The 56644-nt window shown below is 72.1% G+C and carries 54 protein-coding genes (1 of these 54 running past the window's edge); 11 read left to right on the top strand and 43 right to left on the bottom strand.

Annotated elements, in window-relative coordinates; translation table 11 throughout:
* The 14 genes from nuoL to FHX52_RS23165 all read right to left on the bottom strand — a co-directional run.
* Positions 1-43, bottom strand: the beginning of a protein-coding gene (gene nuoL, locus FHX52_RS23230) for an NADH-quinone oxidoreductase subunit L (protein ID WP_141824679.1). It extends 1967 nt beyond the left edge of the window; 43 of the gene's 2010 nt are visible here — the first part of the coding sequence; it begins with the start codon at positions 41-43; its stop codon lies off the left edge, out of view.
* Positions 44-57: 14 nt separating this feature from the next.
* The gene (gene nuoK, locus FHX52_RS23225) at positions 58-357 is read right to left on the bottom strand and encodes an NADH-quinone oxidoreductase subunit NuoK (protein WP_141824678.1); all 300 of its coding nucleotides are present in this window, start codon (positions 355-357) and stop codon (positions 58-60) included.
* Positions 354-1142, bottom strand: a complete 789-nt coding sequence (locus FHX52_RS23220; protein ID WP_141824677.1) for an NADH-quinone oxidoreductase subunit J — start codon at positions 1140-1142, stop codon at positions 354-356. Before FHX52_RS23220 ends, nuoK begins: the two co-directional genes overlap by 4 nt.
* Positions 1139-1900 (bottom strand): NADH-quinone oxidoreductase subunit NuoI, encoded by a 762-nt coding sequence (nuoI, locus tag FHX52_RS23215; RefSeq protein ID WP_141824676.1) that lies wholly within the window; start codon positions 1898-1900, stop codon positions 1139-1141. The genes FHX52_RS23220 and nuoI overlap by 4 nt, the downstream gene beginning before the upstream one ends.
* Positions 1893-3323, bottom strand: a complete 1431-nt coding sequence (gene nuoH / locus FHX52_RS23210) for an NADH-quinone oxidoreductase subunit NuoH (protein WP_141824675.1) — start codon at positions 3321-3323, stop codon at positions 1893-1895. The genes nuoI and nuoH overlap by 8 nt, the downstream gene beginning before the upstream one ends.
* Positions 3320-5833 (bottom strand): NADH-quinone oxidoreductase subunit G, encoded by a 2514-nt coding sequence (locus FHX52_RS23205; protein WP_141824674.1) that lies wholly within the window; start codon positions 5831-5833, stop codon positions 3320-3322. Before FHX52_RS23205 ends, nuoH begins: the two co-directional genes overlap by 4 nt.
* Positions 5830-7173: an NADH-quinone oxidoreductase subunit NuoF gene (gene nuoF / locus FHX52_RS23200; RefSeq protein WP_141824673.1), complete on the bottom strand. Its 1344-nt coding sequence runs from the start codon at positions 7171-7173 to the stop codon at positions 5830-5832. The genes FHX52_RS23205 and nuoF overlap by 4 nt, the downstream gene beginning before the upstream one ends.
* The gene (gene nuoE / locus FHX52_RS23195; protein WP_141824672.1) at positions 7170-7955 is read right to left on the bottom strand and encodes an NADH-quinone oxidoreductase subunit NuoE; all 786 of its coding nucleotides are present in this window, start codon (positions 7953-7955) and stop codon (positions 7170-7172) included. The genes nuoF and nuoE overlap by 4 nt, the downstream gene beginning before the upstream one ends.
* Positions 7956-8058: 103 nt before the next feature.
* On the bottom strand, positions 8059-9447 hold the full coding sequence (locus FHX52_RS23190; protein ID WP_141824671.1) for an NADH-quinone oxidoreductase subunit D: 1389 nt from the start codon (positions 9445-9447) through the stop codon (positions 8059-8061).
* Positions 9447-10196, bottom strand: coding sequence for an NADH-quinone oxidoreductase subunit C (locus FHX52_RS23185; protein WP_141824670.1), 750 nt, complete (start codon positions 10194-10196; stop codon positions 9447-9449). Before FHX52_RS23185 ends, FHX52_RS23190 begins: the two co-directional genes overlap by 1 nt.
* The gene (locus FHX52_RS23180) at positions 10193-10747 is read right to left on the bottom strand and encodes a NuoB/complex I 20 kDa subunit family protein (protein WP_141824669.1); all 555 of its coding nucleotides are present in this window, start codon (positions 10745-10747) and stop codon (positions 10193-10195) included. Before FHX52_RS23180 ends, FHX52_RS23185 begins: the two co-directional genes overlap by 4 nt.
* Positions 10748-10813: 66 nt before the next feature.
* Positions 10814-11173 carry an NADH-quinone oxidoreductase subunit A gene (locus tag FHX52_RS23175; protein ID WP_026864999.1) on the bottom strand — a complete coding sequence of 120 codons (360 nt, stop codon included), beginning with the start codon at positions 11171-11173 and terminating at the stop codon, positions 10814-10816.
* 127 nt (positions 11174-11300) lie between these two features.
* The gene (locus FHX52_RS23170; protein ID WP_141824668.1) at positions 11301-12620 is read right to left on the bottom strand and encodes a geranylgeranyl reductase family protein; all 1320 of its coding nucleotides are present in this window, start codon (positions 12618-12620) and stop codon (positions 11301-11303) included.
* Between the two features lie 208 nt (positions 12621-12828).
* Complete coding sequence (locus tag FHX52_RS23165) at positions 12829-13521, bottom strand: demethylmenaquinone methyltransferase (protein WP_141824667.1); 693 nt, start codon at positions 13519-13521, stop codon at positions 12829-12831.
* Between the two features lie 125 nt (positions 13522-13646).
* Between FHX52_RS23165 and FHX52_RS23160 the strand changes: the two genes are divergently transcribed.
* Positions 13647-14942, top strand: a complete 1296-nt coding sequence (locus FHX52_RS23160) for an isochorismate synthase (RefSeq protein WP_141824666.1) — start codon at positions 13647-13649, stop codon at positions 14940-14942.
* Positions 14943-14954: 12 nt separating this feature from the next.
* Positions 14955-16718 carry a 2-succinyl-5-enolpyruvyl-6-hydroxy-3-cyclohexene-1-carboxylic-acid synthase gene (menD, locus tag FHX52_RS23155; RefSeq protein ID WP_141824665.1) on the top strand — a complete coding sequence of 588 codons (1764 nt, stop codon included), beginning with the start codon at positions 14955-14957 and terminating at the stop codon, positions 16716-16718.
* 48 nt (positions 16719-16766) lie between these two features.
* On the opposite strand, the gene FHX52_RS23150 is transcribed toward menD, so the two are convergent.
* The 7 genes from FHX52_RS23150 to FHX52_RS23120 form a co-directional block, all read right to left on the bottom strand.
* On the bottom strand, positions 16767-17528 hold the full coding sequence (locus FHX52_RS23150) for a 3-keto-5-aminohexanoate cleavage protein (RefSeq protein WP_141824664.1): 762 nt from the start codon (positions 17526-17528) through the stop codon (positions 16767-16769).
* Positions 17525-18538, bottom strand: a complete 1014-nt coding sequence (locus FHX52_RS23145; protein ID WP_141824663.1) for an o-succinylbenzoate synthase — start codon at positions 18536-18538, stop codon at positions 17525-17527. The genes FHX52_RS23150 and FHX52_RS23145 overlap by 4 nt, the downstream gene beginning before the upstream one ends.
* Positions 18539-18607: 69 nt before the next feature.
* Entirely contained in the window at positions 18608-18874 is a 267-nt protein-coding gene (locus tag FHX52_RS23140) for a hypothetical protein (protein WP_141824662.1), read from the bottom strand.
* 136 nt (positions 18875-19010) lie between these two features.
* Complete coding sequence (locus FHX52_RS23135) at positions 19011-19907, bottom strand: DinB family protein (RefSeq protein ID WP_141824661.1); 897 nt, start codon at positions 19905-19907, stop codon at positions 19011-19013.
* 58 nt (positions 19908-19965) lie between these two features.
* Positions 19966-20331: a hypothetical protein gene (locus FHX52_RS23130; RefSeq protein WP_141824660.1), complete on the bottom strand. Its 366-nt coding sequence runs from the start codon at positions 20329-20331 to the stop codon at positions 19966-19968.
* Positions 20332-20410: 79 nt separating this feature from the next.
* The gene (locus FHX52_RS23125) at positions 20411-23932 is read right to left on the bottom strand and encodes an ATP-binding cassette domain-containing protein (protein ID WP_141824659.1); all 3522 of its coding nucleotides are present in this window, start codon (positions 23930-23932) and stop codon (positions 20411-20413) included.
* 98 nt (positions 23933-24030) lie between these two features.
* On the bottom strand, positions 24031-24534 hold the full coding sequence (locus FHX52_RS23120; RefSeq protein ID WP_141824658.1) for an NUDIX hydrolase: 504 nt from the start codon (positions 24532-24534) through the stop codon (positions 24031-24033).
* Between the two features lie 35 nt (positions 24535-24569).
* On the opposite strand from FHX52_RS23120, the gene FHX52_RS23115 reads away from it, so the two are divergent.
* Together FHX52_RS23115 and FHX52_RS23110 are read left to right on the top strand one after the other, a co-directional pair.
* Complete coding sequence (locus FHX52_RS23115) at positions 24570-25529, top strand: 1,4-dihydroxy-2-naphthoyl-CoA synthase (protein WP_141824657.1); 960 nt, start codon at positions 24570-24572, stop codon at positions 25527-25529.
* Between the two features lie 14 nt (positions 25530-25543).
* Positions 25544-25888, top strand: a complete 345-nt coding sequence (locus FHX52_RS23110) for a DUF3024 domain-containing protein (RefSeq protein WP_141824656.1) — start codon at positions 25544-25546, stop codon at positions 25886-25888.
* 15 nt (positions 25889-25903) lie between these two features.
* Here the strand turns inward: FHX52_RS23110 and FHX52_RS23105 are convergent, their stop codons facing one another.
* Entirely contained in the window at positions 25904-26953 is a 1050-nt protein-coding gene (locus FHX52_RS23105) for an alpha/beta hydrolase (RefSeq protein ID WP_246070352.1), read from the bottom strand.
* Positions 26954-27071: 118 nt separating this feature from the next.
* Between FHX52_RS23105 and FHX52_RS23100 the strand changes: the two genes are divergently transcribed.
* From FHX52_RS23100 to FHX52_RS23085, 4 genes are all read left to right on the top strand, one after another.
* Positions 27072-28667 carry an MFS transporter gene (locus FHX52_RS23100; RefSeq protein WP_246070351.1) on the top strand — a complete coding sequence of 532 codons (1596 nt, stop codon included), beginning with the start codon at positions 27072-27074 and terminating at the stop codon, positions 28665-28667.
* Positions 28668-28711: 44 nt separating this feature from the next.
* Positions 28712-29896, top strand: coding sequence for an o-succinylbenzoate--CoA ligase (gene menE / locus FHX52_RS23095; protein ID WP_141824653.1), 1185 nt, complete (start codon positions 28712-28714; stop codon positions 29894-29896).
* Positions 29897-30034: 138 nt separating this feature from the next.
* The gene (locus FHX52_RS23090; protein ID WP_141824652.1) at positions 30035-30301 is read left to right on the top strand and encodes a PLDc N-terminal domain-containing protein; all 267 of its coding nucleotides are present in this window, start codon (positions 30035-30037) and stop codon (positions 30299-30301) included.
* A gap of 213 nt (positions 30302-30514) precedes the next feature.
* Positions 30515-31390 carry a 1,4-dihydroxy-2-naphthoate polyprenyltransferase gene (locus FHX52_RS23085; protein WP_141824651.1) on the top strand — a complete coding sequence of 292 codons (876 nt, stop codon included), beginning with the start codon at positions 30515-30517 and terminating at the stop codon, positions 31388-31390.
* 391 nt (positions 31391-31781) lie between these two features.
* On the opposite strand, the gene FHX52_RS23080 is transcribed toward FHX52_RS23085, so the two are convergent.
* The 7 genes from FHX52_RS23080 to FHX52_RS23050 form a co-directional block, all read right to left on the bottom strand.
* Positions 31782-33134, bottom strand: coding sequence for an AI-2E family transporter (locus FHX52_RS23080; protein WP_185747443.1), 1353 nt, complete (start codon positions 33132-33134; stop codon positions 31782-31784).
* A 129-nt stretch (positions 33135-33263) separates the two neighbouring features.
* Positions 33264-33671: a DUF4229 domain-containing protein gene (locus FHX52_RS23075; RefSeq protein ID WP_141824649.1), complete on the bottom strand. Its 408-nt coding sequence runs from the start codon at positions 33669-33671 to the stop codon at positions 33264-33266.
* Position 33672: 1 nt separating this feature from the next.
* On the bottom strand, positions 33673-34662 hold the full coding sequence (gene ccsB, locus FHX52_RS23070) for a c-type cytochrome biogenesis protein CcsB (RefSeq protein ID WP_141824648.1): 990 nt from the start codon (positions 34660-34662) through the stop codon (positions 33673-33675).
* Positions 34659-36284, bottom strand: coding sequence for a cytochrome c biogenesis protein ResB (gene resB / locus FHX52_RS23065; RefSeq protein ID WP_141824647.1), 1626 nt, complete (start codon positions 36282-36284; stop codon positions 34659-34661). The genes ccsB and resB overlap by 4 nt, the downstream gene beginning before the upstream one ends.
* A gap of 1 nt (position 36285) precedes the next feature.
* On the bottom strand, positions 36286-37029 hold the full coding sequence (locus FHX52_RS23060) for a cytochrome c biogenesis CcdA family protein (protein ID WP_141824646.1): 744 nt from the start codon (positions 37027-37029) through the stop codon (positions 36286-36288).
* A gap of 9 nt (positions 37030-37038) precedes the next feature.
* The gene (locus FHX52_RS23055; RefSeq protein ID WP_141824645.1) at positions 37039-37653 is read right to left on the bottom strand and encodes a TlpA family protein disulfide reductase; all 615 of its coding nucleotides are present in this window, start codon (positions 37651-37653) and stop codon (positions 37039-37041) included.
* The gene (locus FHX52_RS23050; protein WP_141824644.1) at positions 37653-38333 is read right to left on the bottom strand and encodes a histidine phosphatase family protein; all 681 of its coding nucleotides are present in this window, start codon (positions 38331-38333) and stop codon (positions 37653-37655) included. The genes FHX52_RS23055 and FHX52_RS23050 overlap by 1 nt, the downstream gene beginning before the upstream one ends.
* A 137-nt stretch (positions 38334-38470) precedes the next feature.
* Here FHX52_RS23050 and FHX52_RS23045 point away from each other — a divergent pair, with 137 nt between their 5' ends.
* Positions 38471-39088 (top strand): LysE family transporter, encoded by a 618-nt coding sequence (locus tag FHX52_RS23045; protein WP_141824643.1) that lies wholly within the window; start codon positions 38471-38473, stop codon positions 39086-39088.
* A gap of 93 nt (positions 39089-39181) precedes the next feature.
* Here the strand turns inward: FHX52_RS23045 and FHX52_RS23040 are convergent, their stop codons facing one another.
* From FHX52_RS23040 to FHX52_RS23000, 9 genes are all read right to left on the bottom strand, one after another.
* Complete coding sequence (locus FHX52_RS23040) at positions 39182-39802, bottom strand: antibiotic biosynthesis monooxygenase (protein WP_185747442.1); 621 nt, start codon at positions 39800-39802, stop codon at positions 39182-39184.
* 318 nt (positions 39803-40120) lie between these two features.
* Complete coding sequence (gene hemL / locus FHX52_RS23035) at positions 40121-41455, bottom strand: glutamate-1-semialdehyde 2,1-aminomutase (protein ID WP_141824642.1); 1335 nt, start codon at positions 41453-41455, stop codon at positions 40121-40123.
* A gap of 85 nt (positions 41456-41540) precedes the next feature.
* Positions 41541-42002, bottom strand: a complete 462-nt coding sequence (locus FHX52_RS23030) for a MarR family winged helix-turn-helix transcriptional regulator (RefSeq protein ID WP_141824641.1) — start codon at positions 42000-42002, stop codon at positions 41541-41543.
* 74 nt (positions 42003-42076) lie between these two features.
* Positions 42077-43048, bottom strand: a complete 972-nt coding sequence (gene hemB / locus FHX52_RS23025) for a porphobilinogen synthase (RefSeq protein WP_141824640.1) — start codon at positions 43046-43048, stop codon at positions 42077-42079.
* Positions 43049-43061: 13 nt separating this feature from the next.
* Complete coding sequence (locus FHX52_RS23020; RefSeq protein ID WP_141824639.1) at positions 43062-44708, bottom strand: bifunctional uroporphyrinogen-III C-methyltransferase/uroporphyrinogen-III synthase; 1647 nt, start codon at positions 44706-44708, stop codon at positions 43062-43064.
* Positions 44705-45679, bottom strand: coding sequence for a hydroxymethylbilane synthase (hemC, locus tag FHX52_RS23015; RefSeq protein ID WP_141824638.1), 975 nt, complete (start codon positions 45677-45679; stop codon positions 44705-44707). The genes FHX52_RS23020 and hemC overlap by 4 nt, the downstream gene beginning before the upstream one ends.
* A complete protein-coding gene (locus FHX52_RS23010) occupies positions 45676-47034 on the bottom strand; it encodes a glutamyl-tRNA reductase (protein ID WP_141824637.1) in 1359 nt (452 codons plus the stop codon). The genes hemC and FHX52_RS23010 overlap by 4 nt, the downstream gene beginning before the upstream one ends.
* Positions 47031-47711, bottom strand: a complete 681-nt coding sequence (locus FHX52_RS23005; RefSeq protein WP_141824636.1) for a redox-sensing transcriptional repressor Rex — start codon at positions 47709-47711, stop codon at positions 47031-47033. Before FHX52_RS23005 ends, FHX52_RS23010 begins: the two co-directional genes overlap by 4 nt.
* A 150-nt stretch (positions 47712-47861) precedes the next feature.
* A complete protein-coding gene (locus FHX52_RS23000; RefSeq protein ID WP_141824635.1) occupies positions 47862-48116 on the bottom strand; it encodes a glutaredoxin family protein in 255 nt (84 codons plus the stop codon).
* Positions 48117-48958: 842 nt separating this feature from the next.
* On the opposite strand from FHX52_RS23000, the gene FHX52_RS22995 reads away from it, so the two are divergent.
* Both FHX52_RS22995 and FHX52_RS22990 read left to right on the top strand, forming a co-directional pair.
* A complete protein-coding gene (locus FHX52_RS22995) occupies positions 48959-49675 on the top strand; it encodes an RNA polymerase sigma factor (protein WP_246070350.1) in 717 nt (238 codons plus the stop codon).
* A 60-nt stretch (positions 49676-49735) separates the two neighbouring features.
* Positions 49736-51001 (top strand): hypothetical protein, encoded by a 1266-nt coding sequence (locus FHX52_RS22990; protein ID WP_141824633.1) that lies wholly within the window; start codon positions 49736-49738, stop codon positions 50999-51001.
* A gap of 302 nt (positions 51002-51303) precedes the next feature.
* Here FHX52_RS22990 and FHX52_RS22985 read toward each other — a convergent pair whose 3' ends face one another.
* The 5 genes from FHX52_RS22985 to aspS all read right to left on the bottom strand — a co-directional run bounded on the left by FHX52_RS22985 (position 51304) and on the right by aspS (position 56577).
* The gene (locus FHX52_RS22985) at positions 51304-53277 is read right to left on the bottom strand and encodes a lysophospholipid acyltransferase family protein (RefSeq protein ID WP_246070349.1); all 1974 of its coding nucleotides are present in this window, start codon (positions 53275-53277) and stop codon (positions 51304-51306) included.
* Positions 53274-54320: an NAD-dependent epimerase/dehydratase family protein gene (locus FHX52_RS22980; RefSeq protein WP_141824632.1), complete on the bottom strand. Its 1047-nt coding sequence runs from the start codon at positions 54318-54320 to the stop codon at positions 53274-53276. Before FHX52_RS22980 ends, FHX52_RS22985 begins: the two co-directional genes overlap by 4 nt.
* A 205-nt stretch (positions 54321-54525) precedes the next feature.
* Positions 54526-54624, bottom strand: a complete 99-nt coding sequence (locus tag FHX52_RS22975; protein ID WP_003792170.1) for a 30S ribosomal protein bS22 — start codon at positions 54622-54624, stop codon at positions 54526-54528.
* Positions 54625-54852: 228 nt separating this feature from the next.
* Positions 54853-55053, bottom strand: a complete 201-nt coding sequence (locus FHX52_RS22970; protein WP_141824631.1) for a helix-turn-helix domain-containing protein — start codon at positions 55051-55053, stop codon at positions 54853-54855.
* 207 nt (positions 55054-55260) lie between these two features.
* Positions 55261-56577 carry an aspartate--tRNA(Asn) ligase gene (aspS, locus tag FHX52_RS22965; protein WP_141824630.1) on the bottom strand — a complete coding sequence of 439 codons (1317 nt, stop codon included), beginning with the start codon at positions 56575-56577 and terminating at the stop codon, positions 55261-55263.
* Positions 56578-56644: the final 67 nt, after the last annotated feature.

Below are 56644 nucleotides of genomic sequence, written 5' to 3'. Positions count from 1 at the left end.
CGACGGACGGCACGCTCGCGAGCGTGTGGACGAGAGTTCCCATGTGGCCGGCGCTCCTTACAGCTTCAGCAGGTTGGCGTCGTCGACCGAGGCCGACCGTCGGGCACGGAAGATCGCCATGATGATGGCGAGGCCGACCACGACCTCGGCGGCGGCGACGACCATGACGAACAGGGCCATGACCTGCCCGTCGAGGGCGCCGTGCATCCGCGAGAACGTGACGAGGGAGAGGTTGGTCGCGTTGAGCATGAGCTCGACGCCCATGAAGACGATGATCGCGTTGCGCCTCGTCAGCACGGTGGCGGTGCCGATCGAGAAGAGGATCACCGACAGGTAGACGTAGTACATCGGGCTCACTTGGCGCCGCCTTCCTCGATCTCGCGCTCCATGTGGCGCTCGACGTCACGCAGGGAGTCGGTCGTGGCGACCTGGTCGCGGGCGACGAGGACGCGCGAGACGGACTTGCTGCTCGGCGTGCCGTCGGGCAGCAGGGCCGGGGTGTCGACCGCGTTGTGCCGGGCGTAGACGCCGGGGGCGGGCAGGCCCGCGACGTCGCGGTTGTCGCGGACGCGCTTGGCCGCCCACTCGGCCTGGGTGATGCGCGGTGTGAGGCGCTCGCGGTGTGCGAGCACCATCGCGCCCAGCGCCGCCGTGATGAGCAGGGCCGAGGTCACCTCGAAGATCCAGACGTACTGTCCGAAGATCAGCTCGGCGACGCCGGTGATGTTGCCGGGGTCGGCGTTGGTGGCGACGACCTTGTCGATGCCCGCCTGCACGGTCTTCTCGTCGACGACGGTCGCGCCGATCGTGAAGAAGAGCAGTCCGGCGAGACCGACGACGAGCAGGAGCGACGCCCAGCGCTGCCCCTTGATCGTCTCGACGACGGAGTCCGAGGAGTCGACCCCGACGAGCATGAGCACGAAGAGGAAGAGCATCATCACGGCGCCGGTGTAGACGAAGACCTGCACGACGCCGAGGAAGTCGGCGTTCTGCATGATGTAGAAGATGCCGAGGATGACCATGACGAGGGCCACCCCGAGCGCGGCGTGGACCGCCTTGCGCGCGAAGAGCAGCCCGAGCGCGGCGATGACCGCGATCGGGGCCAGGATCCAGAAGCCGGCGGCTTCAGCGCTGGAGGTCACGGGTTGGCCCCTTCCCGGGTCTGGGCAGCCGTGAAGTCGGCTGCGTGGGCGACGTCGTGCTCACCGGGGACCGCGGCGCCCGGGTTGCCCGGGCCGTGCACGGAGGCGCTCTCGTCGTCGGCAGCGGCGTCGCGCGCGCCGACGTAGGCGCGCTGGGCGTCCGTCGACGTCGTGACCTTGCCCTGGTAGTAGTCGCGCTCCTCGAGCCCGTCGACCATGGGGAAGGGCGGCGGGAGCATGCCGCTCTGCAGCGGGGCGAGCAGCTGGTCCTTGGTGAAGATCAGCTTGCCGCGGTCGTTGTCGGCGAGCTCGTAGAAGTTCGTCATCGTCAGCGCCCGCGTCGGGCAGGCCTCGATGCACAGGCCGCAGAAGATGCAGCGCAGGTAGTTGATCTGGTAGACGCGGCCGTAGCGCTCGCCGGGGCTGAACCGGCCCTTGCCGCCCTGCTCGAGCGGGGTGTCGTCGTTGTCGGCGCCCTCGACGAGGATCGCGTCGGCGGGGCACGCCCACGCGCAGAGCTCGCAGCCGACGCACTTCTCGAGGCCGTCGGGGTGACGGTTCAGCTGGTGGCGACCGTGGAAGCGGGGCGCCGTGGGGCGCGGCTTCTCGGGGTACTCCTCCGTGGCGACCTTGCGGAACATCGTCGAGAACGACACCCCGAAGCCGGCGACCGGCGCGAAGAGGTCGGAGAGGAAGCCTCCGCCGCGGTCGTCCTCACCGGGCTTGCCGCTCGAGGTGCTGCTGGCGTCGTCAGCCATGGGTCTCCTCCTTGAGGGTGGTCGAGGCGCCGGACCCGCCCGCGCTGCTGCTCGAGGCGGTCGACAGGACCGGCTCGGCGGCGAGGCGGGGTCGCGGCTCGACGAGGCGCTGCCCGGGCAGCGGCGGCACCGGGTAGCCGTCCTCGAACGGGTCGATCTCCTCGGGCGGGGCCTCGTCCTCGGCGGCGGCGCGCTGGGCGCGCCGGTCGTCCCAGATCCAGGCGGCGGCGAGGGCGATGACGGCGACGATGCTGACGATGACGACGGTCGCGACGGAGAGCTCGCGCCCTGCGAAGGTCAGCTTGCTGTCACCGAGGAAGCCGAGCTGCGCGCCGCGGATGAAGGCGACGGCGACGACCCAGGCGAGGGTGATCGGGATGAGGAACTTCCAGCCGAAGCGCATGAACTGGTCGTAGCGCACGCGCGGCAGCGAGCCACGCAGCCAGACGAAGATGAACATGAACAACCACAGCTTGGCGGTGAACCACAGCAGGCCCCACCAGCCGCCGCCGAACATGTTGTCGTTGATCGCCGAGATGAACGGCGGGGCCTGCCAGCCACCGAGGAAGAGCGTGGTCGCGAGGGCCGAGACGGTGAACATGTTGACGTACTCACCGAGGAAGAACATCGCGAAGCGCATCGAGGAGTACTCGGTGTGGAAGCCACCGGTCAGCTCGCCCTCGCCCTCGGCGAGGTCGAAGGGCAGACGGTTCGTCTCGCCGACCATCGTGATGAGGTAGACGGCGAAGCTGAAGAACGCCGGGAGGATGTACCAGAGCGAGCTCTGGGCGGACACGATCGCCGAGGTCGACATCGACCCGCTGTAGAGGAAGATCGCGACGAGCGACAGGCCCATGGCGATCTCGTAGGAGATGACCTGGGCGGTCGAGCGCAGCCCACCGAGCAGCGGGTAGGTCGAGCCGGAGCTCCACCCGGCGAGGATGATGCCGTAGACACCGACAGAGGCGACGGCGAGCACGAGCAGCACCGCGACCGGCACGTCCGTCACCTGCAGCGGCGTCTGGTGGCCGAACATCCACACCGTGCCGCCGAGCGGGATGATCGCGAAGGCGACGAAGGCCATCGTCGCGGTGATCATCGGGGCGAGCGTGTAGATGACCTTCTCGGCCTTGGCCGGGGTGATGTCCTCCTTGAGCATCGCCTTCATGCCGTCGGCGAGCGTCTGGAGCAGGCCGAAGGGGCCGTTGCGGTTGGGGCCCGGTCGCTGCTGCATGCGGCCGATGACGCGCCGCTCGAACCAGATGACGAGCAGCGTCGAGATCAGCAGGTAGACGAAGACACCGACGGCCTTGACGAGCGCGAGCCACAACGGGGTGTCGCTGAAGTCGGCCGTGGGGTTCTCGGTCGGCGCGAGCGCCGGCAGCCCGCCGACCATGCCGTATGCCGTGAGGGCGAGGCTCATGCCACACCACCCTTCGTGACGGCGACACGTCCACCGGCATCGGTGCCGAGACCCGTGCGCACGGAACAGTCCTTGGAGTTGGTCGGGAGCCACACGACGCCGTCGAGCATGCCGTCGGTGACCAGCGCCGGCACCGTGACGGAGCCGGTCGGGCCGCTGACGGTCACCTCGTCGCCGTCGGAGACGTCGAGCGCAGCCGCTGACGCCACCGAGAGCCGAGCGACGGCGCGGGGTGCGGTGCCGGCGAGGAAGGGCTCGCCGTCCTGCATCCGACCCGCGTCGAGCAGGGTCGACCACGTCGCGAGCGTGAAGGCTCCCGATCCGTCGGGAGCCCCGGCGACGCGGTGGCCGTCGGGAGCGCTCGTCGCACGAGCACCGCCCCACGGGCCGAGCGCCTCGAACTGGTCGTGGATCTCGCGCTGGGTGCGGGTCTCGAGGAAGTGGCCCATCTCGCTCGCGAGCATGTCGAGGGCGCGATGGTCGCTGACGGAGTTGCTCGACAGCGCCTCGGCGAAGGGACGCAGGCGCCCCTCCCAGTTGACGTAGGTGCCGGTCTTCTCCGACTGCGGTGCGACGGGGAGGACGACGTCGGCGACGGCCGTGACCGCGGACTCGCGCAGCTCGAGGGAGACGACGAAGGCGCGCTCCAGGGCGGCTGCCGCGTCAGCAGCGAGCTCGGCCGGCAGGTCTGCCGGGTCGACACCACCGACGACGAGGGCGTCGATGTCGCCGGCGGCCGCGGCCGCGACGATGCCGGCGGTGTCGCGCGGGGTCGTGTCGGGCAGGCCGGCGACCTCCCAGACCGCGGCGACCTCCCCGCGGGCGGCGGCGTCGCCGATCGGGCGACCACCCGGGAGCAGCGCGCCCAGGGCTCCGGACTCGAGCGCGCCGCGCTCCCCCGCACGACGGGGCACCCACGCAAGACGCGCGCCGTGGTCGGCCGCGAGGCGGGCCACCGCCGCGAGGGCGCCGGGCGAGCTCGCCAGGCGCTCACCGGCGAGGACGATCCCGCCGTCGGCCAGCCCGCTGACCAGGGAGCGGCCGGCGTCGGTCGAGGCGAGGTCGCCGAGAACGGCGGCCTCCTGGCCGGGGACGGCCGGCACGAGGGTGCCACCCACCTTGGTGAGGCCGCGCGTCGGGTGGGACGCGACGGCATACACCTTGGTCTTGTTGCGGCGGAACGCCTTGCGCAGCCGCAGGAAGACGATGGGGCTCTCGTCCTCGGGCTCGAAGCCGACGAGCACGACCGTGCGGGCCTTCTCGAGGTCGGCGTAGGAGACGGCCCCGGCGGCCGAGTCCTCTGGGTCGTCGGAGACGCCGGTCGCGACGACGTGCTCGGCGAGGAAGGCGACCTCCTCGCCCGAGTGCGGGCGGGACCGGAAGTCGATGTCGTTGGTGCCGAGCACGATGCGCGCGAACTTGCCGTAGGCGTAGGCGTCCTCGGCCGAGACGCGACCGCCGACGAGCACACCGGCAGCCTTGGCGCGGCTCAGACCGGCAGCCGCGGCCGCGAGGGCCTCGGGCCAGCCGACGACCTTGAGCTCACCGCTCTCGTCGCGGACCATCGGCAGCTCGATGCGGTCGGGCAGGGTCGCGTAGGTGAAGGCCCAGCGACCCTTGTCGCAGTTCCACTCCTCGTTGACGGCGCCGTCCTCGAGGGCCATCCGGCGCAGCACGACGCCGCGGCGGTGGTCGGTGCGGATGGCGCAGCCGCTCGCGCAGTGCTCGCAGACCGAGGGCGTCGACACGAGGTCGAAGGGCCGGCTGCGGAAGCGGTAGGCAGCGCCGGTCAGGGCGCCGACCGGGCAGATCTGCACGGTGTTGCCGGAGAAGTAGCTCTCGAAGGGCTGGTCCTCGTAGATGCCGACCTGTTGGAGGGCACCACGCTCGACGAGCGCGATGAACGGGTCACCCGCGACCTGGTCGGAGAAGCGGGTGCAGCGTGCGCAGAGCACGCAGCGCTCGCGGTCGAGCAGCACCTGCGAGCTGATGTTGACCGGCTTCGGGTAGGTGCGCTTGACGTCCTCGAAGCGAGACACGGCGCGGCCCGCGCTCATCGCCTGGTTCTGCAGGGGGCACTCGCCACCCTTGTCGCAGACCGGGCAGTCGAGCGGGTGGTTGATGAGGAGCAGCTCCATGACGCCCTGCTGCGCCTTGTCGGCGACCTTGGACGTGTGCTGGGTGTTGACGACCATGCCCTCGGACACCGTCATCGTGCAGGACGCCTGCGGCTTGGGCATCGGTCGCACGTTGCCCTCGCGGTCGGGCATCGCGACGTCGACGAGGCACTGGCGGCACGCGCCCACCGGGTCGAGCAGCGGGTGGTCGCAGAAGCGGGGGATCTCGATGCCGACGGTCTCGGCAGCCCGGATGACGAGGGTGCCCTTGGGCACGCTCACCGGGATGCCGTCGATCGTCAGGCCGACGTGGTCGGGGTTCGCCGGCACCTGGGCGTTACCGCCCTTGTCGACGGCGTTGCCGCCCGACGTCGGGGAGGTCGTGACGGTCATGCGGACACCATCCCGCTGGACTCCTTGCTCGTCGTGGGCGCCGGGAGTTCGAAGAGCACCGACTTCTCCGGCGGGAAGAGCTCGTGGGCCGGCGTCGTCATGCCTGCCTCGAACTCCTCACGGAAGTACTTGACGGCCGACGTGATCGGGCTCGTCGCGGCGTCTCCGAGGGCGCAGAAGCTGCGACCGAGGATGTTGTCACAGATGTCGACGAGCTTGTCGATGTCGTCCTGCGTACCCTCGCCCGCCTCGATGCGGTTCATGATCTGGCGCAGCCACCACGTGCCCTCGCGGCACGGGGTGCACTTGCCACAGGACTCGTGGGCGTAGAAGTCGGTCCAGCGGGCGACGGCGCGCACGACCGAGACGGTCTCGTCGAAGACCTGGAGGGCGCGGGTGCCGAGCATCGAGCCCGCGGCGGCGACCGAGTCGAAGTCGAGGGGCACGTCGAGGTGCTCCTCGGTGAAGATCGGCGTCGAGGAGCCGCCGGGCGTCCAGAACTTCAGCTTCCGGCCGCCCCGCATGCCGCCGGCGAGCTCGATGAGCTCGCGCATCGTGATGCCGAGGGGCGCCTCGAACTGGCCCGGGTTCGTGACGTGGCCCGAGAGGCTGAAGATGCCGAAGCCGGTCGACTTCTCGGTGCCCATGCCCTTGAACCAGTCAGAGCCCTCGAGGATGATGCCGGGCACCGAGGCGATGGACTCGACGTTGTTGACCGACGTCGGGCGGGCGTAGAGGCCCGCGGCGCCGGGGAACGGGGGCTTGAGGCGCGGCTGGCCGCGGCGGCCCTCGAGCGAGTCGAGCAGCGCGGTCTCCTCACCACAGATGTACGCGCCGGCGCCGGCGTGCACGGTGATGTCGACCTTGACGCCCTTGCCGCCGACGTTGTCGCCGAGGTAGCCCGCAGCGCGGGCCTCCTCGACGGCGCGCAGCAGCCGGCGGTAGACGTGGACGACCTCGCCGCGCAGGTAGATGAAGGCGTGCTCGCAGCCGATGGCGTACGAGGAGATGGCCACCCCCTCGATGAGCGAGTGCGGGTTGGCCATCATGAGCGGGATGTCCTTGCAGGTGCCCGGCTCGGACTCGTCGGCGTTGACGACGAGGTAGCGCGGGCCGCCGTCGGGCGGGCTCATGAACGACCACTTCATGCCGGTCGGGAAGCCGGCGCCGCCGCGGCCGCGGATGCTCGAGTCCTTGACGGCGTCGATGATCGCCTGGGGCTCCATCGTCAGGGCGCGGGTGAGCGCCTTGTAGCCGTCGTGACGCTCGTAGGTGGCGAGGGTCCAGGACTGCGGGTCGTCCCAGAACTTCGTGAGGATCGGGGTCAGCGTGTCGGTCACTTGGATCCGTCCTTCCCGTCGCTCGTGCTCGTCAAGCTGCTCGAGGCGGCGCTGGAGCCGTTGCTGGAGCCGGAGGCGCCCTCGGGGGCGACCCAGCCGTGGTCCTTGGCGATGCGCAGGCCGAGCAGCGAGGCCGGGCCGGCCCCGACGCCCTCGTCGGCACGCCCGTCGGGGAAGCCCGCCAGCACGCGCGAGACCTCCTTGAAGGTGCAGACCTTGTCGGCGCCGCGTGTCGGACGCACGTCGGCGCCCGCCCGCAGCTCGTCGACGAGGCCGATGGTGCTCTCGGGCGTCTGGTTGTCGAAGAACTCCCAGTTGGCCATGACGACGGGTGCGTAGTCGCACGCGGCGTTGCACTCGACGCGCTCGAGGGTGATCTTGCCGTCCTCGGTCGTCTCGTCGTGACCGATGCCGAGGTGCTCGGAGACCCGGTCGAAGATGAGGTCGCCGCCCATGATCGCGCAGAGCGTGTTGGTGCAGACCCCGACGGTGTAGTCGCCGTTGGGGTGGCGCTTGTACTGGGTGTAGAAGGTCGCGACGCCGCTGACCTCAGCCTCGGTGAGGCCGAGCACCTCGGCGCAGAAGCTCACGCCCCGGCCGGCGACGTAGCCGTCGACCGACTGCACGAGGTGCAGCAGCGGCAGCAGCGCGGAGCGCTTCTGCGGGTAGCGCGAGATGACCTCGGCCGCGTCGACGTGCAACCGCGCGAGCGTCTCCTCGTCGTACGGAGCCTTGGACTCCGCACTGACGTGCAGGTGTCCGGATGCGTCGTGACCGGCCATCAGTACTTGTCCTTTCGCGCGCCGACGTGCGTTCCGGTCCGCCCACGCAGAGCGTGGGACCCAGCTCGCTGGCGCTCGCTGCGATCCTCGCGCACTACCGCGCTCATCGGTCCACACCTCCCATGACGGGGTCGATCGAGGCCACCGCGACGATGACGTCGGCGATCTGGCTGCCTTCGCACATCGCGGCCACGGCCTGAAGGTTGTTGAAGCTCGGGTCGCGGAAGTGCGCGCGGTAGGGCCGGGTGCCGCCGTCGGAGACGACGTGGCAGCCCAGCTCGCCCTTGGGCGACTCGACGGCCTGGTAGGCCTGCCCTGCGGGGACCCGGAAGCCCTCCGTCACGAGCTTGAAGTGGTGGATCAGGCTCTCCATCGAGGTGCCCATGATCTCGCGGATGTGGTCGAGGCTGTTGCCGAGGCCGTCGGAGCCGAGCGCGAGCTGCGCCGGCCACGCGATCTTCTTGTCGGCCACCATGACCGGGCCCTCGTTGTCCTGGAGACGGTCGGTGGCCTGCTCGATGATCTTCAGCGACTCGTACATCTCGTCGATGCGGATGCGCAGGCGGCCGTAGGCGTCCTGGCTCGTGCGGGTCTTGACCTCGAAGTCGTAGGTCTCGTAGCCGCAGTAGGGGTCGAGCTTGCGCAGGTCGTGCGGCAGGCCGGTCGAGCGCAGCACCGGACCGGTGATGCCGAGTGCCATGCAGCCGGCGAGGTTCAGCACACCGACGTTCACCGTGCGGCCCTTGAGGATGGGGTTCTCGTTGAGCAGCGCCTCGAGCTCGCCGAGGCCGCGACGGACCTCGGGCACCATCTCGCGCAGGGCGTCGATGCAGCCGGGCGGCAGGTCCTGCGCCACGCCGCCGGGGCGGATGTAGGCGTTGTTCATGCGCAGGCCGGTCACCATCTCGATGACGCGCAGCAGGCGCTCGCGCTCGCGGAAGGCGACGGTCATGACGGTCGTCGCGCCCATCTCCATGCCACCGGTTCCGAGGCAGATGAGGTGGCTGCTGATGCGGGTCATCTCCATCATCAGCACGCGGATGACGTTGGCCCGCTCGGGGATCTGGTCGGTGATGCCGAGCAGCTTCTCGATCGCGAGGCAGTAGGCCGTCTCCTGGAACATGGGCGTGAGGTAGTCCATGCGCGTGCAGAACGTGACTCCCTGCACCCAGGTGCGGTACTCCATGTTCTTCTCGATGCCGGTGTGGAGGTAGCCGATGCCCGCGCGGGCCTCGGTCACCGTCTCGCCGTCGAGCTCGAGGATGAGGCGGAGCACGCCGTGCGTCGACGGGTGCTGCGGCCCCATGTTGACGACGATGCGCTCCTCGTTCAGCGAGGTGGCCTCGTCGACGAGGTCGTTCCAGTCGCCGCCGGAGGCGTTGAAGACGTGGGCGCCCTCGCTGGCCTGCTCGTCGGCGACGGAGGTGGCGTAGACGTCGTTGTCGCCCGCGTCGGGGACGTCGGTCTGGGTGAACTCGGTGTGGGTGCTCATCAGTTGTACGACCTCCGCTGGTCCGGCGGGGGGATGGTGGCGCCCTTGTACTCCACCGGGACCCCGCCGAGGGGGTAGTCCTTGCGCTGCGGGTGGCCCGGCCAGTCGTCGGGCATGAGGATGCGGGTGAGGGCCGGGTGGCCGTCGAACTCGATCCCGAACATGTCCCACGTCTCGCGCTCGTGCCAGTCGTTGGCCGGGTAGACGGAGACGATCGAGGGGATGTGCCGGTCGTCGTCGGGGCAGCTGACCTCGACGCGGACCCGCCGGCCACCGTGGGTGATCGACAGGAAGTGGTAGACGGCGTGCAGCTCCTGACCGGCGCGGTCGGGGTAGTGCACGCCCGAGACGCCGGTGACGATCTCGAAGCGCAGCGACGGGTCGTCGCGCAGCACGCGGGCCACGGCCAGCAGGTGCTCGCGGCGCACGTGGACCGTCATCTCGCCCCGGTCGACGACGACCCGGTCGACGGCCTCGGCGTAGGACGCGGTGCCCCCGACGAGCCCGCGCTCGAGGTTGTCGGCGATCTCGTCGAAGTAGCCGCCGTAGGGCCGCTCGGCCGCGCCGGCGACGACGATCTCGCGCCGCAGGCCGGAGTAGCCGGTGGTGTCGCCGCCGTCCCGAGCGCCGAACATGCCCTGCCGGACGCCGACGACCTCGGGACCGGTGGAGGCGCCTGACCGGCTCACCTCGAGCTCGTGGGACGACAGGCCGGAGCCCTGGTCGTGCGTCGTGTCCGCATCGCTCATGCGAGCAAACCCTTCATCTGGTGGGTGGGGGTCGCCGAGAGCGCCGCCTCCTCGGCCGCGCGGGCCGCCTTCTCGCGGTTGACGCCGAGCGGCGAGGTCTCGATCTGGTGGTGCAGCTCGATGATCGCGTTGAGCAGCATCTGCGGGCGCGGCGGGCAGCCGGGCAGGTAGATGTCGACGGGGATGATGTGGTCGACGCCTTGCACGATGGCGTAGTTGTTGAACATGCCGCCCGAGCTCGCGCAGACACCCATCGAGATGACCCACTTGGGGTTGGGCATCTGGTCGTAGACCTGGCGCACGACGGGGGCCATCTTCTGGCTGACGCGGCCGGCGACGATCATCAGGTCGGCCTGGCGCGGGGTCGCCGAGAAGCGCTCCATGCCGAAGCGGGCGATGTCGTAGTCGGGCGTGCCGACGGCCATCATCTCGATGGCGCAGCAGGCGAGGCCGAACGTCGCCGGCCAGATCGAGGCCTTGCGCATGTAGCCCGCGAGGTTCTCCACCGTCGAGAGCAGGAACCCTGACGGGAGCTTCTCTTCCAGACCCATTGCCAACTCCTTACTAGTACTTCGCCGCTGGACCCGTGCTGACACACCTCTGCACGAGGGTCCCGATCAGTCCCACTCGAGCCCGCCGCGCCGCCACACGTAGGCGTAGGCGATGAAGACCGTGAGGATGAAGAGCACCATCTCGACGAGGGCGAAGAGGCCGAGCTTGTTGAACGCCACCGCGAAGGGATAGAGGAACACCGACTCGATGTCGAAGATGATGAAGAGCATCGCCGTCAGGTAGTACTTGATCGGCACGCGACCACCGCCGGCCGCCTGGGGCGTCGGCTGGATGCCGCACTCGTAGGCCTCGAGCTTGGCGCGGTTGTAGCGCTTCGGCCCCACGACGAGTGAGGTGAACACCGACAACGCGGCGAACGCGAAGCCGAGTCCCAGCATGAAGAGGATCGGGACGTACGAGTTCATCCTCGGTCACGTGCCTTTCGGTCGTGCGTGTCGTGCCTGGCTTCGCTGCGGGTGCGCGGCAGGCCCATCCTAGGGGCGTGGCGCGCGATTGTGCTCGGCGTCACAAGGAGGCCGGTGAGCGTGTCGGTCATGCGTCCGGCGCCAGCCGTGAGAGGCCGTTGATGATGCGGTCGCTCGCCGCCTTGCCGCCCGGCTCGGGCAGGTTGGCCATCACCTTGAGCAGGAAGCGCATGAGCGTCGTGCGGGGCAGGCCGTACTTCGTCGCGAGGCGCATGACCTCGGGGTTTCCGATCGCGTGCGCGAACCAGCGCCCCAGCGTGAAGTAGCCGCCGAGCTCGTCCTTCATGACCTTGGGGTATGCCGCGAGCACCCGCTCGCGCTCGGCGTCGGTCGGGCGGGCCATCGACTGGGCGATGAGCTCGGCGCCGACCCGCGCGGCCTCGAGGGCGTAGTCGATGCCCTCGCCGTTGAACGGGTTGACCATGCCACCCGAGTCGCCGACGAGAAGGAGGCCGTCGGCATACAGCGGGGTGCGGTTGAAGCCCATCGGCAGGGCGGCGCCGCGGATCGGGCCGGCCTCCTCGTCGTGCTCGAGGTGCCAGTCAGGACCGATGTCCTCGACCCAGCGACGCATGACGTCCTTGTAGTCGGTCTTCTGGAAGGCCGAGGTGGTGTCGAGCGTGCCGAGGCCGACGTTGGTGCGGCCGTCCTCGAGCGGGAAGAGCCAGCCGTAGCCCGGCATGAGGATGCGCTTGCCGCTCTCGTCACGGGTCCACAGCTCGAGGTGGCTCTCCATGTAGTCGTCGCGGCGCGGCGTGCGGTAGTAGGCGCGCACGGCGACGCCCATGACGCGGTCCTCGCGCTTGGTCCGGCCGACGGCGGTGGCGAGCCGGCTGGAGACGCCGTCGCTCGCGACGACGACGGGTGCGCGGTAGGAGACGGTCTCGCCGGTGGCCCGGCCGGCGTCGTCGAGACGCTTGGCCGTGACGCCGGTGACCCGGCCGGACGAGTCGCGGACCGGCGCGGTGACGCTCGTGCGCTCGTGGAGCAGGGCGCCCTTGCGCTCGGCGTGCCGGGCGAGGGTCTCGTCGAGCTGGGCCCGGGTGCGCACCATGCCGTAGGACGGGAAGGCCTCGCCCGACGGCCAGTCGAGCTGGAGCGTGTGGCCACCGCCCTTGATCCGCAGCCCCTGGGTGCGCTGCCAGCCCGTCGTGTCGATGCCGAGGGAGATGAGCTCCTTGGTCGCGCGGGGCGTGAGGCCGTCGCCGCAGATCTTGTCGCGCGGGAAGGCCGACTTCTCGAGGAGCACGACGTCGAGGCCGTGGTCGGCGAGGTAGGCCGCCGTCGCGCTGCCGCCCGGGCCGGCACCGACGACGATGACGTCGGCGCGCTCCACGGAGGCACCGCCAGCCCCCGCGGGGCTGGGCGCGACGCTCGAACTGGTCATGGCTCCCTGCATGCTTCCGAACTGCTTGTGAAGATCTTCACGAACTCTCCGGGGAGTCTATTCCGGAGTTTTCCGCCCTGTCAGATAAGGCATACCTAACCCTGCACAACCCAACCGTCGAGTGGCCCCGTCGTCACACGCCTGACCGCTCAACGGTGCCCTTCCGCTGGGACCCGTGTGACGACGGGGCCACTCGACCTCGGAAGGGTCAGCGCTTGGTGCCGTGGTGGAGGGCGACGACGCCGCCGGTGAGGTTGGTCCAGCCGACCTGCTGCCAGCCGGCCTGCTCGATGGTGCGGGCGAGCTCGCCCTGCGGCGGCCAGGCGCGGATCGACTCGGCGAGGTAGACGTAGGAGTCGGGGTTGCTCGACGTGCGCCGCGCGACCGACGGCAGCGCCCGCATGAGGTAGTTGCTGTAGACGGTGCGGAAGGCCTTGTTGACGGGCTGGCTGAACTCGCAGACGAGCAGTCGCCCGCCCGGCTTGGTCACGCGGAGGAACTCGCGCAGCGCCGTGGCGGCGTCGGCGACGTTGCGCAGGCCGAAGCTCATCGTCACGACGTCGAAGCTCGCGTCGGCGAACGGCAGGCTCATCGCGTCGGCGGCCGTGAAGGCCATGTCGGGGCGGCGCCGGTTGCCGACGCGCAGCATGCCGAGCGAGAAGTCGGCCGGCACGACCTCGATCTCACGGTCGGCCCACGGCTCGCTCGAGGTGCCCGTGCCGGCGGCGATGTCGAGGATCCGCTCCCCCGGCTTCGCGTCGACGGCCTTGACGACGGCGCGGCGCCACAGCCGGTCCTGGCCGAGGGAGAGCACGTCGTTGGTCACGTCGTACTTCTCGGCGACGGTGTCGAACATCGACGCGACATCGACGGGCTTCTTGTCGAGCTGGGCGCGGGTCATGCGCCCATCCTCGCACCCGACGTGGTGTCTCCGAGCGCTGCGGTATGCCGTCCGGCGGGCTCGGCCGGACCGGTGCCGACCGACTGGCGCGGGGAGGTGGTGCGGCAGCCGTAGCATTGCTGGCGATGTCCACGCTTCCCGTCCCCGAAGCGCCGTCACCCGCGACGGCCCCGACGCTCGTCGTGCGCACGGCGCCCCTCGAGCTGACGGACCCGCTGCTGACCCTGCTGCCCGCCGGCGCCGAGCCAGACCAGCTCGTGTCGTGGGTCCGCCGCGGCGAGGGTCTCGTCGGCTGGGGCCGCGCCCTGACCTTCGAGTCGCGCGGGCCGGACCGCTTCCGCGACGCCGAGGCGTGGTGGCGCGAGGTCGTGAGCCACGCCGTCGTGCGTGACGAGGTCGAGCGCCCGGGCACCGGCCTCGTCAGCTTCGGCTCCTTCCCCTTCGCCGACGACTCCGCCGAGAGCGCGCGGCTCGTCGTGCCCTCGACGATCGTCGGCCGCCGCGACGGACGCACCTGGCTGACCACGGTCTCGCTCGACCCGCAGCTGACGATCCTCGAGTCCCCAACTCCCGCAAGCGATCCCGAGCCGCCGCAGGGTGTCACCTTCGCCGACGGCTCGGTCTCGCCGGCCGACTACGCCCACTCGGTCGCGGAGGCCGTCGCCCGCATCAACGCCGGTGAGGTCGACAAGGTCGTGCTCGCCCGTGACCTCGTCGCGAGCGCCCGGTCCCCCATCGACGCGCGGTGGCTGCTGCGCCGCCTCGCCGAGCGCTACGAGAACACCTGGGTCTTCTCGGTGGCCGGTCTCGTCGGCGCGACGCCCGAGCTGCTCGTCCGGCGCGACCAGGGCCTCATCACCTCGCGGGTGCTCGCGGGCACGATCCGCCGCACCGGCGACGACGCGAAGGACCTCGGCCTCGCCGCGTCGCTCGCCCGGTCCTCCAAGGACCTCGAGGAGCACGAGTACGCCGTGCGGTCCGTCGCCGACGCCCTCGAGCCGCACTCGTCGTCGATGAACGTGCCCGAGGCGCCCTTCGTGCTGCACCTGCCCAACGTCATGCACCTCGCGACCGACGTCGCTGCCGTGAGCGCCGACGACGCCTCCTCCCTCACGCTCGCCGCCTCGCTCCACCCGTCCGCCGCCGTCGGGGGCACGCCGACCGCCCGCGCCGTCCAGCTCATCGGCGAGCTCGAGCACATGGACCGCGGCCGCTACGCCGGCCCGGTGGGCTGGATGGACGCCGGCGGTGACGGCGCGTGGGGCATCGCCCTGCGCAGCGGCGCCTTCGCCCCCGGCGACGCGAGCCAGATCAGGCTGTATGCCGGGTGCGGCATCGTCGCGGGGTCGGACCCCGAGGCCGAGGTCGCCGAGTCGACGGCGAAGCTCATCCCGATGCGCGACGCCCTCTCGGGCGACTGAGCCGGGGCCGGCATGGGCGACGAGGGCAGCCGGACGGCATACGCCCTGGCACTGCGCGTCGTGCAGGAGCTGTGGCTCGCGGGGGTGCGCGACGTCGTGCTCGCCCCCGGGTCGCGGTCGGCTCCCCTCGCGCTCGTGCTGCACGCGGCCGACGGAGCCGGTGACCTGCGACTGCACGTGCGGGTCGACGAGCGGTCGGCGGGCTTCCTCGCCCTCGGCCTGACGACGGGCTCGCGTCGTCCGGTTGCCGTCGTCACGACGTCCGGGACGGCGGTCGGCAACCTGCTGCCCGCGGTCATGGAGGCCCACCACACCGGCCGGCGCCTCGTCGTCGTCAGTGCCGACCGGCCCGACCGGCTGCGCGGCGCCGGCGCCAACCAGACGACCGAGCAAGCTGGCATCTTCGGGGTCTTCGCGCCGTGTCACGACCTCACGGCAGGTGACGAGGATGCGAGGCTCCGCGCTGCGGTGACTGAGGCGTGCACGTCGGCCGGCCCGACGCAGCTCAACCTCCAGCTCGACGGTGGCCTCCTGCCACCAGGCTCCGACCCCGGCACCTGGTGGACCCGGCGGGAGGACGGCGCGCACCGCAACGATCCCGCCACGGCTGACGTCACGCGGCCCGGGGACGGGGATCCCCGCAACGATCCCGCCACGGCTGACGTCACGCGGCCGGAGGACGGCGCGCACCGCAACGATCCCGCCATGGCGGGGCTGGCGCGAGGCGACGAAGACCGGCTCCGGCTCGCTCTCGGGCCGCGCACCGTCGTCGTCGCGGGTGACGGGGCCGGCCCGGCGGCCCGGCTGCTGGCCGAGGCGGCGAACTGGCCGCTCGTCGCCGAGCCGACCTCGGGGGCCCGCATCGGTCGCCAGGCGATCCGCACCGGTCGGCTGCTGCTCACCACCGCCCTGCGCGACGAGGTCGAGCGCGTCGTCGTCATCGGGCACCCCACCCTCTCGCGCCCCGTCACCGGGATGCTCAGCGATCCCGGCCTCGAGGTGCTGGCCGTGCGGGGACCTGACGGCGTCGCCACCGACCCCGGGCGCGTGGCGAGGGTGCTGGGCGCGGTGCCGACGGTCTCTGGCCCCGACGACCCCGCGTGGTTCAGCGCCTGGCGTGAGGCCGACGACCGGCTCGGGGCCCTCATCGATGCCGGGTTGCGCACCGACTCTCCCCTGGCGGTCGCAGCAGTCGTCGGTCGTGCTGTCGTGGGCCACGCGACCCTCGTCGTCGGCTCCTCCAACCCGGTTCGCGACCTCGACGTCATGGCGACCCCGTGGCCCCCGCTCGAGCACCGCTTCGTCGTCGGCAACCGCGGCCTCGCCGGCATCGACGGCGTCGTGTCGACCGCAGTCGGCGTGGCGCTCGGCCGGCCGGGCGCGTCCCGCACCATCGCCTACCTCGGCGACCTGACGTTCCTGCACGACACCAACGGGCTGCTCATCGGCCCGGGCGAGCCGCGACCCGACCTGACGCTCGTCGTGCTGAGCGACGACGGCGGCGCCATCTTCAGCGCTCTCGAGCAGGGCGACCGGACGTACGCCAGCGCGTTCGAGCGGGTCTTCGGCACCCCGCATGGCACCGACCTTGAGGCACTGTGCGCGGCGCACCACACGGCATACGAGCGCGTCACCGATCTCAGTCGGCTCGGTGCGGCTCTCGACGAGCAGCCCTCTGGCATCAGGGTTCTCGAGGTGCCCGTGTCTCGGGTCGACCGGCGGGGCGAAGCCGCGTGGCTCCGCGACCTGGCCCAGCAGGCCGTGCCTCCCCTCTGACAGGCGCGCGACACTCGGGCCTGAGCCCGGGCGCGCCCGGGCGACCGGTCAGAGCGGGTCGGGCACCGGCCACTGAGAGGGCGCGCCGGGCTCGGACTCGGTGGCGACCCGCACGAGCTCCGAGTTGCCGTGGGCGATGCTGCCGTCGGGCAGGTAGCGGGTGTCCTCGAGACCGATGCGCACGTCGAAGCCCGAAGCCTGGGCCCAGCGGAGCACGGGCCAGGTCCACGCGTCCTCACCGTGCACGAGCAACGGCGCGGGCGTCATCCCCAGAGCCGCCAGGATGCGCTCGGCGGCCCACGTGCCCTCGGAGCCGGGCGTCTGACCGGGGATGACTTCGATGAGCACCCGCTCGACCTGCCACGGCCAGTTCGTCGACACGAAGGCGATCGTCGCGCGCGGGCTCCAGATGCCTGCCTCGACGCCGATCCCCTTCTCGCGCAGTGCCGTTGCGATGTCGAGTGCACCCTCCTCGTGCCAGTTGACGCTGGCGCAGTCGGGCCCACCGAGGTCGGGGCTCGGCCACGCGGAGACCTCCGCCAGCTTTGCTCGCGGGCCGTTGACGATGCCGTCACGGGTGGTGACGCTGACCCGCAGACCGGGGGTGAGGGCCCTGATCGCGGTGACGGTCTCGACGACGTGTCGCGCCGCCAGGGACTCGCGGCCGTGCTCGTCGCGGGGGTGCACGTGCACCATGCCGGCTCCGGCCGCGACGCAGCTCGCAGCCGAACGGGCCAGCTCGTCAGGGGTCACCGGGATGGGCGGGTGCGCACCCGGGGGTCGGTCACCGTTGAGGCAGGCGTGGATCATCGAGGGCTCCCGTCAGCGAGCAGGGCGTGGCACCGGACGAGACGTTCGCGCCACCAGCGCTGCCGCTCGTCGGGGGCGGCAAGGGCAGCGAGCGCCTCGCGGTCCGGCTCGGCGCGGCCGGGGACGAGCACGCCGCCTCGGGGGCGGAGCGGCTGGCGCGCGACGTCGCGCTCGAAGAGGCTGACCGTGCCCAGGCCACACGCGTGGTCGAGACCGGGCAGCGCGGCGGCGAGGGCGACCCCGGCTGCGATGCCGACGCTCGTGTCGAGAGCTGACGACACGACCGCCGGCAGTCCACACGCCTCGACGATCTCGAGCGCCCGCGCGACGCCGCCGAGCGGTGCGACCTTGACGACGACGAGGTCGGCCGCCTCGAGGCGGGCGACGAGAAGCGGGTCCTCAGCCTTGCGGATCGACTCGTCGGCTGCGACTGGTACGTCGATCCCGTTGCGCGCCAGAGCCTTTCGCAATCGAGCAAGCTCGTCGACAGTGGCGCACGGCTGCTCTGCGTACTCGAGGTCGTATGCGGCGAGCTTGCCGATGGCCTCGACGGCCTCGTCGAGGCTCCAGCCGCCGTTGGCGTCGACCCGGATGCGTGCGGAGGGGCCCATCGTGTCGCGCACCGCCGCCACCCGGTCGAGGTCGTCGGCGAGGGTCTGGCCGCTCTCGGCGACCTTGACCTTGGCTGTCGCGCACCCGTCAAAGCGGGCAAGCACCGCGGGCACGTCGTCGGGGCCGACCGCGGGGACCGTCGCGTTGACGGGGACGACCTCTCGACGCGGATCGGGCCAGGCGGCATACGCGGCCTCGATCGCGGAGGCCAGCCACCGCGAGGCCTCGCGGTCGTCGTACTCCACGAAGGGGGCGAACTCGCCCCAACCGGAGGGTCCCTCGAAGAGCACGGCCTCGCGAACGTCGACGCCGCGGAAGCGCACCCGCATCGGCAGCGCGACGACCTGCGCGCGCTCGAGGAGGTCGCTCACGTCGGGCAGGTCGGGCGAGCCGGTCATGCCCCCATCATGGCCGACCACGCTGGGCGTGTCGGCGACATACGGGTCGCGGTGGGCGGGCTCAGGACGTCACCGGGTCTCGGGGAAGGCCACGTGACGGTCGTGGTGGGCGTCGGGCGCCGGGGATCCGACCTGCGCGTCTGACTGCGGGGCCTGCGAGGAGTCGCCGACGTGGCCGCCCCTGCGAGCGGCGCCACCACAGAGGTGGCCCCTCCTGCCGAGGTGCGGCAGGAACCACAGGAAGCCGACGAGCCACCAGAGTCCGTGGCCCGACGAGCCCAGCGCGATGGCGATGAGCACCACTCCGGCGATGACGAGGTTGCGAGGCGAGAACACGAGGTCTCCTCCGTCCGGTGGGGCCGTCGGCCCCGTTCTGCTTCGACGGTAGGCGCGCCGGCGCCAGGCGACCCGGCCCCTCTGTCAGCGCCTGGCCCTGACAGATGTCATGTCACCGGCCGGCGTCACTGCGGGCTCACTGCGGCCGGTCTGCGGAGCCCGCGGCGAGGGCGTCGAGGTCGCGCACGGCATACCGGTGGTGCTCCCACTCCTCCTCGAGGATCGTGCGCAGGCACGAGAGCACCGTCTCGTCGACCTCCGGGTCGTGCGGGTTGCGCCGCGGCTCGGAGAGGTCAGCCTGCGACAGCCCGCCGATGACGTCGCGCACCATCGCCTGACGCCCGGCCCGCGCCACGAGAACCTCCTCGAAGGAGGGCACCTCGGCGGAGAACACGGACGCGTCGTAGGCATCGCTGTCGTGGTCGTCGTTCGGCAGGCCGACCGGGTGGTAGGGCTGCTCCCGCTCGAGAACCGCCCTCCCGAGCCACACGTCAGTCGCCATGACGAGGTGCCGCAGGGTCTGGGCCAGCGACCACTCACCGTCGACCCTCGCGTCGACCGTCCCGTCCGGCATGCCGGTCGCGCGGTCGAGCGTGGCGGCCCAGGCAGACTCCACCGCCGCCCAGGCGGAGCGTAGGCCCACAGGGTCGCCGGCCTCGCGCAGCGCGCGCCCCGGGAAGCGACGGTTGAGCTCTGCGTCGACGAAGGCAACGACGTCGACGCCGTTGACGAGCAGCCGGCCGCCCTGCTCCAGCAGCCACGGGGAGTCGATCTCCATCCCGGCGACATCGCTCCCCCGCACGACCGCGTCGCTCAGGTCGCAGCTGACGAACCTGGTGCCGCGCAGGGAGCGATTCACGAAGGTGGTGCCGCTGAGGCTCTCCGGCTGGGCCCGTGCAGGGATCTGCCCGGGGCCCGCGGTGCGGCTCTCGAACTGGCCCTCAGGGCGGCTCTCGGTCTCGCCCTCGGGCCGGCTCTCGGTCTCGCCCTCGGGCCGGCTCTCGGACTGGTCGTCGGTGTGGCTCTCGGTCATCCGCCGACCTTGGCACGGTGCACCGACAGCATCAGCGCTGCGCAGCTCCATCGCTGCCTCATGGCCGCCGGGGCCGTGGCCCTCGAGCCCGCCTGCGCCGAGCAGCGGCCCACACGAGACCGGCACCGCTGAGCAGGACGATGGCTCCGAGCGCGGTCGCCCCCACAGCCATGACGACACCGATCTCGCGCAGCGGGTTCGAGCGGTTGTCGGCCGAGAGGGCGCCACCCAGCTGCACCAGCCCCCAGACGGCGCCGGCCGCCCCCGCGAGCGCGAGGACGGCGCCGACGCCGGTCGTCCACCACGACGACAGCACACCCTCGCCGCCCTCGCCGCCCTTGCCCTCGTCACGGTCGGGCGCCACCAGAGCCTTGGGGTACCTCTCCGGTGCGCGGCCGAGGCGCAGCATGACCTTGTCGAACATGATCCCGTTCCCCAGAGGCGAGCGTGCGCGGACAGCCCTACTGCGCGACGGTAGCCATGATCTCGCCGAAACGGTGGGTTCACCCGGCGAGGTGGCCCCACCGCTGGGCCAGCTCGCGCCACGGCGCGGTCTCGACGACCCGGCCGCCGTCGAGGACGACGACACGGTCGGCCTGCGCCAGCGCGGCGGCCTTGCTCGTCGCACCGATGACGGTGGCCCCGCCGGAGCGCAGGGCCGCCCAGAGCTCGATCTCCGTCGCGGCGTCGAGGGCCGAGGAGACGTCGTCGGCGAGCAGCAGGTCGGCCTCGCAGGCGAGCGCGCGGGCGAGGGCCAGCCGCTGCACCTGCCCGCCGGAGAGCCTGACGCCACGGTGGCCCACCAGCGCCTGCGGTCCGCCGGCCTCGGCGACGTCGCGCTCCATGCGCGCCGTCACGAGGGCGGGCTCGACCTGCCGGTCGGCGTGGTCGAGCGCGATGTTGCCCGTGAAGCTGCCCGACAGCACCCGCGGCACCTGGGCGATGTGCGAGACCCTTCCGGGCCGCAGCCCGACCTCCGGCTCGGCCAGCACGCGACCGTTCCACAGAACGCTTCCGGTATGGGACGTCAGCCCCGCCAGCGTCGACAGCAGGCTCGACTTGCCCGAGCCGACCTGGCCGAGCAGGAGCACCAGCTCGCCTGCCTCGACGGTGAGGTCGACGTCCTCCACACCGATGGTGCCGTCGTCGTGGATCGCCGTCAGACGCTGCAGGCGGAGAGTCCGCAGGGGGTCGCGCTGCCCCGGCTGGGGCGCGTCGGCCGTGCCGCGCACGAGGTCCATGCCCGCGGGCACGTCCATGAGGTCGCCACCGCCCGCCAGCTCGCTCGTGGCGTTCATCCAGGCGCGCACGCCCGGCGCCTCGGTGACGACCGAGCCGGCGACGCGGCCGAACCAGTCGAACCCGCTGACCGCGTTGGCGACGAGCAGGGTGGTGGCCAGGGGCCACGTGCCGTGCAGGAACCCGGCCCAGGCGGCGACGACCCCGCACTGGACCATGACGACGGGCACGCCGTCGAGCAGGGCCTGCACCCGGTGCTCGCGCACTGCCGCGTCGACCCGGCCGCCGTCGACCGAGTGCAGGTGGCGGTGCACCTGCGGGGTGGCCGCAGCAAGCTTGACCGTGCGGATCGACTCGAGCGCCGAGACGAGAGAGCGCCCGAAGTCGGCGCGCGCCGTCGACGCGGCTGCTGCCGAGCGCCCGGCGACGGGGCGCCCGAGGGTCGAGGCGAGCGCCGAGGTGACCATGACGACGAGCAGGACCGCCCCCGCGAGCCACGTGCCGGCGATCAGCGCCGTGACCGAGGCGACGACGAGTCCGTTGACGAAGTCGACCCACCGGTCGGTGTAGCGCGCGAGCCGGTCGGCGTCCATCGTGCGGGCGACGACCTCGCCGGGCGGGGTGCGCACGAGCCGGCGCTGCGCGGTCTGGCCCGCGAGCACTGCGGCGCGCACGCGCAGCCGGACCTCGACCCACCAGTGGGGATAGGAGCGGAAGGCCTGCGAGAGCAGAAGCGGACCGATGACGAGCGAGACGACGAGACCGGCCGTGAGCCAGGCGGGGTTCTGCCCCGCCTGCAGGTCGGTGACGACGAGGCCCCAGAGCCACCCGGTCACCGCGCCGAACGCGCCGGTCAGCGAGGCGAGCAGGAAGAGCGACGCGCCGACCAGGCCCCACTGCGGCTGGATGCGCACGGCATGGAGCACCTGCCGGGCCAGGCTCGGCGTCGGAGCCAGCACCGGTAGTGGTGGCGGGGTCGTGCTGCGGCGCACCGAGCCGATGGCCGCCTCGTCGTGGTGGTGCTCCTCGACGGCCACCTCGTGGGCTGCCGCGTCGAGCAGCCGTCGGAACGGCCCGTCGGCAGCGGCCAGCCGGGCACGCGGGCCGTGCTCGACGACGCGACCCGAGGCGAGCACGGCGACCTGCTCGGCCCGCTCGGTCGTCGAGAGCCGGTGGGCGACGAGGATGCCCGTGCGTCCCGAGATGAGCCGGTCGGCGGCCCGCACCACGCGGGCCTCGGTCACCGGGTCCATGCGGGCCGTGGCCTCGTCGAGCACGACGACACGCACGTCGCGCACGAGCAGCCGGGCGAAGGCGACGAGCTGCTCCTCGCCCGCCGAGAGCGTCGTGCCACCCGGGCCGAGCATCGTGTCGAGCCCGTCGGGCAACCCGGCCACCCACTCGGTGAGACCGAGCTCGGCGACCGCGGCCTCGACCCGGGCGCGGGGCACGTCGCCGAAGAGCTTCATGTTCTCGGCAAGGGTGCCGGCGAGCACCTCCGTGCGCTGGGTGACGACGCCGATGGCGGCGCGCAGCTGCTGCAGGTCGAGGTCGCGCACGTCGACGCCTCCGAGCAGCACGCTACCGCGCGGCGGCTCCACGGCCCGCGAGAGCAGCGAAGCAAGAGTCGACTTGCCGGAGCCGGTGCGTCCCACGAGCGCGCACGTGTGTCCCGCGGGGACGAGGAGGTTGACGTCCCGAAGCGCGAAGGTGCCTGTGCCGTAGGCGAACTCGAGGTCGCGGAACTCGACGTCGAGCGGTCCGTCGTGGAGCGGCATACCCCCGGTCGGCTCGGCCGGGGAGGCGAGCATCGCCCGCAGCCTCAGCACCGCGCCGAAGCCCTCCTGCAGGTCGGGGAGGTGACGAGCCAGCATGTCGACGCCACCGACGAACATCGTCGTGACGAGGAAGAGCGTGACGAGACGGGCGGTCGACAGGTTGCCGGCGAGCACGAGAGCCGTGCCGACGACCGCGACCGCCGCGAGCGCGCCGTGGAGCAGCCCGCCGCTGCGCCGGGTGATGCGGGCCTCGACCTGGAGCACCAGGTCGAGGGCAGCGTGGACCCGGGCCGCCATGCGGGCGTTGCGGCGCAGCACGTGCGCCTGGCCGAGGGCGGTGCGCAGGTCGTCGCGGGCGGCGACGCCCTCCTCGGTGGACGCAGCGTGGTCGGTCCAGGCGGCCTCCTCGACGACCTTGCGCTCGGCGACCTGCGGCAGCAACCTGCGCACGACCCACCAGGTCGCGAAGCCGGTGAGGGGGAAGAGGAAGGCCGCCGGCCACCAGGCGAAGCTCGCCACGATCCACAGCGGACCGGAGGCGAGGAGGGTGCGCACGGCCTGCCACACGCCCCAGCGCATGAGCTGGCCGACCTCCCAGGTGTCGTCGTCGATGCGGTCGAGCACCTCGCCCACCGCCTGCTCGGACAGCTCGGAGAGGGGCTGGGCCATCGCGGCGTCGAGCAGGTCGGCGCGCAGCCTGCCCTCGGCCCGGTCGCACACCGTGGCCCAGATCGTCTTGGCGACGGTGTCGATGAGGGCGCCGCCGACGACGCACGCCGCCAGCAGCACGACGAGCGTCGAGGTGGCGTTCTCGGCGAGGCGGCCCGCGACCATCGACCCGAGCGAGGCCGCAACGGCGCCGAGCAGCGACATCGAGAAGCAGACGACGGTGAGCGGTCGCCGGACCCGGCGCCAGTCGACGGGCACCCGGCCCGCCGGCAGCGCGGCACCGCGCGAGCCCCCAGCCTGCGTCGTGCCCTGCGCCTCGTCCTGCTCCACCCTCGTCATCGTCACAATGACAAAACGCTACAGATCGCCACCGACAGTCCGCCTCCCGTTTTCTGCGCGCCGAGCGCCCCGCACGCCCGCCCCGAGGCGGCGAGCGCTCAGCCCAGCCGCACGTCCCGCGGGTTCTCCACGGCGACGGCGATGCGGTCGAGGAAGAGCTGCGCCATCTCCGGCAGCGCATCGAGCGCGAACCAGCCCGCCTCGGTGGCCTCGTCGTCGCCCGGCACCGGGTCGCCCGAGACCCACCGGCACCGGAACGTGTGGTCGAGGTACTGCCCCAGGTCACCGTTGACGTGCGTGACGACCCCGCTCGCCGACACCCAGACGAGGCGCTCAACCTCCGCCACCACGCTCGCCTCCTCCGCCACCTCGCGCACCGCGGTGACGTGCGGGTGCTCCCCCGGGTCGACGATCCCCGTCACCGGGGTCCACGCCCCGTTGTCGGAGCGCCGCACGAGCAGCACCTCCTGCGAGCCCTCGAGCCCGCCCGGTCCCCCGCCGCCGTCGCCGTCGCGCAGCACGACGGCCGTGACGCCCGGCATCCACAGCAGCTCCCGGCCGACCATGGTGCGCAGGTGGGAGACGTAGGGAGGGATCGGCATACGGGCGAGGCTAGCCCCGTCGGTAGGGTCGGTCCGTGACCAGCGAGAGCAGCGAGCGCAGCGTGTCCGACATCTTCGACCCGGCCGAGTGGGAGACCGTCGAGGGCTTCGAGCTCACCGACATCACCTACCACCGCCGCCGGCCGGTCGTGGGGCGCCCCCACGCGGAGTCGGGCGTCGTGCGCATCGCCTTCGACCGCCCCGAGGTGCTCAACGCCTTCCGGCCGCACACGGTCGACGAGCTCTACCGTGCGCTCGACCACGCCCGCATGACCCCCGACGTCGGGGTCGTGCTCCTCACCGGCAACGGCCCCAGCCCCAAGGACGGCAAGTGGTCGTTCTGCTCCGGAGGTGACCAGCGCATCCGCGGCCGCTCCGGCTACCAGTACGCCGAGGGCGACACGGCCGACACCGTCGACACTGCGCGCACCAAGGCTCAGGGTGGCCGCCTGCACATCCTCGAGGTCCAGCGCCTCATCCGCACGATGCCCAAGGTCGTCATCGCCGTCGTTCCCGGCTGGGCCGCCGGGGGCGGGCACTCGCTCCACGTCGTGTGCGACCTGACGATCGCGAGCCGCGAGCACGCCCGCTTCAAGCAGACCGACGCCGACGTGGGCAGCTTCGACGCCGGCTACGGCAGCGCCTACCTCGCCAAGATGGTCGGCCAGAAGTTCGCCCGCGAGATCTTCTTCCTCGGCCGCACCTACTCCGCCGAGGACATGCAGCGGATGGGCGCGGTCAACATCGTCGCCGACCACGCCGACCTCGAGCGCGAGGCCCTCCAGGTCGCGACGGAGATCATGGGCAAGAGCCCGCAGGCGCAGCGGATGCTGAAGTTCGCCTTCAACCTCACCGACGACGGCCTCATGGGCCAGCAGGTCTTCGCCGGTGAGGCGACGCGCCTCGCCTACATGACCGACGAGGCCGTCGAGGGCCGTGACCAGTTCCTCGAGAAGCGCGAGCCCGACTGGTCGCCCTTCCCCTGGTACTTCTGAGGAGCCGATCGCGTATGCCGTCCACCCCGCCCCCCGAGACCGACCTGGCCCGCGTGCGCCGCTGGTGCGCGGCGGCCGTGCCCGACCGAGTCCTGCACGAGGTGCGCTTCGAGTTCCACGTCCGCGGGCGCAACGTGACCCTGTGCGAGACCCGGGTCCCCTACGACGGCATCGGGGACTGGACCCACTTCGCGATGGCGCAGCTGCGCTACCGCGTCGGCACGAGGGACTGGGCGCTCTACTGGCGCGACCGCAACGAGCGGTGGCACGAGTACGCCGAGGGCAACCGCCAGTTCGGCTCGATGGACGAGCTGCTCGCCGAGGTCGACGACGACCCGACCTGCATCTTCAAGGGCTGAGCCCCCGCTCCCCCGTCAGCTCGCCGGCAGCGACGCCATGAGAGCCGCCGTGGCCTCGACGATCTGGCGCTGGGCGTCCTCTCGGCTCACCCCCGGCGTGCCGTCGCCGGGCTGCTCGCCGTAGTCGCCGAAGAAGGCGTGCACGCCGCCCTCGACGACGGTGTATGCCGTGTCGCCGGGCAGGTCCACCCGGCTCGCCTCGATGTCGGCGGGGGTCGCCAGCGCGTCGGCGGAGCCCGAGATCGAGGCGACCTTCAGGCCGCTCTGGGCGAGCGACCCGAGCGGGTAGGAGGCCCAGAGCACGAGGCCACGGACCGTGTCGGTGTGCGACCCGGCATACGACGACGCGGCGACGCCACCGAGGCTGTGCCCACCGACGGCCCACGTGCGGACCTCGGGGTGCGCGGCGATCGCCGAGGCCGGCGCATCGATCGCGAGGAAGCCGATGTCGAAGGGCTGCTTGACGATGACGACGAGGACGCCGCTGCGGCTCACCTCCGCCAGCAGGGGCACGTAGGCCCGCGGGTCGACCCGCGCGCCGGGCTGGAAGACGAGTCCCCTTGTCGCAGAGCCGGTCTCGGGCGTCAGGGTGATCGTCGTCGTGGCGTCGGTGACGCGCACCCCGGCTGAGCCGGACATGGCTGCGATCGCCGGCGGGGTTGCCGCGAAGGGTACGAGCCAGACGAGGGAGCCGACGACCACGACGGTCGCCAGGCCCGCGACGGTGCGACCGAGCACGCGTGGCCAGCGGCGCCGTGACGCGCTGCCCGCTCGGGGGCCGCGCCGCTGCAGGAGGACCGCCCGCAGGATGAGCAGGGCCCCGACGACACCTGTCGCGACGAGCGTGAGCCGGTGCGCCGGGTGCCCGGCGCGCAACACCGACCAGCTGGTCACCGAGAGCCACACCGCGGCACCGAGCAGCACGCTGCCCAGCAACGCCGACCAGACGACCGCGAAGCGGGTCGTCCGGGTGCTGGGGTCGGGGCTGGGGTGCGGACTGGAGTCGGGACCGGTGTCGGGGGTGGTGACGGGGGTGGGGTCGGGCTGGTTCGGCGCGTCGCTCACGCCGCGAGCGTATGCCGCCGAGCCGCTCGCAGCATCGACCCCCGGCTGGTCGTCGTGTCCCGGCACTGAACCGGGTGTCCGGGGCCCCGGGGGCCTGCTGACAGGAGAGGATGAGGAGGTGGATCCGCGCGACGACACCGGCGGGCAGGAGCGACGCGCCCCTGCCGCTGGCGGCTCGCCCGACGTGCCCGAGGGCGGCCGGCCGGCCGACTTCCAGCGTCGGCCGCGCGAAGCCGCCACCGAAGCGACCCGCGCCGTCGGACGCGGCATCGGCCGGGCCGCGACGGGAGCCGTGCACGTGACGGCCCGCTCCGGCCGGTATGCCGCCCGCCGGATCCACGCCTACACGCACGCAGGCGGGGCCGGCGAGAGCGGCCTCGCACGGATGACCGAGCTGCACGCGAGCCACACCGCGGGCGACACCGTGATGATGCTCGCGCTCGCCGGCATCCTCTACCTCAACCCCCAGACGGCGCAGGCCCGCAGCGAGGTCGCCGCCTTCCTGCTCATGACGATGGTGCCCTTCGTCCTGCTCGCGCCCTTCATCGGACCGCTGCTCGACCGCTTCAGCCACGGCCGGCGCTGGGCCATCGGCACGACGACCGCGGTGCGGGCTTTCCTCTGCTGGGTGCTGGCCGAGGCGATCGGCGGCAACAGCGGCTGGCTCTTCCCGGCGGCGCTCGCCTGTCTCGTCGCCTCCAAGGCCTACAACGTCACCCGGGCGGCGGCCGTGCCGCGCCTCCTGCCCGCCGGCACGACGCTCGTCGCGGCGAACTCCCGGGTCTCGATGGCCGGTGTCGTCGGAGCGGTGATCGGTGCCGCCGTCGGCGGCCTCGCCCTCCTCGCAGGCCCGGCGTGGGCGCTCCGGGCCGCCTTCGTCATCTTCGTCTTCGGCACGGTGCAGGCCATCAGACTTCCGGAGCAGGTCGACTCCTCGGAGGGCGAGCTCAACCTCGAGGACACCGTCCCCATCCGCACCCGACCACCCGGGGCCGGGGTGTCGGGCGCGGGCCCGGCCACCCGGCATACCCCCGCGCTGGAGCGAGCCGACGACGAGGCGCTGACGGTCGACTCGCTCGGCCCCATCGGGCGCTTCCGGCGGCGCAAGGCGGCGATCCCGTGGCCGGTCATGCACTCGATGTGGTCGACGGGCGGCACCCGCGTGCTGACCGGCTTCCTCATCCTCTACCTCGCGTTCCTCACCAAGGAGGCGCCGATCGACGGTCTCAGCGGGCCGCTCGTGATCGGGCTCGTCGCCGTCGCGATCGGCATCGGCAACGCGCTGGGCAGCGTGCTCGGCGGGGTGGTGCAGGCCTCCCACCCGGAGCGCACGGCGATGCTCTCGGTGATGGGCGCGATGGTCGTCTGCGTCGCGACGGGCATCTGGTACGGCATCTGGACCCTCGTGCTGCTCGGCTTCGCCCAGGGGCTCTCCGCGCAGCTGGCCAAGCTCTGCTTCGACGCCCTCGTCCAGCGCGACGTGCCCGAGCGCGTGCGCACGTCGGTCTTCGGGTGGTCGGAGACCATGCTCCAGATGCTCTGGGTCGTCGGCGGCGGCCTCGGCATCGTCCTGCCTCTCGAACCGCACATCGGCTTCTCGGCGTGCGCGCTCGCCCTCGTCTGGACGATCGTCATGGCGGCGCGCCAGCGACGGCTCGCCGAGGTCGACCCGCACCGCTCGCGTCCGGGGCTGCGTCGCCCACGCCGCGCCTGAGACCCTGCGGCACCGGACTCGGGTGCACACGGCAGAATGCCGTCATGACCGGAGCGGCGCTGCAGCCCCTCGCCGTCCCCCTGGGCGACGACGTCCTGACGCTGCTGCCCCGTCTCCAGGCCGCGCTCGAGGGTGGGGCCCCCGTGCTGCCGTATGCCGCCAACTCGCCTGCGCCCCTCATCGGCCGTCACGACCCTGCCGACCTCCCCGACGGTCTCGCCGTCGCCGTGGGCACGTCGGGCTCCACCGGCCGGCCGAAGCGGGCGCTGCTGACCGCCGAAGCGCTGTCGCGCTCGGCCTCGGCGACCCACCAGGTGCTCGGCGGCAGCGGGGCGTGGCTGCTCGCCATGCCGGCCCACCACATCGCCGGGCTCCAGGTGCTTCTGCGCTCGATCGCTGCGGGCACCGACCCCGGCGTGCTCGACCTGCGCGACGGCTTCACGGCCGCGCGGTTCGCGGAGGCCACCGCGCGGCTGCGGCCGTCGAGCGCGGCCCGTCGCCGCTACACCGCGCTCGTGCCCACGCAGCTCGGTCGGCTGCTCGACGACGACGCCGGCCTCGAGGCGCTCGCGACCTACGACGGCGTGCTCGTCGGCGGCGCCGCGACGCCGACCGCCATGGTCGAGCGCGCCCGGTCGGCCGGGGTGGCCCTGCGCCTGACCTACGGGATGAGCGAGACGGCCGGGGGCTGCGTCTACGACGGGGTGCCGCTGCCCGTCAGCCGCCTGCACGTCGACAACGACCGCCACGTCGTGCTCGGCGGCGACACCATCGCCCACGGCTACCTCGGCGAGCCGGGGCTGACCGCCGACGCCTTCACCGTCGACCCCGACGGCGTGAGGTGGTTCCGCACCGACGACCTCGGCCACTTCGACGACGACGGGCTGCTTGTCATCGACGGGCGCGCCGACGACGTCATCAACAGCGGCGGCCTCAAGATCAACCCCGGAGTCGTCGAGGACGCGATGTCGCGCCACCTCGACGCCGTGCTCGACGTCGTCGTCCTCGGGCTGCCCGACCCCGAGTGGGGCGAGAGCGTCTGCGCCGCGGTCACCCTCCTCGACCCGACCGGGCACCTCACGACCCGCGAGGTTCGTGACCGACTGCGCGGCATCCTCCCCGAGGCCGCCCTGCCGCGCCGCGTGATCGTGCTCACGAGCATCCCGCAGCGCGGCCCCGGCAAGCCCGATCGGGCCGCGATCCGGCATGCGCTGCAGGAGCGGGCCTGACCGGTGGCAAGATGGGGGCATCCCCATCAGGCCCGACGCAGTCCGACGCAGTCCGCCGCAGTTCGACGTCGGCCGCCGGCTGCCGACAGGGCTGCGAGGCGCCGCCCGGTGCCACGGGCGCCGAACCGAGGAGTTGCCGTGCTGCGAGTCGTGTTCATCGCCATCGTGGTGTTCGCGACGATCTATGCGCTCGTCGACTGCGTGCAGACCGACCGCCGCCAGGTCCGGGTCATGCCCAAGCCCGTCTGGCTGCTCGCCGTCCTCGTCCCCGTGGCTGGGCCGCTCGCGTGGTTCTTCGCCGGACGCGCCGCGGCGCGTGGCGGCGGTCCGACGCGCGGGTCCGGTGGGCGCCCGACCGGGCCACGCGGACCCGACGACGACCCCGACTTCCTGCGCCGCCTCTGACGAGGCTGTGGGCTGTGCCGGGTCGGGGTGGGGCGGCGGGGTGCGAGCGCACCTCGTGGCGGTGACGGCAGAATGACCCGTGACGAGTGGCAGGCCGCGACGGCCCCGCCGCACGAGCTCTGACCCCGACCGATCGAGCGCCGCACCCGCACGCTCCACGCACCCACACGGCATACGCCCCCACCGACCCGACGCGAAGGACACCTCAGGACCATGGCCACCCTCTCCCAGTGGATCGAGGGTGCCCGGCCCCGCACCCTGCCCGCGGCCGTGTCGCCCATCCTCGTCGGCACCGGCGCGGCCTACCAGACCGGGCACGTCGTCTGGGCCTACGCCATCCTCGCGCTCGCCGTGGCCCTGCTGCTGCAGGTCGGCGTCAACTACGCCAACGACTACTCCGACGGCATCCGCGGCACCGACGAGGTGCGGGTCGGCCCCGTGCGGCTCGTCGGACAGCGGCTCGCCGAGCCCCGCTCGGTCAAGATCGCGGCCTTCACTTCCTTCTTCTTCGCCGGGCTGCTGGGGCTGGCCCTCGTCGGCCTCTCCGGGCTGTGGGTGATGATCCCGATCGGCGCCGCTGCCATCCTCGCCGCCTGGTACTACACCGGCGGGTCGCGGCCCTACGGCTACCTCGGGCTCGGCGAGGTCTTCGTCTTCGTCTTCTTCGGCCTCGTCGCCACCCTCGGCACGATGGCGACGATGACCTCCCTCACCGCCGCCGGGTGGTGGGGCGCGATCGGTGTCGGGTCACTGGCCTCGGCCATCCTCGTCGCGAACAACCTGCGCGACATCCCGACCGACCGCGAGCACGGCAAGCGCACGCTCGCGGTCCGCATGGGCGAGCGGGGCACCCGCATCTTCTACGTCGCCCTCGTTGCGGTGGCCTTCGTCATGACCGGCCTCGCGTCCTTCACGTCGCCGTGGGCGCTGATCGCCGTGCTCGCGGCGCCGTTCATGGTGCGGCCGATGCAGGCCGTCGTTGGAGGGGCGACCGGTCCGGGCCTCATCCCGGCGCTCGCGGGCACCGGCCGCTTCCAGCTCGTCTGGTCGGCCCTGCTCGCCCTCGGCCTCGCCCTCGGCAAGGTCTGACGCCTCCCGCGGGACCTCCCACCACACACCGCCCCCCACCACCCCCGATTCGAGGTGATGGCAGAGGCCACGTGGGGCCCCGAATCACCTCGAACCAGAAGACGGTGCGCACCGACTTCTGCCTGACGCCCGCCCCCCAACAACCCCCGGATCGAGGTGATCGCGGAGGCCACGTGGGACCCAGGATCACCTCGAACCAGAAGACGGTGCGCACCGGTTCCTGCCTGACGCCCGGCCCCCCACCACCCCCCCGAATCGAGGTGATCGCGGAGGCCACGTCGGGCCCAGGATCACCTCGAACCAGAAGACGGTGCGCACCGGTTCCTGCCTCAGGACCGGCCCCCCACCCCCCCGAATCGAGGTGATCGCGGAGGCCACGTGGTGCCCGGGATCACCTCGAACCGGGGGTGGCCTTGGCGTCGTCGGCCGCGTCCGCGTCCTGGGCGTCTGCGTCCTCGTCGTCCTCGTCCTCGTCTTCGTCCTCGTCGTCGTCGGGGGGCTGGAGCGAGGCGAGCTCCGGCACGAGCTCGTGCCGCTGGCGGAAGGTGTCGAGGATCGCGAGGAGCACAGCGGCCACCGGGATGCCGATGACGGCCCCGATCGCCCCCAAGAGCGCAGCGCCGGCGATGACCGAGCCGAGCGCGACCGCGGGGTGCACGTCCATGGTGCGCCGGCTGATCTTCGGGGTGAAGACGTAGTTCTCGAGCTGCTGGTAGACGGTCGCGAACAGCGCGATCCACAGAGCGTTGATCGGCTTGTCGAGCAGCGCGAACAGCGCCGGGAGCACGACCCCGATGTAGGTGCCGATCGTCGGGATGAACTGCCCGACGATGCCGGCGAACACGCCGAGGGGCAACCAGAAGGGCACGTCGATGAACCAGAAGAACGCCGCGTGGAAGAACGACGACAGCGTGGCGAGCAGGACCTTCGAGACGACGTAGCCGCCGGTCTTCTCGACCGAGATCGTCCACACGGTGATGAAGACGTGCTGGTAGCGCTGCGGCAGCCACGACCCGATCGTCTGGCGCAGCCGTGGGCTGTCGGCAGAGAAGTAGTAGGCGAAGACGAGGATCGTCAGCGCGTCGAAGATGAAGGTGAAGACCGAGCCGAAGATGCCGAGGATGCCGCCGCCGTACTTCCCCGCGAAGTCACCGATCTTGCTCGGCGTCAGCTCGAGGGCGTTCTGGATCTGGGCGATGTCGAAGGAGGTCTTGAAGGTGCTGTTGACCCAGTCGAGGGCCGACGTCACGGCGTTCGGCAGCTGCTGACCGAGCTGCGAGAGCTGCGAGATGAAGACCTGCCCGAAGAGCTCGGCCAGGGCCGCCGTGATGATGAGCATCGCCAGCATCGTGAGGCCGGTCGCGACCCCCCGTCGCATCCCCCGGTGGGCGAGCCACAGCACCGCTGGCTCCATGGCGATCGAGAGCAGCCAGGCGAGGAGCAGCAGGAGCAGGAACGAGCTCATCGCCTCGAAGGCCCAGATCGCGATCCAGAGGCCCACGAGCGAGACCAGCACCGTGAAGACGATGCGGCGCACGTTGGCCGACGGGATGGCGATCCACTGAGGGTGGTGCTCGGAGTTCGCGCCGAGGCGCCGGGCCGCCTCGCGCCGGGCGACGGTGCCGTGCTCGGCGACATCCGCGTGGTGCCCGACGTGGTGGACGCCGTCGTGCGACGCCGGCTCATGGCGCCCCTCAGGAGGGGGCTCGTGGCCCAGCTCGTCCTCGGGCGCGGGTCGTGTCACGGCTTCGAGCCTACGACCACAGAGACCTGCCGATGCGCCGCCCACGCCAACCAGTTGACGCGCGTGCGCCGCAAATCCCTCACGGCACAGGCATACCCGTCCGGGTGGGCGACGGGACGGCTCCGCGGGTCAAAGCTCGCTGCGGGGGCGCTCCTCGCGCGTCGCGTCCGAGGTCAGGTCGGCGGGACGGTCAGCGGAGCGGTCGGCGTCGACGGTCGACGAGCCGGTCGAGCCCGCAGCGGTCACTCCCGGCCCTGCCGCTGCGAGACCTGGCACCGGCTGGCCCGCGATCTCGGCGTCCTCGTCGGCCTCGTCGCCACGGGCCTGCGCCTTGGCGGCGAGCCGGGCCTCGTGGCGCTCGACGAGCTTGGCGGTCATCTCGTCACGCATGCCGCGCAGCAGAACGTAGGACAGCGCTGCCGAGGCGATCGCCGCCGCGGCGAGCAGCAGCACCGGGTTGTCGCGCAGCCCGATGAGCCAGAAGAGCAGGACGAAGCCGAGGAAGATCAGCAGCCGCAGGACGGAGTAGCGGGCCACGTCACCCCACCCCGGAGTAGTTGTGCATGCCGACGAAGGTCGACACGAGGTTCACGAGCGTGAAGTTGATGATGACGCAGACGAAGCCGACGAGGGCGATGAGCATCGACTTGCGGTGGTCGACCCCCGCGGTTGCACGCGAGTGCATGTAGGCGGCGTAGACCGTCCAGATGACGAAGGTCCACACCTCCTTGGGGTCCCACTGCCAGTAGGCGCCCCACGCCTGCTTCGCCCAGATGGCTCCCGCGATGAGCGTGAACGTCCAGAGGATGAAGGCCACCATGTTGAGGGTGTATGCCGTCCGCTCGAGTGCCGCTGACGACGGCAGCGACTCCATGAAGTTCGGCTTGGCCGGCGGCTTCTCCTCGCGGTGCAGGCGCACGAGGTAGACGATGCCGATGGCGAACGCGATGGTGAAGAAGGCGACGGCGATGAAGGCCACCGACACGTGGATCGCGAGCCAGTAGGACTTGAGGGCCGGCATCAGCTCGCCGGCCTCGGTGTAGAGCACGGTGAGGGCGAGGCCCTGCACGAGCAGGATCGGTCCGACGACGAAGACGCCGAGCCACTGCCAGTTGTTGCGCTTGGCCAGGACGCTGTAGGCCACCCCGACGGCAGCCGCGCCGGCTGTCGCGAACTCGAACATGTTGCCCCACGGCGGACGCGAGACCGCGAGACCGCGCATGAGCACGGAGGCGACGAGCAGCGCCGTGCCCAGGTAGGTGAGCATCAGGGCGATGTTGCCCCGCTGGCGGCTCTCGCGGCTCTCCTCGAAACCGGGCGCGGCGGCATACGGGCTCCGGCGCTCGGGCGTGCCGGGTGCGCCGGCGCCCACGAGGACGTCCTCGCGCACCTCGGCGCGCTCGGCGACCTTGGAGTCGGCGACCTGCGGGGCGCGCGCGGCCAGGTGCCAGGTGAAGGCGAGCATGGCGAGGGTGTAGACGATCATCGACGCGTAGAGCGCGGCGTTCGCGTTGGAGGCGAGGTTCACGAGCGGTCGTTCCGTTCTGCGAGGCGGTCGTGCACGGCCGCGACGATCGCGGCGAGCCCGGCGTCGGAGTCCTTGGACAGGCCTCCGATGGAGACCACGGTAGCCGGTCGCCCGTCGTCACCGGAGGGGCTGTCGACCCCTGCGGCCCCGGGCCCTGCGGGCCGGACCCGGACAAAGACGCGGCGGCGCTTGATCGTCAGCCCGAGGATGAGCCCGGCGGTGGCGAGGATGGCGCTGACGAGGCTGATCGGAGCACCCGGGTCGGTGCGGACCGACAGGCCCGCGAAGCGCTTGACGGAGTCGAAGGTCACCGTGCCGCGGCCGCCGGGGATCTCGTAGGTCTGGCCCGGCTTGAGGCGGATGAGCGCCGGAGACCCGTCGGCCTTGGTGACCTGCTTCATCTCGTCGGTGTTGAGGGTGTAGACCGACTGCGGCGCGTCGCCCGGGAAGAGGTTGCCCTCCCAGATCGACAGGGCGACCTCGGGATTCTTCGCGTCGGGGAAGAGCGAGGCGGGCCCGTGGATGAAGGTCGGCTCGGCGGTCGGCAGGAAGAAGCCGGTGAGGCCGAGCTGCTTCGGCGAGGCGGAGGGCACCTTGATGACGCCCACCGAGCGGTAGTTGCCGTCCTGCGGAAGGAAGGGCGTCGCCTCGCGGTAGAGGATCTCGCCCTTCGCGTCGCGCACCGTGATGACGGGGGTGTAGCCGTTGCCGAGCAGGAAGATGTCGGCGCCGTCGACGGTGATCGGGTGGTTGACCGACACCGACTCCTTCGTTGCCGGGGCGCCGGGCTCGCGCTGGAGGGTCGTGTATGCCGTGAACTCCTTGGGCATGCCGAAGCCGCGCCCGGGGGCCTCGTTGAACTGCACGTCGAGCCGGTCGAGCCCGAGGACGAAGGGCGGCAGGGTCTCGGTGTCGACCCAGGGGCCGGGCGAGATCGTGTTGTAGGTGCCGGCCGACGAGGCGAACTTGTCGCCCTCGGCGAGGATGATGTCTCCGCGCCAGCCGAAGACGTGGCCCACGGCCATGCCGACGATGATGCCCGTGAGCGCGAGGTGGAAGACGAGGTTGCCGGTCTCTCGCAGGTAGCCCGACTCTCCGGAGAGGCTCGTCGAGTCGTGGGAGTGCAGACGGAACCGCTTGCCCCGCAGCACTTCCCGCGCCACGGCGAGCGCCTCGTCCTGCGACAGGTCCGTGACGACCTCGGCATGCTCGTCGAGCCGCGAGAGCCGGGCCGGAGCGCGCGGCGGCGTGGCGCGGAGCGCGGCCACGTGCACCTTGGTGCGCGGCACGATGCAGCCGACGAGCGAGACGAAGAGCAGCAGGTAGATCGCCGAGAACCACGGCGAGGAGTAGACGGCGAAGAAGCCGAGGCGGTCGAGCCACGGAGAGGTCGTGGGGTTCTGTGCGATGTAGTCGGCGACCCGACCGGCGTCGATGTTGCGCTGCGGGAAGATCGACCCGGGCACGGCCGCGACCGACAGGAGCAGCAGGAGGAAGAGCGCGGTGCGCATGCTCGTCAGCTGGCGCCAGGCCCAGCGGACCCAGCCCATGGCGCTGAGCTTCGGCAGCGACGGGTCGGGCTGGGTGCGCTTGCGCGGCCGCGGAGGCGTCTCGGTCGTCATCTCAGATCGCCACCTGGAAGCCGTTCAGGAGCTGCACCTGGAGCCACACGATGACGTCCTCCCAGACTCCGGTGACCATGAGCAGGCCCACCGCCACGAGCATGACGCCGCCGACGGTCTGCAGCGCCCGGCGGTGGTCGCGCAGCCAGTCGCTGGCGCGGCCTGCGCGCTCCCAGAGGGCCGCCATAAGCACGAAGGGTAGACCGAGCCCGATGGAGTAGACGGCCGCGAGCACGAGCCCCCGTCCGATCGAGCCCGACTGCGCCGACAGCGGCGCGGCCATGGCCTGGATGGCTCCGAGGGTCGGGCCCATGCACGGCGACCAGCCGATGGCGAAGGCCGCCCCGAGCAACGGAGCCCCGGCGAGACCGGCACGCGGTCGCCAGCTGACCGGTGCGGCATACGACCCGCCGAGGCCGAGGAACATCAGCCCCATGACGAGCACGACCGCGCCACCCACGCGCATGAGCGCGCCCTGGTGCTCGCGGAAGGCGAGACCGATGGTCGACACGGCGGCCGCGGCGATGAGGAAGACGACGGTGAAGCCGAGTACGAAGAGCACGGCGCCCAGCACGAGCCGGCCGCGGGAGCGACGCTCGAGCGAGACGTCGGACAGCCCCGTGACGTAGCCGAGGAAGCCGGGCACGAGCGGCAGGACGCAGGGCGAGGCGAACGACACGAAGCCGGCGACGAGCGCCACGGCAGCCGCGATGACGAGCGAGCCCGTGGCGATCTGCGCGTCCATGACGGCGCCTCAGGCCTTCTCGTCGATGGCGTCGTCGATGAGGCCGAGGAGCGTCGTCGTCGTGACCGGCCCGGAGACACGCGCGGCGATGCGGCCCTGCGCGTCGAGCACGAGGGTCGTCGGCGTCGCGGACGCCTTGCCCTGCAGGGAGAGGATCGGCACTCCCCCGTCGTAGGCGAGCGAGGGGTAGGTGACCTTGTTGGCCTTCTGGAAGGCGAGGCCCGTCTCGGGGCTCTCGAGCTTGTCGAGGCCGACGAAGTCCACGGGTCTGCCGTCGGCCTGGACCTTCTCCCACGCCTTCTGCAGCGCCGGGGTCTCCTCGATGCACGGCGGGCACCACGAGCCCCACACGTTGACGACGACGACCTTGCCCGCCCGGTCGGCGAGGTTCCAGGGCTGGCCCTCGAGCGTCGTCCCCGAGAGTGTGACGGGCGCGCCGCGCTCGGAGACCGCGAGCTGCTCGATCGAGCCGTCACCGGCGACGTAGCCCTTGCGGTCGCCCGCCTTGGCCTGAGCCTCGACGGAGTTGGGGTCGGTCGAGCACGCCGCGGTGAGGGTCACGAGACCACCGGCGACGGCGAGGGCGCCCCACTTCAGTGCGGTGCGCCGAGCGGGCTGGCGCATCAGGCGCCCACGCTCTTGCTGGCCTGCCCGAGCAGGGCGGCGGCCGGCTCGGAGTAGGTGATCGACGAGAGCTCCTCGCCGGAGTAGGTGAGAGAGGTGAGGGAGGCGAGCGTGCACTCGCGGTTGCGCGGGTCGTGCCAGAGGCGGTGGCCGGCGAGCTTGTTGCGCGCCGTCCAGATCGGCAGCTGGTGGCTGACGATGACGGCCTCGTGACCGTGGGCGGCGCGACGGACGTCCTCGATGGCGGCGATCATGCGCTCGGCGATCTCCTCGTAGGGCTCGCCCCACGACGGCTTGCGCGGGTTGCTGAAGAGGTGCCAGTTGCGCGGGTGGAGGAGGTCGGTCATGCCGACCGACCGGCCCTCGAAGTGGTTCGCGGCCTCGATGACCCGTTCGTCGGTCTCGATCGGCAGCTCGTGCGCGGCGGCGAGGGGCGCCGCCGTCTGCTGGGCACGCTCGAGCGGCGAGGCGACGACATGGGTGATGTCGTTGGGCCCGAGGTGTCGCGCGACGACCATCGCCATCTGCTGCCCGAGGTCCGAGAGCCGGTAGCCCTCGAGCCGGCCGTAGAGCAGCCCCTCGGGGTTGTGGACCTCCCCGTGGCGCATGAGGTGCACGACCGTCAGCTCGGGGGCGTCCGCCGTCCCGTCCGCCGGCATCCCGGTCGTGCTCGCACTCATGGTCGACAGTCTCTCAAACGTGCAGGCCGAGACCGAATCCGCTCCACCCCGACCCCCCCGCGCCACCCCGCGCCCGGGGGCGGGCGACCTGTGGACGGCGCCGGACGGCATACCGGCTGGGCCGTAGCATCTCCCTCGTGTCGTGGTCACTGTGGCTCACCCTCGTCGCCGCCGGTGCGCTCATCTCGTTCACCCCGGGGGCCGGCGCCATCAACACGATGGCCAACTCGCTGGGGTCGGGGTGGACTCGCTCGATCTGGGGCATCCTCGGGCAGCAGGTCGCGCTCGTGGCGCACATCGCCATCGTGGCGGCCGGGGTCGGGGTGCTCGTCGCCGGCTCACCCGTGCTCTTCGCCGCCATCAGGTATGCCGGCGCCGCCTACCTCGTCTATCTCGGCATCCGCCAGTTCCGTTCTCGCGCAAAGGCGGTCACGGTAGGCGAGGCCGAGCCTGAGGGCGCTGGATCGATGTTCCGGAGAGGGCTGCTCGTCAACCTCACCAACCCGAAGGCGGTCGTCTTCTTCCTCGCCTTCATGCCGCAGTTCATCGTCACCGACCGTCCGCTGCTGCCGCAGTATGCCGTCCTCGCCGCCACCGTCGTCGCCATCGACGTCGTCGTCATGTGGTTCTTCTTCGCCGCCGCGGCCCGCGGGCTGGGGCGCCTCGCCCGGCGCGAGAAGGGCCAACGCACGCTGAACCGGGTGTTCGGTGGCCTCTTCGTCGGCGTCGGGGTGCTCCTCGCGGCCGTCCACTGACGGGGTCATCGGGTGATTCCGATCACCCGATGACCCCGCAGTCGAGGTGATCGCGGCACCCGCGTGGGCGCCACGATCACCTCGAACCGGCGGTCAGACGAGCTCGGGCACGTCGAGGTGGGCGACCTCGAGCGAGAACTCCCCCACCTCGGTGACGCGCATGCCGGTGTCCTGCGCCAGGTCGGCGCGCAGCCCCATCGCGGCATCGCGCGTGACCGCCATCGCCTGCTCTGAGTCGTAGGTCGCCGTGAGGCAGCCACGCCCCGAGGCCCGGTCGACGAAGAGGCTGGCGCTGCAGAAGCCCTCGAGCTGCTCGACGTGGGGCATGATCCCCATCTTGAAGGCGTCGATGACACGGTCGACCGACGCCGGATCCGACTCGATCCACGTCACCCGCGCGCAGGCGCCGTCGGCGGCGCGGTGGTCGCGGTGGAGGTAGGCGACCTCCCACTCGTCGACGGTGGCCTCGCCGCCCATCATCGCCGCGGCCTCGGCGCGCATCGTCATGACGGCGCCGGCGGTGGCCGTCATCGCGTCCTCGTCGCGCCATGCGGTCGTCACGATGCAGCGTCCGGTGGCGCGGTCGGCGAGCACGGACATCCCGATGCACCCGTCCATCGCCCTGACCTTCGGCATCACCACGTCCCTCGCGTGCGAGATGCCCGTCTCCATCATCCCCGGCTGGCCCATCACGGTCGTGGATCGTGCGTGCACGGCCCACCTCCCTCACTCGAGGCGGCACCCCGACGGCGCCGCCGTCACCGACCAGCGTCCTCCTGGGGAGGCCCCGCCACAATGCCCCAGCACCACCCGCCGGTATGCCGTCCGGGCCAGCAGGCCGTCTCACCGCGGCATCGCGGCCGGTCCAATCGAAAGAGCAGTCCGTCGCCATCGAGGCCGCCGACCCTGGCCCCCGGACAATCGAAAGAGCAGCTCGTCGCCGTCGAGCGGTCCCGCGCGGCCACCCCAAAGGGCGACGAACTGCTCTTTCGATTGGCTCTCCTGCCGTGTGCGCCGCCCGGGAGCAGGGGGTCAGTCCGGGGTGGCGGCGGCGCGGGCGGCCGCCGGGAGGGCGGCGAGGACGTGCTCGACGGCGGCGTCGTCGTGCGACGCCGAGACGAACCACGACTCGAAGGCGCTGGGCGGCAGGTGCACACCCCGGTCGAGCATCGCGTGGAAGAAGCGCCGGAAGGCGTCGGTGTCCTGGTCGCGGGCATCGTCGTAGCCCGTCACCGCGGCGTCGCGGAAGAAGACCGAGAACATCGAGCCGGCCCACTGGATCGTGTGCGGCACCGAGGCCTCGGTCAGCGCGGCCGACGTCGCGTCGGCGATGGCGCGGCTCACGACGTCGAGCCTGGCGTAGACCTCCGGGGTGCAGCCGCGCAGCGTCGCGAGGCCGGCCGCCGAGGCGACGGGGTTACCGGAGAGCGTTCCCGCCTGGTAGACCGGGCCTTGCGGCGCGAGCATCGCCATGACGTCGGCCCGCCCGCCGAAGGCCGCCGTCGGGAAGCCTCCGCCCATGACCTTGCCGAAGGTGTAGAGGTCGGCCGCGCCGGAGGGGTGCTCCTCGAGCCCGTGGTAGCCGGACGGCGAGCAGCGGAACCCGGTCATCACCTCGTCGGAGATGAGCAGGGCGCCGTGGGCGGCGGTGACGCGGCGCAGCCCCTCCGTGAAGCCGGGCGCCGGCGGCACGACGCCCATGTTGCCCGGCGCCGCCTCGGTGATGACGGCAGCGATCTCGTGGCCACGCTCTGCGAAGGCCGCCTCGAGCGCGGAGAGGTCGTTGTAGGGCAGCACGATCGTCTCGCCGGCGCTCGACCGGGGCACCCCGGCGGAGTCGGGCAACGCGAACGTCGCGACCCCGGAGCCGGCGGCCGCGAGCAGGGCGTCGACGTGCCCGTGGTAGCACCCGGCGAACTTCACGACGACGTCGCGCCCGGTGAAGCCGCGCGCGAGCCGAAGGGCCGACATCGTCGCCTCTGTGCCGGAGTTGACGAGGCGCACCTGCTCGACCGGCTCCATGCGAGAGACGATCTCCTCGGCGAGCAGCACCTCGTTCTCCGAGGGCGTGCCGAACGAGAAGCCCTTGGCCGCAGCGGAGTTCACCGCAGCGAGCACGTCAGGGTGCGCATGCCCGAGGATCATCGGGCCCCAGGAGCAGATGAGGTCGACGTAGCGGTTGCCGTCGACGTCGGTCAGCCACGGCCCCGAGCCGCTCGTCATGAAGCGCGGGGTCCCGCCCACCGCACGGAAGGCGCGCACCGGCGAGTTGACGCCGCCAGGGATGACGCGGATCGCACGCTCGAGCAGGGCTGCGGACGCCGGGACGTCGGTGGTCGGCTGGGGGGTCACGATGGGCGAGCTCATGACCCCAGTCTCCCAGCCACCTGTCCGGACCCCGAGCGCCGCCCCTCCCCGAGCCCGAGGACCGCCCGCTCCCGCGGCCTGCGGGTCAGCGGCCGCTCGTGCCGTCGGGGTCGAGGTGGTCGCGCACGATCGCCATGGCGTCGCCGATGGCCTGGAACTGCTCGGGCGTCATGATGTCGACGAGGTTCTCGCGCACGCTCTCGACGTGCACCGCCGAGATCTCGCGCACTGCCGCCAGACCACCCGGGGTCAGCACGAGCTCGACCCCCCGCTTGTCGTTGGCGCACTGCTCGCGCGTCACCCAGCCACGGTCCTCGAGACGCTTCGCGGTGTGCGTCAGGCGGCTGCGCGACTGCACGACCATCGAGGCGAGCTCCGACATGCGCAGCCGGTGGTTGTCGCTCTCGGAGAGCATCGAGATGATCTCGTACTCCGAGAGCTGCAGCCCCGGCCTGTCGAGCGCGTCGTCGAGGGCCCTCTCGAGCAGTCGGGTGCCACGCAGGATGGCGCGCCAGGACGCCTGCTCCGCGTCACTGAGCCACCTCACGTCGCCACGACTGCCATCCCCTGTTGCGGGCGCCATGGTGTCACCTCCACTCATCTGTGCAGATCGTAGTGGTGTCAGGCCAGCCAGTCGGCGACGTCGAGCGCGAAATACGTCAGCACGACCTGTGCCCCGGCACGCCGGATCGACGTGAGCGACTCGAGCGCGGCCCCTCGTAGGTCGATCCAGCCGTTCGCGGCCGCCGCCTGGATCATCGCGTACTCCCCCGACACCTGGTATGCCGCGACGGGCACCGACGCGCGCTCCGCCGCTGCCGCGACGACGTCGAGGTAGGACATCGCCGGCTTGACCATGACGATGTCGGCACCCTCGGCGATGTCGAGGTCGATCTCGCGGAGCGACTCGACGATGTTGGCCGAATCCTGTTGATAGGTGCGGCGATCGCCTTGCAGGCTCGACTGGACGGCCTCGCGGAAGGGCCCGTAGAACGCGGAGGCGTACTTCGCGGCATACGCGAGGATGACGGTGTCGGTGAAGCCCTCGCGGTCGAGCGCCTCGCGGATCACGGCGACCTGGCCGTCCATCATCCCCGACGGTGCGACGACGTGCGCTCCGGCACGGGCCTGCGCGACGGCCATCGCGGCATACAGCTCGTTGGTGGCGTCATTGTCGACCCGGCCACGGTCGTCGAGGACGCCGCAGTGGCCGTGGTCGGTGAACTCGTCGAGGCACGTGTCGGCCATGACGACGAGGTCGTCGCCGACCGCCTCGCGCACGGTGCGCAGAGCGACGTTGAGGATGCCGTGCGGGTCGATGGCCCCGCTGCCGGTCGCGTCCTTGTCGCGGTCGCGGGGCACGCCGAAGAGCATGATGCCGCCGAGGCCCGCCTCGACGCAGCGCCGCGCGACGTCCACGACGCTCGCGAGGGTGTGGTGTACGACGCCGGGCATCGACGAGATCGGCGCCGGCGCTTCGATGCCGTCGGCCACGAAGACGGGCAGCACGAGGTCACGCGGGTGCAGCCTCGTCTCGGCGACGAGCGACCGCAGGGCCGGGGTCTGCCGGAGCCGGCGCGGCCGCTCGATCATCGCGTCGCCCGTCTCAGCGGGCGCGCCGGCGCGAGGCCGGGCGCTTGTCGCTCGGGCGCTGGACCGGCTGGCCGGCCTCCGCTGCCGCGACGGCGAGGCCGACGCCGTGGCCCGCGAGGGCGTCGACGAGGCTGAGGGCCGAGGCCTCGGGTGCGAGCACGTCGACCCGCAGGCCGTGCTCCTGCGCCGTCTTTGCCGTGGCCGGTCCGATGCAGGCGACGACGGTGGCCGGGTGCGGCTTTCCGGCGATGCCGACGAGGTTGCGCACCGTCGAGCTCGAGGTGAAGACGACCGCGTCGTAGTCGCCGCCCTTGATGGCGTCGCGGATCTCGGCCGCCGGGGGCGCGGCGCGCACGGTGCGGTAGGCCGTCACGTCGTCGACCTCCCAGCCCATGTCGCGCAGGCCGGCGACGAGCGTCTCGGTCGCGATGTCGGCACGCGGCAGCAGGACCCGGTTGATCGGGTCGAGCACCTCGTCGAAGGGCGGCCAGTCCTCGAGGAGACCGGCGGCGGACTGCTCGCCGCTCGGCACCAGGTCGGGGTTGATGCCCCACTCACGCAGTGCGGCGGCGGTGACCCCGCCGACGGCCGCGACCTTGAGCCCGGCGAAGGCGCGGGCGTCGAGCCCGAACTCCTCGAAGCGCTCGCGCACCGCCCGCACGGCGTTGACCGACGTGAAGCCGATCCACTCGTAGCGCCCGGTGACGAGGCCCTTGACGGCCTTCTCCATCTGCTGCGGGGTGCGCGGCGGCTCGACGGAGATCGTCGGCACGACGTCGGCCGTGGCGCCGTAGCCCGCGAGGCGGTCGACCATGGGGCCGGCCTGGGCCTGCGTGCGGGGCACGAGGACCTTCCAGCCGAAGAGCGGCTTGGTCTCGAACCAGGAGAACTCGTCACGCAGGTCGACGTTGGGAGACACGACTGCCATCGTCGCACCGAAAGCCTCCTTGCCGCTGAAGAGTCGCTCGACGGCACCGAGCGTCGTCGCCACCGACGACTGGCGCACCGTCGTCGCGCGCTCGCTGAGCGCCACCGGCGACTCCGCCGGACGGCCGGCGGCGAGCAGGCCGGCAAGGCCCGCACGGATCGACTCGGGCGCCCCGACGAGCACGACCGTGTCATCACCGGAGGCGTATGCCGTGTAGTCGAGACCGCGGTCGACGCTGAGCACGTGGAGCGCACCGGTCGCCTTGGACGTGAGGGGCACACCGGCATACGTCGGGCCTGCGGTGACGGCGGAGACACCGGGGACGACGTCGAAGCTGAGGCCGGCCTTGCGACAGGCGCGGACCTCCTCGACGAGGCCGTTGAAGGTGGCGGGGTCGCCGTCCATGAGACGCACGACGAGACCGGAGGGGCCGACGGCCTTGGCGGCCTTGACGAGGAGCTTGGCGCGCACGGCCTGCGTGAGCTCCTGGCCCTGCTCGCCGTGACCGGCGTCGATGATCTCGACGTCGGGGCGTGCGTGGCACCGGACCTCGGCCTCGCTCGTCACGCGGTCGAGGATGACGGCGTCGGCGGCGGCGATGAGGTCGCGGCCGCGAAGCGTCAGCAGTCCGGGGTCACCCGGGCCGGATCCGACGAAGGCGACGCGTGCCGGCGTCGTCGGAGCAGAGGTGGTCGAGGCCGTCGTCTCTGACGGCTGGTGGGTACGAGTCACGAGACATGCTCCGAACGGTGTGGGGCGCGGTCTGGGATCGGGGCGGCGGCCCCGGTGGTGGGCGTGGTGAGGTCGGCGGCGCCGTCCTCGAGGAGGATCTGGGCGAGCCTGGCCCCGAGGGCCTCCGGCTCGGTGTAGCCGCCGACGAGCGAGCGCCGCAGCTCGAGGCTGCCGTCCTCGCTGCCGGCGAAGGCGCGCAGCGAGAGCTCGAGCCCGTCGTCACCCTCGACGACCTCGGCGAGCGCCCCGACGGGGGCGGTGCAACCGGCCTCGAGCGTCGACAGCAGCGAGCGCTCGGCGGTGACGCAGGTGCGGGTGTCGGCGTCGTCGAGCGCGGACACGGCGGCGATGACGTCGGCACGATCGGCGCGGCACTCGACGGCAAGGGCCCCCTGCCCCGGCGCCGGCAGCACCTGGATCGGGTCGATGACCTCGGTGGCCTCGCCGAGGCGGCCGAGCCGGGCGAGGCCGGCGCGGGCGAGCACGACGGCGTCGAGCTCGCCGGAGGTGACGAAGCGGATGCGGGTGTCGACGTTGCCCCGGATCGGCCGGATGTCGAGGCCGAGACCGAGGGCCGCGAGCTGCGAGGCCCGCCGGGGCGAGCCCGTGCCGACGACGGAGCCGACGGGCAGCTCACCGAGGGTGAGGCCGTCGCGTGCGACGAGCACGTCGCGGCTGTCCTCGCGCACCGGGACCGCGGCGAGCACGAGCTCAGGGTCGCGGGCCGTGGGGAGGTCCTTGAGCGAGTGGACGGCGACGTCGATGCGACCCGCGTGCAGCGCCTCGCGGATCGCCGAGACGAAGACACCGGTGCCCCCGATGGTCGTGAGCAGCTCGCCGCTGCGGTCGCCCTCGGTCGTGATCTCGACGAGCTCGACCTCGTGGCCGAGGTCGGTGAGGCGGTCGGCGACCCAGCGCGACTGCGTCGTGGCGAGGGCCGAGCGGCGGGTGCCGAGGCGCAGGGTGGTCACGGGCCCACCCGCTTCGGCGGGGTCGACACGTTGGCGACGTCCTTGGGCTCGAGGTCGAAGAGCTCGCGCAGGGCGGCGGCGTAGTCGTCACCGCTGCCCTCCATGGCGAACTCCTTGACGCGGCGGGTCGGCGTGTGGAGCAGCTTCTCGACGACGCGGTGCACCGCGAGGGCCACCTCGGCGCGGGTCTGCTCGTCGAGGTGTGGCAGGCGCTGGTCGAGGCGCTCCATCTCGGCGGCGACGAGGCTCGCCGCCCGGGCGCGCAGGGCGGCGACGGTCGGCGTCACGGACTTCTCCATGCGCCGCGTCAGGTAGTCGGCCACCTCGGCGGTGACAAGTGCGCCGACCCGGCCCACCTCGGTGCGGTCCGCCCGGCCCTCGAGGAGGCGTCCGAGGTGCTGGAGGTCGACGAGGGTGACACCGGGGGTCGGGCTCGTCCAGGACTCGGCGGGCTCGACGTCGCGAGGCAGGGCGAGGTCGACGACCACCTGGGGACGGCCGTCGCGGAGGCGGGCACTGCGGGCGACGATCTCACCGGTGATGACATGACCGACGGCGCCCGTGCACGTGATGACGAGGTCGCTCTCGGCGACGACGTCGGGCAGCTCGGCCCATGGCCGGGTGTCGCCCTGCGTCGCCTCGGCGAGCCGGGCGGCGCGCTCGGGGGTGCGGTTGGCGATCGTCAGCGAGCCGATGCCGGCCCGGCGGGTCGTGGCTGCGGCGAGCCCGCTCATGCTGCCGGCCCCGATGACGGCGGCGCTGCGCTGCGTGAGGTCGCCGAGCTGCAGGGCGGCCTGCTCGAGGGCGATGTGCACGAGCGAGACGCTGTGCTGGTCGATGTCGGTCTCGGAGTGCGCCCGCTTGCCGACGCGCAGGGCCTGCTGGAAGAGCGCGTTGAGCGACTCGCCCACCTGGCCGTTGGCCTGGGCCGTGGCGAGGGCGTCGCGCATCTGCCCGAGCACCTGGGCCTCGCCGACGGCCATCGAGTCGAGACCGCAGGCGACGGTGAAGGCGTGGGCCACTGCCCCCTCGTCGTGGCGCACGTAGAGGTGGTCGGCGAGCACCTCGGCGCGGTGGGGCAGGTCGTCGGCGGGCGCGGGCGACGGGGGCTCGGAGGAGACGCCGGCGGCGAGCGCGAGCGCCTCGCCGATGGCGGCGACGGCAGGGTGGAAGGCCGGCACCTCGGCATAGACCTCGAGGCGGTTGCACGTCGACAGGACGACGACCTCGGTGGCCGTCGCCGACGAGAGGGCCGCGGTGGCGATGGCTCCGGACCGGTCGGTGTGCTCGGCGAGAGCCTCGAGCACCGCGAGCGGCGCGGTGTGGTGCGACAGGCCGATGACGAGCAGGCTCATGAGACGACCGCCGTTCCGAGGTGCCCTGCCGCGAGGGCCTTGCGCTGCGCGTGGAAGGCGAGGATCTGCAGCTCGGTCGACAGGTCGACCCGGCGCACGTCGACGCCCGCCGGCACCGACAGGACGGCCGGCGCGAAGTTGAGGATCGAGCTGATGCCGGCGCCGACGAGACGGTCGCATACGGCCTGCGCGGCCTGGGCGGGAGTCGCGATGACACCGATGGAGATCGGGTCGACGGCGTGCTTGTCGTCGAGCTCGGCGAGCGGACGGATCGCGATGTCGACGACGCGCTCACCGACGAGGGCCGGGTCGTCGTCGAAGAGCGCGACGATGCGGAATCCCTTGGTGACGAAGCCGGAGTAGGAGGCGAGCGCGTGGCCGAGGTTGCCCATGCCGACGATCGCGACGGGCCAGTCCTCGGTGAGGCCGAGGGCCCGGGAGATCTCGAGGGCGAGCGTCTCGACGTCGTAGCCGACGCCCCGCACGCCGTAGGAGCCGAGGTGGCTGAGGTCCTTGCGCAGCTGGGCCGATCGGACGCCGACGGCAGCAGCGAGCTCTTCGGACGAGACCGACGGGACGCCGTCCTCAGCGAGCCGGGACAGGGTGCGGAGGTACTCGGGGAGCCGCGCGACGGTTGCGTCGGGGATCTCGCGACGCAGTGCGGGGTCGGCGGACACGCTTGCTCACCGGCTCCTCTCGCTGAGGCGTTCTCACGAACGCGGAGCACCTGGGGACCCGATCAGGCTAGACGTTTGTGAAGCCATGCACAAAGTTGACGTGATCCACCTATCACGTCACACGAATAGGCCGTATGCCGGCCGGTCGGCTCAGGCGAGCGCCGCGCGCAGACGCCCCTCGTCGACACGCCAGAAGTCGTGGCGCCGCCCGTCGACGAAGGTCACCGGGATCTGCTCGGCGTAGCGCCGCAGCAGCTCCGGGTCGTCGTCGATCGACCGCTCGAGCCACTGGACGCCGAGCTCCGCCGTGACCCGCGCAATGACCTCGCGGGCGTCGTCGCACAGGTGGCAGCCGGGGCGGCCGAGCAGCACGACGCGGGCAGCGGTGGGCTCGTCAGCACGCATACGCCCACTCTAGGCGGCTGGCGGTCGCGCGCGGCCGGCGCAGCCGCACACCTTCCGGACGTCGACACCTCGGAGACGGTGAGCGAGTGGCCCAGGCAGGCGCCCACAGTCCCGACGCGCGCGGCTGGTCGCGAGGTGCGCGGGCGGCGTCAAGGTGTGCAGCCGGGCAGCCGCACACCTCCGAGACGTCAACACCTCGGAAACGGTATGCGTGTGGCCCCAACAGGTGCCCACAGACCCGACGCGCGCGGCTGGTCGCGAGGCGTGCGGCCGGCCAGGCGCACACCTCCGAGACGTCAACACCTCGGGGACGGTGCGCGCGCGGTCGCGAGGTGTCCGGTGGCGTAAAGGTGCGGGGCTGGCCAGGCGCACACCTTCGGGACGTCACACCTCGAAGACGGTATGCGTGTGGCCCCAGCAGGTGCCCACAGACCCGACGCGCGCGGCTGGTCGCGAGGCGTGCGGGAGGCGCCAAGGTGTGCGGATGGCCAGGCGCACACCTTTGGGACATCCACACCTCGGAGACGGTGTGCGCGCGGCCGCTCGGTATGCGGGCGGCGTCAAGGTGTGTTGCTGGTTGCGAGGTGTGCGAGTCGCGTCACGGTGTGCGGCTGGCCAGGCGCACACCTCCGGGACGTCGACCCCGCGCAGACGGTGTGCGCGCGGCCGCGAGGTGTGTTGCTGGCGGCGACGCGGGCGCGTCAGTCGCCACGTCCGTGGGTATGTCAGGCGGGATGAGCCCGTTCACGGGGTCGGCGCGCCGACGAGTCGCCGCTGCTGAAGCGGCACGTTCCCGGGTGGCGGCCGATCGTCGCTCATCCGATTTGCGTGGAATAGGTGTTGTGTCGGGCGGTTGTGGCCCTGCCGCCGCAGTCGTCGCGTCGCGACCCGTCGGTTGGCTGCCGGGTCTCGACGCCATCTGGGCCGCCATCAGCAGCAGCCCGCCCGGCGACGGCGGCGCGTCTCCTGCTCCCGGCGGCTCGGGACCCGGCCGCGACGCCGTTGACACCGTCGACTCGCGGATCGTCGCCCTCGTCGAGCTCGCCAAGGACGGCGACCGGGAGGCCTTCGGGCAGCTGTACGACGCCTATGTCGACACCGTCCACCGCTACCTCTTCGTCCGCGTCGGGCAGCGAGCCCTCGCCGAGGACCTCACCTCCGAGACCTTCGTGCGCGCCCTGCGCCGCATCGACACGTTCTCCTGGCAGGGCAAGGACATCGCCGCCTGGTTCATCACCATCGCGCGCAACCTCGTTGCCGACCACGTGAAGTCGGCGCGCTTCCGCTTCGAGGTGACGACGGCCGACATGCGCGACGCCGACCGGCACGTCGACGCCCCGGACGAGGAGGTGATGACCCGCCAGCGTGACGAGCAGCTCGTCACGGCGATCAAGGCCCTCCGACCGGAGCAGGCGGAGTGCATCACCCTGCGCTTCCTCCAGGGCCTCACCCTCGCCGAGACGGCCCGGGTGCTCGGACGCTCCGAGGGCGCCGTCAAGCAGCTCCAGCTGCGGGCCACCCGCGCCCTGCGCGTCTCGCTCGAGGGAATGGAGCGGTGAGCGGCGTGACCGCCCACACCTGCACCTCGTTGACAGCGCGGGACGGGTAGGAGGCTGGGCATGCAGCTCGGAGCGAACGCCGACGGCGCGCTGCTCCAGCGTGCCCTCGAGGGCCAGCCGGTGGACGCCCCCGAGATCGCCCCCCTCGTCGCCGTCGTCCGCGAGATCGAGGCCCTCGACAGTTACGGGCTCGCCCCTCGCGCCGACTTCGTGGACGGCCTGCGACAGCGGTTGCTCGAAGAGCCTGCTCTCGGAGCCCTCGGGGCCGCGTCCGCCGGCGCCAGCGGCCTGCCGGACGGCACGCGCGATCGCGGCCCGGCGGTCGTCCGCTTCGGCCGCCGGTCGCGCATCCTCGTCGCGGCCGCAGCGGTGCTGCTCGTGCTCGCCGGGGGTCTGGGTGCCCTGTCTCGCTCCGCGCTGCCCGGCGACCGGCTCTATCCGGTCAAGCAGCTGCTCGACCGCGTCGCCCTCGAGGTCCAGCGCGAGCCCCTCGGCCTCGGCCTGACCCACCTCGCCCAGGCCCGCGAGCACGTGTCCGACACCGAGCAGCTGCTCGTCAGGGCGAAGGACGACGCGGGCGCAGCCGACCGTGACGGTGCCGGCGTGACCAACGGACCCGACCTCGACCCCGGCCTCGACGCGGAGCTCGCCACCGCCCTCGACGCCGCGACACAGTCGTCCACCGACGGCCACACGGTGCTGCTCGACGCCTACCGCACGCTGCGGGAGGCGGAGGCCCTGACCGCCCTCGCCGACTACTACGCCGAGGTCGTCCCCGCCGTCGACGCGCTGCGCGACCAACCGCTCCCCGGGGCTGCCGCGGCGGCGTGGCAGCGCCTCCATGACGTGCTGACCCGCGACCGCGACTCGACCCTGCGCGAGCTCGCGGCGTGCACCGTCTGCGGAGATGCGTCGGCAGGTGCACGCTCCCTGCTCGCCCGCGAGATTCCGACCACCTCGCCCGGCGGCGCCGCACCGTCCGCGACCAGCAGGACCACCGCCGGGTCGGCACAGACGGGAGGGAGCCCCACGAGCACTACCGCCCCCTCGCGGTCGGGAAGTGCCGGCAGTGCCAAGACTTCCGGAGGGTCCGCCGCCGTCTCGTCCCCACCCGCAGGCGGCGTCAGGTTGCCCACCGTCGGCGTCTCGAGCACCGGAGTCTCCGCCGGGGGTGGCGGGGTCACGGTCCCGGGGGCGACGGTCAGCCTGCCCGGCGTCGGCGTCGACACTTCGGGAGCCACCATCGGCGGAGGCGGGGTCACGCTGCCCGGCGCCACGGTCTCGGTGCCGACCGTCACCGTCCCCCTGCCCAACCCCCTGCCCTGACGGCAGGCGCGCGGTCGGCACCCGCGGGCCCGGAGGGGTGCCAGCCGCACGACCTGTCGCGCGGTCGGCACCCCCGGACCGCGCCGGGTGTCAGACGCACGGCCCAACGCGCTCCCCGGACACGCCGGATGGCGCAAAGAGTGGCCACTCGACGGGGCTGGGGCGACCAAGTTTGGCCACTCGACGGGGCTGGGGGGTGTCGGGGTTCGGGTCGGGGTGGCCGACGGCGGCAACGGGGGGCGTATGCCGTCCGGGCAGGACGGCATACCGGCGCGGTGGCCGTGCGGCGGGGTGCGGTGGCGTCAGAGGAAGACGGACTTGCGCTGCATGAGCAGGCTGTAGAGCGTCTGCTGGATGGTCTCGCGCACCTGGTCGGTGAGGTCGAACACGAGCATCGGGTCGTCGGCGGCCTCGGGGCCGAAGCCCGACGTGTCGATGGGCGGGCCGAACTCGATGAGCCACTTGCTCGGCAGCGGCACCATGCCGAGCGGGCCGAGCAGCGGGAAGGTCGGCGTGATCGGCGCGTAGGGCAGGCCGAGCAGCCGCGCGACAGTCGGCATGTTGCCGAGGATCGGATAGATCTCCTCGGCCCCGACGATCGAGACCGGGACGATCGGCACGCCGGCGCGCAGCGCCGCCGACACGAAGCCTCCACGGCCGAAACGCTGGAGCTTGTAGCGCTCGCTGAACGGCTTGCCGACGCCCTTGAACCCCTCCGGCCAGACGCCGACGAGCTCTCCGCCGCGGAGCAGCCGCTCGGCGTCGGTGTTGGCGGCGAGGGTGGAGCCCGACCGCCGGGCCATCGTGCCGACGAACGGCATCTGGAAGACGAGGTCGGCGCCGAGCATGCGCAGGTGACGGTGCTCCGGGTGCTCGTCGTAGACCGCGACCTGCGTCATGAGCGAGTCCATGGCGATGGTGCCCGAGTGGTTGCCGACGACGAGCGCGCCGCCGACCGACGGGATGTTCTCGATGCCGCGCACCTCGACCCGGAACCACTTCTGGTAGAACGGCCGCAGCAGCGGGAGGTGCACGTTGACGGTGTAGTCCTCGTCGAAGCCGAACTCGTCGACGACGTAGTCGCCCGTCAGGCGGCGGCGGAGGTAGGCGAGGGCGTCGGCGACCTGGCGCTCGACCTCCTCGGCGGGCAGTCCCGCGGAGGTGGCGGCTGCCCGCAGCACGTTGACAGCGAGGTCGACGAGCTCGGCCGGGCCGGGGCGGGCCTCGCTGCTGAACTCGGCCGCCTCGAGCACGGCTCCGACGAGCCGCTCGGCGCGCGACTGCAGCCCCGAGGTCAGCGAGTGCTCCCACCCGCCGGCCTCTCCGGCGGGTGAGGCATCGGCGTCGGTGAGGATGTCGCCGAGGATGCCGTCGCCGGGAGTCGTGCTCGCGCCCGCACCACGTGCCGTATGCCGTGCCGCCCGGTCCCCGCCGATGGCGGACCTCGGGGGCCGGGTCGGACGCGCCGGACGGGTGGCGCGAGCCGAGGCGGCCGTGGCCGAGTCGGCCGCAGGAGCGTCGTCGGGCACCGAGGGCACCGCACGCAAGCGGGTGGGCTCGCCCTCGGCCGTGCGGCGAGCGCGCATCGACGCGCGCGTCGGCCGGCGACGCGGTGCGGGAGCGGCCTCGTCGGCGGACTGCGACGCCGATGACAACCCGGATGAGGACGACTCGGGCGACGACCCGGACGACGACTCGGACGAGGACGACTCGGCAGAGGGGTCGCCGACGGCTGTGGTGACCTCGGACCTGGTCGAGCCCGTCGTCTCCGCTGCGACCGGTACAGCCGGTGCGTCGACGACGGGAGCGCCTTCGAGCATCGCGATGCGGCGAGCCGCACTGACCTCGACCGGCTCGCTCGGCACCAGCGGGGTGCCGCTGCGACGGCGGCGCTCCCCCGAGGCCCGGGCGGCACCGGCCGCGAACGCGCCGCGCGCCGGACGGGCGGCGGGCTTCTTCGCCGGCGCTGCGCCCCGGGGCGCGGCCGTGACGTCGGCGGACACAGCCGTGCTCGCCGCGGCTTCCCTCTTCGGTGCGGCAGCCTTCTTCGGACCGGCGCCCTTCACCCCGGAGGCCTTCTTCGGGCTCGTGCCCTTCTTCGCACCGTCGGGTCGCGCAGACTTCTTCTTCGTCGCCTTCGGGGTCGCCGTCTTCGAGGCACTGCCCGAGGCACTGGTCGACACACTGCTCGTCGCGCTGCCCGTCGGCTCGCTCGAGGTCTGGGGCACCGGGGCCGGCTGCGCGGCCCCCGGGGCTGCGGTGGTCTCGTCGCTCACGGCTGGATCCTGTCGAAGACGCGGGCGATGGCAGCCGCAGTGCCCCCGGCGGCATCGGAGACCACGTCACCGACGCCGTCGACACCGGGCACCGCAGGGCGCAGGTGCCGGGCGAAGTCCTCGAAGGCCGAGCGGCTGGTGAACTTCGGTTCGAAGCCGAGGACGGTGCGCATCCGGGTCGTGTCGAGCCCCCGGCCGAACGCGAGGAGCGTCAGCTGGTCGGCGGAGAAGTCGGCCAGGCCGCTGCGCTTGACGATCGCTCCGAGGAGGGAGCCGCTCGACAGCGGCACGGGGAAGACCGGCCGGCGGGCGAGCGCGGTGCACTGCGTCACCGTGACGAAGCCGTCGCCGGCGACGTTGACGATGCCGACCGCGGGGCCCGTCGTGGCGAGGATCATCGCGGCGATGGCGTCGTCCTCGTGGACGAGCTGGAATCGGGCGTCGAAGCCGAGCGGGATGGGCACGATCGGCAGCGAGAAGTAGTCGGTGATCGAGGTGTGGATCGTCGGCCCGACGACGTTGGCCAGGCGCAGCATCGTGATCTCGACGTCGGGACGGCGGCGCGAGAAGCCGCGCACGTAGCCCTCGACCTCGACGGAGTCCTTGCCGAAGCCGGTGCGGGGCAGGCTCTTGGGGCTCATGTCCTCGCTGAACATCGCGGGGTCCTTGGGCGAGGACCCGTAGACCGCTGCGGAGCTCTTGACGACGAGGCGAGAGACCGACTCGGACTTCTGGCACGCGGCGAGCAGCTGCATCGTGCCGATGACGTTGATCTCCTTCTGCGTCACCCGCCCGCCCATGTCCTTGGGGGTCGCGATGACGTTCATGTGCACGACCGTGTCGACCCCGGCCTGGCTCATGATGCGCCCGATCATCGGGTTGCGGATGTCGGCCCGCACGAACTCGGCCCGCCCGATGGAGTGCCGGGGAGGCACGACGTCGACACCCAGGATGCGCTCGATGGACGGGTCGTGCGACAGGCGCCGGGCATAGAGGCCGCCGAGGTAACGGGACACGCCCGTGACCAGCACGACGTTGGCCATACGGCTCCTCCTGTCGCCCGGCGGTCGGACTCTCTGGGCCGGGCGGCAGTGGTGCTCCGCCCGTGCACGGCCAGCCTACAGACGCCACCGGACATCCGTGGTCACGGGCTCACGTGAGGCGCCACACGGCATACCCCCGGCAACGCGAACGACCCCCACCGGGAGGTGAGGGTCGTGTGCGTTCGAGCGCGTCTCCGCGCTCAGGTCACTTCTTGTTGCGACGCTGGTGACGCGTCTTGCGCAGCAGCTTGCGATGCTTCTTCTTCGCCATCCGCTTGCGGCGCTTCTTGATGACAGAGCCCATTGTTCGTCCTTGTCGTGAGACGGGTGTGTGAACGTGCGATGTGCCGGCGGTGCCGACAAACCGTCGCTAGACAGGAACGCCGAACTTCACGAGCCGAACTGGACCCACAGCGTAGCGCGTGCCGGGCCGAGAGCCCAAAAGAACGGGAGCCGCACTGCCCGGGAACGCCCGAGGGGGCGGCTCGGACGTTGGGTCCGGGCCGCCCCCTCGGGTGCGATGCGACGCTTTTCACGCGGTGTCGATGTAGGCCGTCTGCAGGTACGTGTGCACCGCGTCCTCCGGAACCCGGAAGGAACGCCCGACGCGGACGGCGGGGAGGTCCCCACCGTGGACGAGCCGGTAGACGGTCATCTTCGACACGCGCATGATCGAGGCGACCTCGGCGACGGTCAGGAACCGCACCTCGGCGAGCTGACGCTCATTCGACATGTGAAACCCCGATCTTCTGGTGGATGCACCCGCGCGTCGCCGGCTTCCCCTCCGGCGAAACGTCACGCAGGTACAAGAAGCAACATTAGGTGCTGCTGTGACTGGAGGGGAAGTGTCGAGATCGACTTCTTCGGCAAACGCAAGGAGGCGCGCCGAGCGGCGACCTCTCGATGCGAGGCCGCTGAGCCGTCCGGCCGCGGTCCGGAGCTAGGGCGTGAGGCGGTGCAGGTCCCTCGGGAACAGCGTCACCTCGCGGACGTTCTCGGCGCGGGTCAGCCGCGCGACCCACCTTTCCAGACCGATCGCGAAGCCGCCATGCGGAGGCATGCCGTGCGCGAAGGCGTCGAGGTAGCCGCCGAGCAGCGCCGGGTCGGTGCCGGTGCGCTCGAGCGCCGCCGTGTAGTCCGACGGCCGGTGCAGGCGCTGCCCTCCGGTCGTCAGCTCCAGCCCCCGGAACAGCAGATCGAAGCTGTTGCTCCACCGCTCGTCGCCCGGCTGTGGGTGCGTGTAGAACGGCCGCTTGCCCATCGGGTAGCCCTCCACCGCAAGGAAGTCCGAGCCGTATGCCGTCTTGGCCCACTCGCTGAGCGCGCGCTCGTGCGCGGGGCTGAGGTCGGGCTCGTCGGGGTCCGCACCGACGCGGGCGAGGGCGTCGCTGAAGTGGATGACGGGGAACTCGGCGGGCACCTCCGGCAGCTCGACGCCCAGGAGCGCAGCGGCGTCGGGGGCATACCGGCGGATGGCGTCGACCATGCCGGCGATCGCGGCGCGCAGGACGACGAGCACGTCGCGGTGGTCGCGGATGAAGCCGAGCTCGGCGTCGAGCGAGGTGTACTGCGCGAGGTGGCGCACCGTGTCGTGCGGCTCGGCGCGGAAGACCGGACCGACCTCGAAGACGCGCTCGAAGACCCCGACGAGCATCTGCTTGTAGAGCTGCGGGCTCTGCGCGAGGTAGGCGGTCTCACCGAAGTAGTCGACGGTGAAGACGTTGGCGCCGGACTCCGTGGCCGTGCCGACGAGCTTCGGCGTCGCGATCTCCGTGAAGTCGAGCGCCCCGAGGGCAGAACGGAACCCGGCCATCGACGCGCTCGCCAGCTGCCACGCCGCCCGGTGGCGAGGGTGGCGCAGGGTGACCGCCGCGTGGTCCAGGTGCGTCGGGAGCCCGGCTCCGAAGGTCGGGCGCCAGAGCTCCGTCGGCGGCGCCAGGGCCGGCTCGGTAAGCGCGGTGATCGTCGGCGCCATGAGCTCGGCGCCGCCCGGGGCGGAGTCGTTGGTCGAGACAGTCCCGGTCACCTCGACGACGGTCTCCTCCGGGAGCCCGTGCAGCTGCTCGATCGTCGCCGGGTCCTTGACGACGACCTGGGCGAGGCCCGTGCGGTCGCGCAGCACGAGGAAGGTCACGCTCGCGAGGACGCGGCGTCGGTGGATCCAGCCGGCGAGCGTTGCCGGCTCGCCGGCTCGCAGGCTCGCGAGGTCGCGAGCGAGCACGCGCGGCGCAAGGGTCGTGGGTTGGGTGGGTTGCATTCCGTTCACCTCCGTGGGGTCGTGCCCCGGAGGTGTGGGCGATGGGGAATGTCGCTGTGCCACCACA

It is taken from the genome of Humibacillus xanthopallidus (genome assembly GCF_006717145.1).
In the GTDB taxonomy this organism is placed as follows: domain Bacteria; phylum Actinomycetota; class Actinomycetes; order Actinomycetales; family Dermatophilaceae; genus Humibacillus; species Humibacillus xanthopallidus.
This window is presented reverse-complemented; position numbering and strand designations above follow the sequence as displayed.

Excerpts from the sequence above, each read along its gene's own strand:
- nuoI (WP_141824676.1), bottom strand. The coding sequence starts at position 1,900 with ATGGCTGACGACGCCAGCAGCACCTCGAGCGGCAAGCCCGGTGAGGAC.
- nuoH (WP_141824675.1), bottom strand. The coding sequence starts at position 3,323 with ATGAGCCTCGCCCTCACGGCATACGGCATGGTCGGCGGGCTGCCGGCG.
- FHX52_RS23205 (WP_141824674.1), bottom strand. The coding sequence starts at position 5,833 with ATGACCGTCACGACCTCCCCGACGTCGGGCGGCAACGCCGTCGACAAG.
- nuoE (WP_141824672.1), bottom strand. The coding sequence starts at position 7,955 with ATGGCCGGTCACGACGCATCCGGACACCTGCACGTCAGTGCGGAGTCC.
- FHX52_RS23190 (WP_141824671.1), bottom strand. The coding sequence starts at position 9,447 with ATGAGCACCCACACCGAGTTCACCCAGACCGACGTCCCCGACGCGGGC.
- FHX52_RS23185 (WP_141824670.1), bottom strand. The coding sequence starts at position 10,196 with ATGAGCGATGCGGACACGACGCACGACCAGGGCTCCGGCCTGTCGTCC.
- FHX52_RS23180 (WP_141824669.1), bottom strand. The coding sequence starts at position 10,747 with ATGGGTCTGGAAGAGAAGCTCCCGTCAGGGTTCCTGCTCTCGACGGTG.
- FHX52_RS23175 (WP_026864999.1), bottom strand. The coding sequence starts at position 11,173 with ATGAACTCGTACGTCCCGATCCTCTTCATGCTGGGACTCGGCTTCGCG.
- FHX52_RS23170 (WP_141824668.1), bottom strand. The coding sequence starts at position 12,620 with ATGACCAGTTCGAGCGTCGCGCCCAGCCCCGCGGGGGCTGGCGGTGCC.
- FHX52_RS23165 (WP_141824667.1), bottom strand. The coding sequence starts at position 13,521 with ATGACCCGCGCCCAGCTCGACAAGAAGCCCGTCGATGTCGCGTCGATG.
- FHX52_RS23160 (WP_141824666.1), top strand. The coding sequence starts at position 13,647 with ATGTCCACGCTTCCCGTCCCCGAAGCGCCGTCACCCGCGACGGCCCCG.
- menD (WP_141824665.1), top strand. The coding sequence starts at position 14,955 with ATGGGCGACGAGGGCAGCCGGACGGCATACGCCCTGGCACTGCGCGTC.
- FHX52_RS23150 (WP_141824664.1), bottom strand. The coding sequence starts at position 17,528 with ATGATCCACGCCTGCCTCAACGGTGACCGACCCCCGGGTGCGCACCCG.
- FHX52_RS23145 (WP_141824663.1), bottom strand. The coding sequence starts at position 18,538 with ATGACCGGCTCGCCCGACCTGCCCGACGTGAGCGACCTCCTCGAGCGC.
- FHX52_RS23135 (WP_141824661.1), bottom strand. The coding sequence starts at position 19,907 with ATGACCGAGAGCCACACCGACGACCAGTCCGAGAGCCGGCCCGAGGGC.
- FHX52_RS23130 (WP_141824660.1), bottom strand. The coding sequence starts at position 20,331 with ATGTTCGACAAGGTCATGCTGCGCCTCGGCCGCGCACCGGAGAGGTAC.
- FHX52_RS23125 (WP_141824659.1), bottom strand. The coding sequence starts at position 23,932 with ATGACGAGGGTGGAGCAGGACGAGGCGCAGGGCACGACGCAGGCTGGG.
- FHX52_RS23120 (WP_141824658.1), bottom strand. The coding sequence starts at position 24,534 with ATGCCGATCCCTCCCTACGTCTCCCACCTGCGCACCATGGTCGGCCGG.
- FHX52_RS23110 (WP_141824656.1), top strand. The coding sequence starts at position 25,544 with ATGCCGTCCACCCCGCCCCCCGAGACCGACCTGGCCCGCGTGCGCCGC.
- menE (WP_141824653.1), top strand. The coding sequence starts at position 28,712 with ATGACCGGAGCGGCGCTGCAGCCCCTCGCCGTCCCCCTGGGCGACGAC.
- FHX52_RS23085 (WP_141824651.1), top strand. The coding sequence starts at position 30,515 with ATGGCCACCCTCTCCCAGTGGATCGAGGGTGCCCGGCCCCGCACCCTG.
- resB (WP_141824647.1), bottom strand. The coding sequence starts at position 36,284 with ATGACGACCGAGACGCCTCCGCGGCCGCGCAAGCGCACCCAGCCCGAC.
- FHX52_RS23060 (WP_141824646.1), bottom strand. The coding sequence starts at position 37,029 with ATGGACGCGCAGATCGCCACGGGCTCGCTCGTCATCGCGGCTGCCGTG.
- FHX52_RS23055 (WP_141824645.1), bottom strand. The coding sequence starts at position 37,653 with ATGCGCCAGCCCGCTCGGCGCACCGCACTGAAGTGGGGCGCCCTCGCC.
- FHX52_RS23050 (WP_141824644.1), bottom strand. The coding sequence starts at position 38,333 with ATGAGTGCGAGCACGACCGGGATGCCGGCGGACGGGACGGCGGACGCC.
- hemL (WP_141824642.1), bottom strand. The coding sequence starts at position 41,455 with ATGAGCTCGCCCATCGTGACCCCCCAGCCGACCACCGACGTCCCGGCG.
- hemB (WP_141824640.1), bottom strand. The coding sequence starts at position 43,048 with ATGATCGAGCGGCCGCGCCGGCTCCGGCAGACCCCGGCCCTGCGGTCG.
- FHX52_RS23010 (WP_141824637.1), bottom strand. The coding sequence starts at position 47,034 with ATGAGCCTGCTCGTCATCGGCCTGTCGCACCACACCGCGCCGCTCGCG.
- FHX52_RS23000 (WP_141824635.1), bottom strand. The coding sequence starts at position 48,116 with ATGCGTGCTGACGAGCCCACCGCTGCCCGCGTCGTGCTGCTCGGCCGC.
- FHX52_RS22990 (WP_141824633.1), top strand. The coding sequence starts at position 49,736 with ATGCAGCTCGGAGCGAACGCCGACGGCGCGCTGCTCCAGCGTGCCCTC.
- FHX52_RS22980 (WP_141824632.1), bottom strand. The coding sequence starts at position 54,320 with ATGGCCAACGTCGTGCTGGTCACGGGCGTGTCCCGTTACCTCGGCGGC.
- FHX52_RS22975 (WP_003792170.1), bottom strand. The coding sequence starts at position 54,624 with ATGGGCTCTGTCATCAAGAAGCGCCGCAAGCGGATGGCGAAGAAGAAG.
- FHX52_RS22970 (WP_141824631.1), bottom strand. The coding sequence starts at position 55,053 with ATGTCGAATGAGCGTCAGCTCGCCGAGGTGCGGTTCCTGACCGTCGCC.
- aspS (WP_141824630.1), bottom strand. The coding sequence starts at position 56,577 with ATGCAACCCACCCAACCCACGACCCTTGCGCCGCGCGTGCTCGCTCGC.